This is a genomic window from Paraburkholderia dioscoreae (assembly GCF_902459535.1).
GTDB classification, from domain to species: domain Bacteria; phylum Pseudomonadota; class Gammaproteobacteria; order Burkholderiales; family Burkholderiaceae; genus Paraburkholderia; species Paraburkholderia dioscoreae.
On sequence record NZ_LR699553.1, the window covers coordinates 1 to 57,076 of the forward strand.

The window sequence follows — 57,076 nt, forward strand, 5'->3', positions numbered from 1 at the left end:
ATGTACGAGCGCTCCAAACTGAACCCGGTTCTGACGTTCGACAACTTCGTGACCGGTAAGGCCAACCAGTTGGCGCGCGCCGCGGCGATTCAGGTCGCCGACAATCCCGGCATCTCGTACAACCCGCTGTTTCTGTATGGCGGCGTGGGCCTGGGCAAGACCCACCTGATCCACGCGATCGGCAACCAGCTTCTGATGGACAAGGCGGGTGCGCGGATTCGCTACATCCACGCGGAACAATACGTGTCCGACGTGGTGAAGGCTTACCAGCGCAAGGCGTTCGACGACTTCAAGCGCTACTACCACTCGCTCGACCTGCTGCTGATCGACGATATCCAATTTTTCTCGGGCAAGTCGCGTACACAAGAGGAATTCTTCTACGCATTCGAAGCGCTGGTCGCCAACAAAGCGCAGGTGATCATCACCAGCGACACGTATCCGAAGGAAATTTCGGGTATCGACGACCGCCTGATCTCCCGCTTCGACTCTGGCCTGACCGTGGCGATCGAGCCGCCCGAGCTGGAAATGCGCGTCGCGATTCTGATGCGCAAGGCGCAATCGGAGTTCGTGAGCCTGAATGAAGACGTCGCGTTCTTCGTCGCGAAACACTTGCGGTCGAACGTGCGTGAACTCGAAGGCGCGCTGCGCAAGATCCTCGCGTATTCGAAGTTCCACGGCCGCGAAATCACGATCGAAGTGACAAAAGAAGCGCTGAAAGACCTGCTGACGGTACAGAACCGGCAGATTTCGGTGGAAAACATCCAGAAGACCACGGCTGACTTCTACAGCATCAAGGTCGCGGACATGTATTCGAAGAAGCGTCCGGCGAACATCGCGCGGCCGCGGCAAATCGCGATGTATCTGGCGAAGGAGCTGACCCAGAAGAGCTTGCCGGAAATCGGCGAGCTGTTCGGCGGCCGCGACCACACCACGGTGCTGCACGCAGTGCGCAAAATTGCCGACGAGCGCAGCAAGGACGCGCAACTGAACCACGAATTGCACGTGCTGGAGCAGACGCTGAAAGGCTGAGCGGTTCGTCTGGAAAAAACGACCTGTTTATTTCCAAACTCGCCCCCATTTTAGTGAGGCGGTTCCGTTTTCAGGCACAATACAGGTTTAACCGCCCGGCGGTCGCGGGCGGATTTCACGCCGTGACAGGCGCTGCAAGGCGCCGGCGGGGAGCCACGGCTGCGTGCTGGAAAGCTGTCCTGGCAAGGCGCGCAGGCCGTTATATCAACGAAGGAACTCTATGCAACTGGTCAAGACCGAACGCGATAACCTCCTCAGGCCGCTGCAAACTGTGAGCGGCATCGTCGAACGCCGCCATACGTTGCCGATCCTCGCCAATTTGCTGATTACCAAGAACGGCCCGGACGTGTCGTTCCTGTCGACCGACCTCGAGTTGCAGATCACCACGCGTGCCGATTTCGGCGTAGGCGGCGATTCGGTGGCGACCACGGTGGCAGCGAGAAAGCTCCTCGACATTCTGCGCGCCATGCCCGACGGGCAGGTCACGCTCACGCTGAACGACAAGCGTCTGACCGTGCAATCCGGCAAGAGCCGCTTTGCGCTGCAAACGCTCGCCGCGGACGAATTCCCGACGGTCGCGCAAGCTAAAGACTACGGCGCGAACCTCGTGGTTCCCCAGAAGACGTTCCGCCAGTTGCTCGGCATGGTCCATTTTTCGATGGCCCAGCAGGACATCCGCTACTACCTGAACGGCATGCTGCTGGTGGTGGACGGCGACCAGCTGATGGCGGTCGCAACGGACGGCCACCGTCTGGCGTTCTCGTCCATGAAGATCGAAGGCTCGTTCCAGCGTCAGGAAGTGATCATTCCGCGCAAGACGATTCTGGAACTCCAGCGTCTGCTGGAAGACATCGACGACACGCTGAAGATCGACATCGCGCAGACGCAGGTCAAGTTCACGTTCGGCCAGGTCGAACTGGTGTCGAAGCTGGTGGAAGGCAAATTCCCCGACTTCCAGCGCGTGATTCCGAAGTCGCACAAGAATCAGTTCGTGATCGGCCGTGAAGAACTGCAGCGCTCGCTGCAACGCGCCGCGATTCTGACCTCGGACAAATTCAAGGGCGTGCGCTGCATCATCGAGCCGGGCCAGTTGAAGATCATGTCGACCAACGCCGATCAGGAAGAGGCGCAGGAAGAACTGGAAATCGCATACGACGGCGACAGCGTCGATATCGGGTTCAACGTCACGTATCTGCTCGACGTGCTCGCGAACCTGAAGGTCGACACGTTGCAAGTGAGCCTGGGCGACGCCAGCTCCAGCGCGTTGATCACGATTCCCGAGAACGACGAATTCAAATACGTCGTGATGCCGATGCGCATCTAACGCGTCCAACACCAAAGAACACACCAAGGGGCGCAGCGCCCCTTTGGCGTTTTTATGGTGATTTGAAAAGTCCCGAGCAGCAACCTTGCAGCAACGCAGAACCGGAAAAAATCCATGACTGAAACGAACAATTCGCAACCCGACAACAGCTACGGCGCATCCTCGATTCAGATCCTCGAAGGTCTGGAGGCGGTGCGCAAGCGGCCCGGGATGTACATCGGGGATACATCGGACGGGACCGGTCTGCATCACCTCGTATTCGAAGTGCTGGACAACTCCATCGACGAAGCGTTGGCGGGGCATTGCAACGACATCCAGGTGATCATTCACGCGGATAACTCCATTTCCATCACTGACAACGGCCGCGGCGTGCCGACCGGTCTGAAGATGGACGACAAGCATGATCCGAAGCGCAGCGCCGCTGAAATCGTGATGACCGAGTTGCACGCCGGCGGCAAGTTCGACCAGAACAGCTACAAGGTGTCCGGCGGCCTGCACGGCGTGGGCGTGTCATGCGTGAATGCGCTGTCGGCGTGGCTGCGTTTGACCATTCGCCGCGACGGCAAGAAGCACTTCATGGAATTCCACCGTGGCGTGCCGCAGAACCGCATTATCGAAGAGATCGACGGCGTGGCCGTTTCGCCGATTCAGGTCACCGGCGAGACCGAGAACCGCGGCACCGAAGTGCACTTTCTCGCCGACGAGACGATTTTCGGCAACATCGAATATCACTACGACATTCTGGCCAAGCGGATTCGCGAACTGTCGTTTCTGAATAACGGCGTGCGGATTCGCTTGACGGATCAGCGCACCGGCAAGGAAGAAGATTTCGCGTTCGTGGGCGGTGTGAAGGGCTTTGTCGAGTACATCAACAAGAACAAGTCCGTGCTGCACCCGAACATTTTCCACATCAGCGGCGAGAAAGACGGCGTGGGCGTGGAGGTGGCGATGCAGTGGAACGACAGCTACAACGAAAACGTGCTGTGCTTCACGAACAACATCCCGCAGCGCGACGGCGGCACCCACCTGACCGGGTTGCGGGCGGCAATGACGCGCGTGTTGAACAAGTACATCAACGATCACGAAGTCGCGAAGAAGGCGAAGGTTGAGACTTCTGGCGACGATATGCGTGAGGGATTGTCGTGTGTGCTGTCGGTGAAGGTGCCGGAGCCGAAGTTCAGCGCGCAGACGAAGGACAAGCTGGTGTCGTCGGAAGTGCGCGCGCCGGTGGAGGATGTGGTCGCGAAGGCGCTCGAAGAGTTTCTGCTCGAGACGCCGAATGACGCGAAGATCATTTGCAGCAAGATTGTGGATGCGGCGCGCGCGCGGGATGCGGCTCGGAAGGCGCGTGAGATGACGCGTCGGAAGGGTGTGCTCGACGGCGTGGGTCTGCCTGGGAAGTTGGCGGATTGCCAGGAGAAGGATCCGGCCAAGTCTGAGATTTATATCGTCGAGGGTGACTCGGCGGGCGGGTCGGCGAAGCAGGGGCGGGATCGGAAGTTTCAGGCGATTTTGCCGCTGCGCGGCAAGGTGCTGAATGTGGAGAAGGCAAGGTATGACAAGCTGCTTTCTTCGGAGCAGATTGTGACGCTGATTACTGCGCTGGGCTGTGGGATTGGTAAGGAGGACTACAACCTCGATAAGTTGCGTTATCACCGCATCATTATCATGACCGATGCTGACGTTGATGGTGCGCACATTCGTACGCTATTGTTGACGTTCTTCTATCGGCAGATGCCGGAGATGATCGAGCGTGGGTATATCTATATCGCGCAACCGCCCCTGTTCAAAATCAAGGCTGGGAAGGATGAGCGGTATTTGAAGGATGAGGCTGAGGTTAATGCTCACATTCTGAAACTGGCGTTGCAGGGGTCGGAGTTGTTGGCTTCGGAAGGGGCTACGCCGATTACTGGGGATGCGTTGGGGGAGTTGGCTCGGGCTTATTTGCTGGCGCAGGCTGTTGTTAATCGGTTGAGCCGGTTGTATGACGCTGGCGCGCTCGAGGCTGTGATGGATGGGATTGCGATCGATCTGTCCAGCGAGGAAGCGGCTGATGCGTCGGCTAAGGCTCTTGAGGCGAAGCTAAGGGATGATCCGTTGAAGCCTGAAGTTAAGGTTACGACGATGTATGACCCTGTGCGTGAATTGCGCTCGCTGCGGGTCGCGCGGACGCATCACGGGAATCAGAAGATTTCTGTGTTGGATCAGGATTTTCAACTCACTGCTGACTATCAGCAGCTGATCAATACCGCTAATACGTTTAAGGGGTTGATTGGGACTGGCGCTGTCATTAAACGTGGCGAGCGGAGTATGGCTGTTACTGACTTCAAGAGCGCTATGAAGTGGTTGTTGGCTGATGCTGAGCGCAATATCTCGAAGCAGCGCTACAAAGGCCTCGGCGAGATGAATCCTGGGCAGCTTTGGGAAACTACGATGGATCCGACCGTGCGTCGCCTTCTTCGTGTGCAGATCGAGGATGCTATTGCGGCTGATGGGATCTTTACTACGCTCATGGGGGATGATGTGGAGCCGCGTAGGGCTTTCATCGAGTCGAATGCATTGCGGGCGGGGAATATTGATGTTTAAGTGTTGTGTAGCGGGAACCATAACCTGAGATTTTGGGAAGCATCCACTGAGACATTTATTGGTGGATGCGCTCCGATAGCTCGGATGACGGCACCTAACTGACGTCACAGAAGCAGGAACGAGGACCACAGTGTTGAGGTGGTGCTCGTTTTCTCGGTCGCGATAGCAATCACGGGGATGGCTGGCAGCACGACTTATGCTGCCTTCGCTGGTCCGCGGTTCTATCCCCGCATTCTCAACGTTCTGTGCCGCGGCAAATCCGACGACCTCTCGCACCTGCGGTCTGCTGCTAACCCTCTTCTAGCAGTTCAGGCCGTCACTGGCACCGCCAAATCTCCGGCAGTCATCCGACACGTCAACTTCCGTTAGTTTTGCGGTCTCTTGTTAATCGCCGCAATCGCGAGAGTGCCGCCGCATTGAGACGCATCGTGGCCCACGCCCGATTCTTCGCCACGGAACAACTCAGTTCATTAACTTGCCCACGCGCAACTGTATCAATCGAGCTCGGGTCCTTCCTACCGCACCGGCTCCGTCCTGACGACTGGCCGCATTTATTGACGAACATCCTTCAGCCGGAACCTTACATCGCTTGGAACGCTTGGTTGATTGACAAAATCGAACATTGTTTGTACGATTTTCGTACACCAACTGCTGCGCGCGAGGAAACGATGGCTGACCTTGAAAAACAAATCAAAGCGGCGTTGGAAGAATTCTGGGACGAGCATGCACTGATACCCGAAGCCGGTGGACCGAGCACCGTAGATGAATTGCTCGAGCCGATTGAATCCATGACGGCGGTCGAGGTGCTGGCAATACTCGACAAGATTGTTGAAACCGAGCTCCCGAACAGCGTTATTCGAGCCGGCGGGTACAAAACAAGGGAGGAATTTGTTGACGGGTTGTCAGCGAAAGTCCTTTCGTATCTCCAGGCCAAGAAAAAATGAGCCAAGAGAAGCCAGACTCGACTGATGAGCAACGGTTACTCCTAGCCCAGCGGCTACGCGAAGCCCGCGAGTACGTCGGGCTGTCGCAAGAGGATGTTGCCGCCGCTCTGGGAATCTCAAGACCAGCGGTGACGAACATTGAGGCCGGTACGCGCAAGGTTGAGGCCGTCGAGTTGGACAAGCTAAGCCAGCTCTACGGGAAAACCGTGCAGTACTTTCTCACAGGGGAATCGCAAGTTCAGGATACCCGGGTTGTCTTTCTGGCGCGTGCGACTCACGGGCTAAGCGACCGAGACTTCGAAGAGCTAGGTCGATTCGCCGAATTCTTGCGTAGCTCGGGAAAATCAAAACGACGAGGCTCGTAATGGCGCGTGACGACTTGTTGCAGGCTGGGCGCCGAGCCGCTGAAGTTCTGGACGAATTCCGCGCGAAGGACCGTATTAAGGATGGCTACACGCGGGTTGACCCGACTCAGTTAGCCAGCGAGGCTGAGGTAACGGTGATGTTCCGACCGCTGGAAAAGCTTCTTGGTGGCTTTCTTCGTGAGGATGGTGAGGCGGGGATATTGGTCAACGTGCTACGGCCCCGCGGACTTATGCACATGACATGCGCACATGAGCTGGGTCACTACTTTCTCGGACATGAGAGTAACACTGATGAGACGGTAGACATCGGGACAAACGCCGAACTTGTCGAGCAGCAGGCGAACCAGTTTGCCTATTCACTGCTCGCACCCCGCTGGCTTGTTATTGCCATCATGAGACTGAAGGGGTGGTCTAAGGAACATCTTAACGACCCGTCAATTGTCTATCAGCTTTCCCTTCGGCTGGGCACGAGCTTCGAAGCAATGACCTGGTCTCTCGTTCGCCTTGGATTGCTGTCTTCGCTCTCAGCAACTCGCACGCTTGGGCAGAAGCCGAAAGCGCTGAAGCTTGCTGCTTTGAACATTGACGACGCTTCCGCCAAGGTGCCTAGCGACGTGTGGATTCTTGATAAGACTGACAAAGACCGAATTATAGAACCTGCCTCGGCCGACCGTTTCGTGGTTGACTTGCCCAATCATGCGGCGGCAGGTCATTTGTGGACCGTCGATGAGTTGCGTTGTGAAGGGTTTACGCTTGAGCCGTTCGTCCAAGATGCGCGCATTGTCTCCAAGCGTGGAGCCGGGCCTCTCCGAGTGGGAGGACTGGGCACCGGTAGTACGATGAGATACGCGCTTACGCCGACAATCGACTTCAGCAGCGACTCCACGATTGAGCACAACAGGCGCTCTGCGATTTCGGTTCATGAGACGGCACCGTGGGCCCGCGAGTCCGAGAGTCACGATTCGCTTTCTTTCAGCGCCGAATTTGACGACGTCAACGGTGGGTTGTCGAGACCTGAGCGCGCACGCAGACTGAACAGCGTTCGGAGTATCGAATGATTGAAGTTGAAGTAAATCATTCGGAGCGCCTCGGGCCGCCGCGCAATCAAGGTAGGCGACCAACATGCTTGGCGTTCACGACATCAGATTTAAATGCGTTCGCCAATGCGACTGCGCATCTTAGCGTCGAGTTCCTGTGCCACCATGCGGCTAACGCCGAGGAAAGTTGGGAGCCTGGCGATGGTTTCACAATAGAGCAGGTCTTTACGGCAGTCGCGAGCCCCGGACAGCCGGAAGAAGACATCTACCCGTATCGGGCGGATTCACACGACGCGCCGCTTCAAGCTCCGCCTAGCGGTTTGGTGCCGCTCTATCGAAGCCCGTCAAAGACGCGCGCCTTGGCACTCTCTGAAGTTACAGCTTTAGTCCGTCAGGGTCGCGCCGTGGGCGTGGTGGTAGCAGTCACCAAGTCGTTGTTTTATCCGAGAGATGGTATTGTCGAACTCGACCCGTATGTCATTCCGGACCAGTTTCATGCGATGGTCGCCGTGGGCGTCGGCACACATCGCCTGACCAACGAAACGCATATTCATCTCCGGAACTCCTGGGGAGCCGGATGGGGTCATCAGGGGCATGCTTGGGTGCCGGAAAGGCATCTTCAGTTGCACATGCAAGAGGGATTCTCGGTATAAAAGAACGATATGGCCATTCTCTTCGATAAGCAATTGCGGGTAGTGCCGACATGGCTAGCTGCCGCCAAACATCTCGAGTCATCGCCAAATCGCACGGCGATGAACCTCGTACTTGAAATCACTGAACCACTCGCCATAGCGGACGAGGACCAGGCAGTAATGCGGCGAGTGGATGCTGCCCTAGTGGCACAAGACCTGACCCTTCGTACGGTCGCTGGCACCATCTTTCCGCTGCCCCTTTATCAGCGCTATGGCCGTCCTGATTTCTACGAGAAATACAAGGCCATGCTCAAGCGCGGTAAGAAGCAGGGTACGTGGGGTACTTATGCATCGAGAATGATTGACCGGAGCTCTGCGGATGGAAAGACGTCAATCAATCCTTTGGACATGCTCGTCAAACGACTGCGCCAAGACGGTCAGCCGATGAAGCAAGACGGCTCGGTCTCGTCATTTACGTCCGCATATGAGCTTGGTGTTGCGGACCCTGCGGCAGATTTGGACCTCGATTACGACGACTTGGGAGGCGATGTCCCGACCTACAACGCCGCGATAGACGGACGTCGATGGATGGGGATGCCTTGCCTCTCTCACCTCAGTTTCAAGCGTGTCAAGGAGGCCGACGGCTTCGCAGTGCATCTCACGGCAATGTACCGGTCACACCATTACTGTGCTCGGGCGCTCGGCAATCTTTTGGGCTTGGCCCAACTTCTTTCCTTTGTCGCGAAAGAGGCAGAATTGAAAGTCGGCACACTCACTTGCCTTTCGTCACATGCAGTGCTCGACGTCGAGACGTGGGGCGGCGTACAGCGAGCGCAGAGTGTTTTGGGCCTTACGCAGTCAAAATAGTGTTGCTTGCGTTGCGGAGACAGATGGTGCCAAGCTGTCTCCGTATATTTCCTGCATGCCTCGGCGAAATTCCGAAACACCCCCGTAACTCGGATGACGAACACACTCGACGGTGACGCCGAACGCTTTGGCATACGTGGCGGCATCCTGACCGATGCAGATGATTCTGCGTATTTTTAGCCATTTGAAGAGCGCGTCATTCAGTTCGGATACGGCGGCCAACTCTCTTGCCGTGAACTTCCGGTTTGTCAGCGCATCCCCGGCTTCATGCGGATGGAATGGGAAGACGTTCCACAAAAGGGGACGCCGCTCTAGGCGCTCCAAGATTGCCCAAATCTCAGCGGCGGTCCTCTCGGCGACAACAGGTCCCCTAGTTGCTTTGTTGGCAGCGGCGCCCGGATATGACAGCGCAACCGCGTCGAGCCGTCGCTCATCTGTCAACGCCAGTCCAGTGCGTCGGCCGCCTCGATAGCCAAGGTCGCGACCCATCCAAATCGTATCCACGCCGAGCTGCTCGATTGCGCTAAGGTAGTTGCGAAGGTTTCTGCGGCGGACGGCAGGGGCGTCTGCGAGGTCGTGGACCTCGCAGCGATTCCTGTAGGGATTGAATACGCCTTCCAATCCGATTTCGGACAGCGCGGCAACGAATGAACGAGGAGTCATACTTCTTCTTTATTCAATGTCGGGCGGTACGGCGCCGACTACCATCTTCTTTTTCGGGACCACCACCACCAAGGCCGGCTTCTCCTCATCCCTTATCGGAGAGAGGGTGATGGTATGGGCTTCCATGTCCACAGTCACTTCGCCGCCTTCTGCCTGGCAAATTTCGCGGAAAACCTTGAAACCTTCAAGGATAGCCTTTTCCCACTGCCAAAGCGGGCACGCGTAGACTTCGCAGGTCGTCCAACAGGAGGCTGATTATCTGATTGAGTCCGCCGCCGACTAACTTCTCTTCATCAGTCTTCGTCACTAAGTGACGGCGCTCATCTCGCGGCGCGTCCCACGTGATTCGAACGGCCATCATATTAAGGTTCGGCTGGAGCGCCGCGCAGAATTGCTAGTGGTCGAGAGAAATGGTTGTCATGATGGACTCGAACTCCACCATCAAATCCAGATGGCGCTGGGCAGCGTATTGCCGCGCAGCTTCGTTCTCGATGAGCCTGGCGCGATGTCTTTTCGCGAGCACTAACTTATTGAAACCGTCCAGCGCCTTGGCGGAAAGATTGCGTCAATCGACTTACTTATCGCCCATGCAGGCCGCTCACATCGGGTCAGGGATGGGACCGTCGTTGTGCGGTTTGCCTGGCAGCGCTGCGCCGTTTGCTCGAATGGCGGCAATGAGTTCCGACGGCGTTATCTCGTACCTCACCTCGCGGTGTATTCCTGGTTTGCGCTCATCGACTTCCAGCAGCAGGACGGCTTTTCCGTTGGTCGCAGATTCCAGTCGCAGCACGCGGATTGGGCTGCCCGCTACGTCGTATTCCGTTATCAGCGTCATCGCGCCGGAAGCGCCTCTTGCAGCCATGATGATTTTCCCCGTCCTTCTCGATGCGCCGATTTTAGCGGCTGTTGCGGCCAGGTCGGAGAAGCGCGCGTGAGCGCCACGCGCCCGTCTTCCCCGGTCACCGGCCGGCCTCTTGCCACGGTGTTTTCCGGTCACTCGTTGCGAATCGCAATAGCCGCCTTTGTGCCCCGAGCATGACGCCGACAGGCGTATTCGCCAGTTGCTCGTCATGAAGTGCCAGCAGCCGTTCGAGAATCGCCGCTTCGTCCGGACTGACCTGCCAGACATCGTCTGCTGTCGCCCGCGCCGCGCTGCTCTCGAGCGCCTCTGCGGCTTCAGGAAAAAATGCGTGGTGAATCGTTCCGAAGCCTGCTTCACGAAGATACCAGGCTAGGTATAGCGCACGTATCAGGTCGCTTAGCAGGTGCCCGTTTCCACTGCCTGCTCGTAATGCGGTGAGCGCAAGGTGATAGCGTAGTGAAAGCGAGCGGACAGCGTCTAGCGTTGGTGGTAGAAGCGTGGCCTTTGCGGATGTCTTAGTGGATACATAACGACCACCGCCTCTCTTTCTATTCATTTCGCATAAAAATCGCAAATCGATTGATTCTGGCGCTGGCCCATGAAATCCATACACGTCGTACTCGTTTTCAATCTTGTGGAGTTTTGTTGTCAATGACCCGCTGAAAACATAGGCACTATGAATCCAAAACGAAAATCGCTGCCGTGGATTGCAATATTTAACAATCTGAAAGTGATGCTTAGGTGAACATCATGTGTCATTCATCGGCAGTTGCCCCAGAAAACTGTTTTTCCATAAAGTGCGGGATGGGGCAATGAATGTTGGCTGGGAACGTAAATGGCGTGTCAGTCGGAGCGCGGCGCGTACTCGGTCTGGGCGATATTTGTGTTGTCCATGACTCGGAAGCTTCGATATTTCAATTTTTGCGGAAGATTGCTACGACAATTAACGCAGGCTGTTCATTGCATAGCAAACTATCTCCCGCCGTGCAGATAAACGCCAAAGCGGAAAAATCTACCTTTCATGCTCGTACCTGCAAATAATTCCGAATCGCAAGCTGATTGCACGCGTTCGTTGACAAAAATTGTCTGGAAAAGTTTTTCATCATATTATTCTGCGTGGCAATCTGGGGTGGAGTCTGAAAATGACGGTAAATGACCTGGCAACGGTGCTGGGCGCGGGGATGGACCAATCTCGACGCTTGTTGAAGCTGGATACTGCGTTGGGCGGAAATACGCTGGTGCCAGTCCGCGTGGTCGGCACTTCACGCATTGGACGCAACTACGACTTCACTGTCGATGTCGCTTCCCTAAAAGATTCTATCGAGCTCAAATCCCTCATCGCGAAACCGGTGACGCTCTGGACTCAACAGACTGACTCGTCGTATTTACCGCGTCATGGCTACGTTCATACTGCGCGATTTCTGGGCTCCGACGGCAGCGTTCAGCTTTACCAGATTAGCTTTTCGTCGTGGTTGCACTTCCTGAAATTTCGCAGCGACGCGCGGATATTTCAGGACAAGACGGCAGAGGACATAATCTCGGCGGTATTCAGCGAGCATCCCCAGTCAAGCGGCGCTTATCGCTTTGACCTCCGTAACCAGCTACCTCCGCGGTCGTTCTGCGTTCAATATGAAGACGACTGGAACTTCGTGCATCGGATTATGGAAGCGGAAGGTCTCTTCGGCTATTTTGAACAGGCGGATGACGGCAAAGCGCACACGCTGGTCATCACGGACGACCTCTTCACCGTTAAAGCCCTTGCTCCGCAAGACGTGTCGTTTTATCGTGCAGGCGCTGGAAGTGAAACAGATGCGATAGTCCAGTGGGGCGGAGCGCGCACGTTGCAGAGCGTGAGCTACACCACGCGCACATTCGACTATAAGAATCCAACCTTCAATAAAGAGCTGTCCACGCCGACAGTTGACAAGCAAGGCGACCTGCCCGACCAGGCCGAGGTCTACGAGTACACAGGCGCATATACCTACGGCGACAGTGCTCGTGGCGACACTTTGTCAAAAACTCGGATGGAAGAATGGGAGTCCCGCGCGAAGCGCTTCTTTGCGACGGGCAGCGTACGGCGAGCCGATGTGGGACGCTGGTTCCAGCTCGAGGGCGCTACCGCTCTCGCATCCGACAGTGCGGAAAATCGTCAGTTTGCGATTCTGGCCGTCACCTGGTACATCGAGAACAACCTGCCCGTTTCGACGGGAACACAGTTCCGCCACAGCCTCCAGTCACAACTTGCTGAAGCTCGCTCATATCACGCGGGTTCGTCCGACGTCTTCAATGTAAAGGACGCGTTGGGTGGCGAAGGTTTCTTCCTCGTCGAACTGGAAACGCAGCGACGCACCGTTCCGTTCCGCAGTCCCTTTGAACACCGTAAGCCCCTGATGCATACCCAGACCGCGACGGTGGTCGGTCCGAATCAGGAGGAAGTTTTCACGGACAGTCTTAATCGAGTCAAGGTGCTGATGCACTGGGACCGGCAGAACGGCGGCGATGAAAAGGCTTCCTGCTGGCTACGCGTCATGTCACCGAATGCCGGCGGGACGCTCGGCGGCGTATTTGTCCCGCGTGTGGGACATGAAGTGGGAATCGTCTACCTGGACGGCGATTGTGACCGCCCGGTCGTCAGCGGAAGCCTGTTCAACGGACAGCAGACGCCGCAATGGCACTCCAACGGCTTGCTCTCGGGTTACAAGTCCAAGGAATTCCAGGGCACAGGCTACAACCAGCTTGTCATGGACGATTCGACGGGCCAGAACCGGGCGCAGCTTTTCAGCAGCACGTCCCAAAGCTATTTGCATCTCGGCTACCTCATTGACCAGCAAGGCAATACGCGCGGCAGCTATCTCGGGACTGGCTTCGACCTGAAGACCGATTCGTACGGCGCTGTGCGCGCTTCGCAGGGTATGTACCTCTCGACGTACGCGAAGGTCGGCACGTCGAGCCAGCCGCTCGATGTCAAGGAGGCACACCAGCACCTCGTCGACTCGGGCGGTGTCGTTGAGCGACGCTCCGAAGTCGCAACAGGCAGTCAGGCCGAAGGCTTGCAGGATGCTCAGGACACCATCAACGATTTCGCAGCCGCGACGCAGAGCGCGCGGCAGGCAAACTCGGGGGGCGGCAACACGGCCGGCGGTGGAACTGGCGAGGCGAATGGATTCGCTCAGCCCGTGATGCTGCTCGCCAGCCCCTCCGGTATCGGCCTTTCGACGCAGAAATCCATCCAGGCCGCGGCGACGGAGCACGTCAACATCGTGAGTGGCGCCAGCACGCACATTGCGGCGTCCAAGTCACTCATCGCAAGCGTGGGCGAAAAACTCAGTCTCTTCGTGCAGAACTCGGGCATGAAGCTCTTCGCAGGCAAAGGAAAGGTCGAGCTGCAGGCCCAGTCCGATAACGTCGAGATTACGGCCGACAGGACTGTAAAGGTTGTGTCGACTTCTGATGCCGTCAATGTGATGGCAGACAAGGAAATCAAACTGATGGCGGGTGGTGCAACGATTCGCCTGGCTGGGGGCAACATCTATGTGCATGCGCCCGGCCTGGTCGAAATCAAAGGTACCCAGCATTCTTTCCAGGGCCCGGCGAGTGAGAATGCCGCAACACAACTGCCCGTGACTGAGGCGTGTGCGCAGAAATTTGCTTCTGCCTCGCAGGCCGGTGCGGCCATTGTCGACTAGGCGTACCCATGGACCAGTACCTGATTGTGGAGCCCGACAACGGCCTCGTTGACCTTGGCACGGCGCCACGGATGTACGAAGTCGGCGAGATTGTCCCGGCTGCGATGCCGGAACTCAAAGGGGTGATGCCGATGCTTTACGCAGTGGAGCACCCTGAACAGCAACTTCCGGCTATCGAGACCATTGCGGCTCGGGACCTGCAGGAGGGCCTCGCACCGCGCGTCTGTGCGCTGCTTGAGACTGATGCAAGCGCCGATGCATTGATGCGGCACGTCAGTGGCATGCTTGCGCTGCCGCGCGAATCCGAGGGCCACTCGGTATTCCGATTCTACGACCCTCGGGTGTTTCGCAACCTTGGATGGGTGCTTCGACCGGAACAGCTATCGCTCGTGTTCGGACCGGTGCTGCGCTGGCGCTATTTCTCAGACAGTGGATGGCTGACAGTGGAGCGTCCGGCGGTCGCGCCTGCTCAACGCCTGTCGCCGTCGACTGACCAGTGGGCATCGCTGCGCCGCCTTCATCTCATCGAGCAGGCACTGCAGTCCATCCGGAACGCTGGGGAGCCCGTTGATGAGCGCACCCCTCGTCAGCTCGACGCCCTGTTCACGAAGGGAGCCCGATATCGCCTCGCGGGAGAGGACCTGACGGTGTTTGCCGTACAGGGCTCGCTGGTCTCACCGAATTTCGACCGACATCCGAAGGTCGCCGCGGCGCTTCAGCCGGGGCAGACGTCGTCGTACTCGGAAATCACCGCTTTGTGGACCGATGAAAACTGGGCGCAGATTGCGCAGGAAGCGGCGCTGTACGCGTAACGCAACAACACATAACGCAAGGCAGAGAGAGTAACTATGGGTACCATTCCGAAGGTCCAGGCCGCATCGGCAAACGCCAAAGCCAATGCAGCGTGCCAGAAGTCCTGCAACATGTGTGAAAAGACGGGTCTTCTGATTCTGCCGGTACGGTATTCGGCAGCTGCCGCGACCAATGCGCACAATCTCGGCGCGGCCACGGCGCTTGCGTTACCGAAGGGACCGTTTGGTGACGGCGTCACAGGCGTAGGTGCCAAGAAGGCGACCTACTTCTTGCGCTCGGTGCGCAAAGGGTTCATCCACGTCTATTACCCATCCCAAAGCAAGTGGCAAATCTATGGCGTGACGTCCGAAGGCTATGTCTTCAACTACCCGCTCGACGTCGACCTGCCCGAAACGCAGGAGAAAGGATTCAACTGTCAGCAGACCGGGCACAAGGAACTCGCGCAGTGCATCAGCATCGACCATCCGCAGAAGGCAGGCAAGGTCTATCTGGCTTTCAGCGACGTACGCTGGACGGCTCCTGTGCGCAAGCGTTATGAAGCCAACGAAAATGGTTGCAGGGACCACCGGATGCAGCTCTTCGATGCAGCGGGATGGGCGAACGGCAGCCATTCGCAGAAGCATGCCCAGACCATTGCGCACGTTACCGACTATGTGCTCGAGTACAAGGGCGGCGTGGACGTCGCTGCATCTTGCTCGCCGTTTGCCTTCAAGGACCGCGCAAGCGAAGCGAGCGGGCTCAAGCAATTTACGGACGCACACGACAAGGGCAATGGCGTCTTCTTCGCACTTTGGGACCCAGCTGGCATCACGCAGGAGCTCAACGCCGAGCAGTTTGTAGCGATGGGTGCGGCCATGAAGCCGTATCAGAGAAAAATGTGGACGGCGAGCGCGATTGACGGAATGAAATCCTCTATCGAAGAAAGTGCAGAGGAGGACGAGAATGCGGCCGCAGAGCAGCTCAAGGGACAGTCGGCTGAAACGTACGCCCTTTACTCCCTGTTTGATGGGGGGAAGGCCTACGAAAAGGCGGTCAAGTCCATCGACGAGCAGAAGGAACGGGAGATGGATTCGGTGAAGGCAGCTGCCTGGAAGCCGTACACCGAATCCTACAGCCAGAATGCGGTGACGCAGTTCCGCAATGACATGAAGACGCAGATGCAACAGATAGAAGACACGGTGCTCAACCCGCTCGCAGACGACTATGTCGCCTGGCTAAAGGGCACGCAGCTGAGGACGGTGTTTGCGTGGGACTTCCATGAACTCGATGTAGCAAAGGGCGTCGAATACGCCGAACTCTTCTACGCATGTATATATGGGTCGGCTGACCGCAGGGTGGTCTATGACCTGGTCCTCGAATGGGCCAAGGGAGACTTGAAGGACCGCCACAATCCGCTTCTGCGTTCGATGATTCTGAACCACGACCCGTCGGCTGAAAAACTGAAGGAAGCGGCAGGATTCCCTATGCTTGAAGTGCGGGAGCCGGCCGCGAAGCTCATTGAGCTGAACCACTCTGCCAACGAGATTCTCGAGAAGGAAGGCCGGGGCCTGATTGTGCGGGCCGACAAGGCAGTGGCTGGCATGCTGCACGAGCTGGGTGGTCCGATTGCCGGCTTTATCGCCAAGACTGGCGATACAGCGAGTGTCCGGGTTCTCACAGCGTGCATGAGTCTGCGTTCGCGCACCACCGTCATCTACAAGCCCGTCGAAGGAACCGTCAACCAGTGGATTTCCTATATGGCGCGCCAGATGTACGAACAGATGCCCGCGAACAAACGTCCAAGCCTGGGTTCGCTGAACGCGAACCTGCGTAAGACTTTCCAGAGCTCTTCTCCCAAGGATGGCCCAATCAAGGTTCCGCAGTTCATTGTCTTCAACGCCGATGAGGCTCTCCAGGCGTCATCGGGCGCTACTTCCCTCAGTGGCAGGGGGACGGCAATCTTTGCACCGGGCGTGCGCGCGGTATTGACGGAAGAGAACATCAATGCGAGCTTTCTTCCAAAATTTCGGGCTGCGACACAGGGTGAAGTTGGATACGGCGTCATCGGGGTTATCTTCAATGCGGTGAACTGGATGTTGGCTAGCAAGGAGTTGGCAAAGTCCAGTGCGCTGAACCGCAAGGAGAACCATGACAAGTTCGTTGCTGCTATCGTCTCAACGTGTGCGGCGTCCTTCCAGACGGTTGGTAATGGAATGAAGGCATTTAGCAAACTGGGGGGGCGTTATTCGCAGCTGTTGCTGAAATGGGGCACCGTTATCGAAATTGCCTTCCGTGTCGTAGGTGCGGTAGCCGGATTGGTCGGGGCGTGGTATGACCTTCAGCAATTCAAGACCGAACGAGAGTCCGGACATGCGGGCCTAGCCTCCTTGTATTTTGCATCTGCCGTTACAAACGGCCTGCTTTGCCTTGCCATGATTGCCGGCGCGACCGTCCTGATTTTTGCGCTTATGGTTGTGCTTGTTGTCATCGGTCTTTTAATAGCATGGAAGAAGCACCGGGAAATCGAGGAATGGCTCAATAAGTGCTTCTTCGGTACAGCGACGGAAAAGTTCTCAGAACTCGACGAACGCAAGCAGTTCGAAGCGCTGACCTCATAAGCGAGTCACCATGGCATACGATTACCTGACAAAGATTCGAATCAACCGTCCACTAACCGAGGAAGAGGTCGCACGGCGCATTAATGTTCACAAGCCCGTCGTCGATGAAGCTGCCGATGCTTACACCGTGTTCGGGATGAACGATGTTTATCTCGAAGTCTGCGACGCTTCTTACTCGCAGGTTGGCTGGGGCCTTCTTGCTTTCCTGCTTTGTTTCCCAGCATTTGCTTTACTCACCGTGGAAGCCGCGCAGAGCGCGATTGTCGATACGCCGGCGATGGTCAGGAACGGTGAACAGGGGGTGTTCAGTGCCGGCATGTGGGTCTTCACCGTGATTACGGTGCTGTGCTGCGTGCTCACGGTTGTGATACTTCTGCGCGATTGCTTCAACTACAGGCACAAGGCCGTGCGCTTCAATCGCCAGACGCGAATGGTGTACGCCTTCCGGCACAACGGGCCGGGCGGAGTACTCGCGGTACCTTGGGACAAGGCGTTTTTCTACCCGCACCGGTTGCCTTCCAATGGGCTGGCGGGGGGAGCGCCAACACTGATGCGGTGCTTTGTCCTTGACGACGCCGGAAAGAAAATCGTCAACACGTTCAGCTTCGGTGCTCGTACGGTCAACGGCGCAGACGAGTCCACTCCGATTGGCAAACAGGTCCTCTATCAGGTTCAGGCCAACTTCGAGTTCATCCGGCGGTACATGGAGCAGGGTCCGGACGCGCTACCGAAGGTCGAACGGTATCTTCCGCGAGGCCCCTCTCTGCGCGCCTCAATGAGCGTCTGGTTCTATGGCATAGGAGCTGTCGGCAGTGCTGGCGGTGCCATGCGCGTTGTCACCATCCTGCTTTCGGGGCCGATATTCCTGCTGTCGATACTGCATTACATTGCGCAACTGACGAGCCGGGAGCCGGTATGGCCGACCGAGATAGAAGCCGCCTGCGGCAACTCAGCGTCGCCCGCAATGGCTCAAGCCTGAGATTGCGGGCTTCCTTTGCTGTGTGAACGCGCTACTACTGTCTCGCCCGGATTCGCTTGAGTGAACTGCCAGACCTGCGTCGCGGCCAAGGTCAGCACGTTAGCCCCGTGTCGCAACGCCACTCCCTTCCGGGCACTGATTCGCACGCGGGCAAACACGTCAACATTTAACTTGTCACCATATATCCGATGCGAAAGAAATGCGGCCTTCTCTTCTGTGCGACGACGCTGATTTTCCTCACAGCCTGCCCCAGCGCATCAGACAGCCCGCTAGCTCGCGCAGCCGCCACGCTCGCAAAGACGGAGGCCCCACATGACGCCCAGTGGGTCCAACTCGAAAGCAGTGACGCGGCCGTGCAGGAGTGTGCTATCAAGTTCCCGGACGCTGACCACCCTTGGACCGCGCGTATCGGACTTAAGCCGGGGCAATATGCTATTCACGCTCGCATCCAACAAGATGGGACAACTGGTTCCTGGTCGTCAGGCGAGGTATGGTCGGACGCGAAGACCGATGACGGCAAAGACACGCTGGATGAGAGCACGCTCAAGGCGAGGTTGCATGACTGCGCCACGCACGTAATGTCCGTCGGTTTGCTTGAGAGCAATCTTGGCCCCGACAACGCCGTCGTAACGGGACTACGTGCGCTGGAAAAGCAGGATATCGAGAATGCGAAGGCGCTTCGCAAATCGGCGCAGAGCGGCAGCTAGGGCTGGTGTGCCGTCAAACAGCCAATTCGAGTTCACAGCATCGCGACACCACCGAAGCGGCGTTGAGGTCATTTGATATTCGCCGTCAGTGCTGACGTTAAAACCGAAGCGTTGTTTGATGGGATTCCCGCGTGGCCTGACCGCAAGAGTTTCGGCGCAGAAACACGCTCTGCCATTTGCCGGAATTTATTGAGCGAGAAGGAGGATGTCTTACCATGAGCCGCAAATTTATACTGAAAGACGACACGACTACCCACAACGGTGTGGTGCTAGACGGCATCGCAGGTTCGTCGTTCGACGGCCGACCGTTGGCCTATCTTGGGGCTCCTGTATCGTGCCACACGTGCAACACCGAGGGCATCATCATCAGCGATGGCTCGCCTCATACGATGAGTGTGATGGGCAAGCAGGTCGCGCTCGAGAACGATTTATGCCAGTGCAAATGCGAGCCTCTTCCGAAGCTGGTGGCGTCGCAGACCATGGGCTCACTAACATCCTGATTGGCGCAAGCTCATTGCGGTCTAGCGACGACTTAACAGTTTTCATTCAAAGAGAGTCGGTGGTCGATAAGCCGTGGACAAAGTGCCGCGACTAGGGTGAACTGCTGGTGCCCGCCGAGTCGTTTCGCGAGCTGCCTCGGAGCTTAAGAGGAATCGCTAGGGCATCGTAAGCGAGAAGATATGGCGTATGACTACATGACCAGGGTGGGGCTGAATCGCCCAGTTGACGAGAGTGAAGCGACGCGGCGCATAGACGTCCGCAAACCGGTCGCCGCCGAGGCTGCTGACGCCTATACCGTGTTCGGCATGAACGATGTGTACCTGGAGGTTTGTGACGGCTCATATTCGCAGGTTGGATGGTGTCTGCTTGCCTTCCTGGTTGGGTTCCCTGCGTTCATATTTTTCACGGTCACTGCGATACAGGGCGCTGTGGAGATAACTCCGGCGATGGTCAGGAACGGTGAGCAGGGAGTCTTCAGCGCCGGGATGTGGTTTTTTGCGGTGGTGGGAGTGCTTAGCTGCGTGTTCACGGCGTTGCTTCTCCTGCGCGACTGCTTCAACTACCGGCACAAATCTGTGCGGTTCAACCGCAAGACTCGCACGGTGTATGCGTTTCGGCACAACGGCCCGTGCGGTGTCATCGCCGTTCCATGGGATAAGGCATTCTTCTTTGTACACCGGCTGCCCTCCAACGCCACGTTTGGCGGAGCGCCCACTCTGATGCGCTGTTTCGTTCTTGACGACTCCGGCAAGAAAATCGTTGACACCTTCAGCTTTGGGCTTCGGACAGTCAACGGAGCGAAAGAGTCCACGCGCTACGGCAAACAGGTGCTTTATCAGGTCCAGGCCAACTTCGAGTTCATTCGCCGTTACATGGAAAGCGGTCCGGATTCGCTGCCACCCGTGAAAAACTATCTGCCGCGCGGCCCCTCTCTTCGAGCTTCCATGAGCCTATGGTTCTACGGACTGCGCGACATTAGCGGCGTTAGCACGGGACTCCGCATTTTTTCCACCGTACTCAGTGTGCCGGTTTTTTTGCTGTCCGTGCTCCACTACATTGCCCAGCTAACCTGTCGTGAACCGATATGGCCGGAGGACGTCGAGGCAGCATGCGACAACGTCCGGGCAGCGGTTGTAGCGGAAGTGTGACTGGCGACGGACGCCGCCCTATGCAATGGCCTTAGAAGGCGCGAGCCCGTTTGGCCCGCGGACGTCGAGGTTGCCTGCTTCTAGACGATGTTGGCGATGTAAAACGGCGTCGCTGTTGAACAAAAACCAGAGGAAGGTGCAGCATTGCCATTGCGTGGCGCAGACGTCAAAGCGATGGCGCTCATCTCGCAGTGCGTCGTACGCGGCGTGTTACAGCCACGATGTCAGGGTTCGACTAGAGGACTGTGCCGAATTGCTGCTGGTCGAGGGAAATGGTTGCAATGATGGACTCGAACTCCGCCATCAAATCCGGATGGTGTTGGGCAATGTATTGCCGTGCAGATTCGTTTTCGAGTAGCTTGGCGAGATACCCTTTCGCAAGCACCAGGTTCAACACGTCTTGACCGTAAGTCTGTTCCACGAGCTTGTACTGCCCCTGCAGATTGCTCATTTCCCGCTCCATTTTCGCCATCTGCTCCGGGCTAACGCCGGTCAGTTTGCGTGGCTTCTTGCCCTCCACAAGGCGCGCTGCAGGGGTAGCGACCAACAATGCCTCGGCGTAGGAGACTGACACATTGTTAGCGGCCACCATCAGCTCAACGCATTCGACCTGCCGCGTGGGCTTCATTTTGCGAATAGCGCGAACAAGCTCCGGCGAGAACTGCCGGTCGACGAGAAGTTTAGCCGCTTCCGGACAAACGCCGTCGAGCAGCGACGCCTTCTTTATAATTTGTGTGGGCGGCGACAATTATCTTGGCCGGTCGTTGACGATTGCTTTGGCCGGTGGTGAGGAGTCGTAGGCGGCGAAGCCGCCGGAGACGACGAGCCACCGGCAGCGCTGTGTCGGCGGGGCTTTAGGATTGGGCTGATCGAAGCTTAAAGAAGAAGCGGTCAGCTCATGTCTGGAACCCGCATTACCGACCAACAGGTTTGTCTCTACATGAACAAGCGCAAATGTCATTCGCAGGAAGTCGCCGCCGCCAAGACCGGCATCAGCGTGCGTACGGCGCGACGCATCGAGCGCGATGCCACGCTGCCGTCCCAGAAGCCACGTCAATCATGGCGGACCCGCCCTGATCCCTTCGTCGACGTTTGGGACAGCGAAGTCGTACCGTGGCTGCGCAACGCGCCCAACCTGATGGGCATCACGATCTTGCGCAAGCTGCAGGATGATCATCCGGATCGTTATCCCGATAGCATGCGTCGCACACTGGAGCGACGTATTCGTCAGTGGCGGGCACTCGAAGGGCCTAATCTGGAGGTGTTCTTCCCCCAGGAGCATCAACCCGGCGTGCGCGGACTGTCGGACTTCACCGATATGAGCAAGCTCTGCGTGACGATTGGCGGTGCGCCATTCGGCCACCGGTTGTATCACTTCGTGCTGGCGTTCTCGCGCTGGGAGTACGCGAATGTGATTGAAGGCGGCGAGAGTTTCGAAGCTCTCGCGGCCGGACTGCAGAACGCGCTGTGGCAGGCAGGTGGCTGCCCGCGCGAACATCGCTCTGACAGTCTGTCGGCCGCCTTCAAGAACCTGACCGAACAGCAGGACTTCACGACGCGTTACGCGGCGCTGCTCGATCACTACGGCATGGAGGGTACGCGCAACAATCGCGGTCTCGGTCACGAGAACGGCAGCGTGGAATCCTCGCATCGATATCTGAAGGAAGCGGTCGACCAGGCCCTGATGCTGCGCGGCCATCGCGACTTCGCGGACCGGGTGGCCTACGATGAATTCATCCGTGAGGTGGTGATGCGCCGAAACCGGCGCAACGCTGCGGCGTTTCGCATTGAGCGTGCACAGTTGCAGGATTTGCCTGAACGCCGCACCACTGACTTCGCCGAGGAAGAGGCGCTCGTGACCCGTTGCAGCACTTTCACCGTGCGGGGCATCCTGTACAGCGCGCCGTCGCGCCTGATCGGCCATCGCCTCAAGGTGCGTCTCTACGGAGACCGGCTCGACTGCTATCTGTCAGGCGCACTGGTGCACAGTACGCCGCGAGGCTCCCGTGCAGCCGACAACCGCCACGCGCTTGATTACCGACACTTCATTGACTCACTCAGGCGCAAGCCGCAGGCGTTCAAGGGGCTTGCGTTTCGTGATGCCCTGTTTCCTCGCGAAGCCTATCGCCGGACCTGGGAGCAGCTCGAGGGGAAACTGTCGCAACGTCTGGCCTGCAAGAGCATGGTGGGCCTGCTAGAACTCGCGGGGCACCACGGTGTTGAAGCGGTGCTGGCCGAACGGCTTGAAGCGTTGCTTGCAGCCGGTGAGCTGCCCGATCTGAAGCAGTTGCGCGACGAGTTCGCGCCGCGTCAGGCCTTGTGTCCCGAAGTGGTGGTCGACATGCCACCCGTGGCGATCTATGACGAACTGCTCGACCAGGTGGCAGCATGAACGCTCCCGCCCATGACAACGGCCGTCTGGCCCTGATGCTCAACGAGCTGCGTTTGCCGACCATCGGCAGGTTGTGGCCCGAGTTCGCGGAACGATCTGACAAGGAAGGCTGGCCGGCCACCCGGCTACTCGGCGCATTGCTCGAGCACGAACTGGCTGAACGAGCTAAACGACGTATCGAGCGCCACCGAACCGAGTCACATCTGGACCCGACAAAGACACTTGCGACCTTCGACTTCGGCATGGTGCCCATGGTCTCGAAGGCGCATGTCACTGCGTTGGCAACCGGAGAATCCTGGCTGGAGAAAGGCGCCACGATTCTCCTGTTCGGGCCGCCTGGCGCCGGCAAGAGTCATCTGGGATCAGCCATCGGACACGCGTTGATCGACGCTGGCTACCGGGTGCTGTTCACGCGCACCAGTGAACTCGTCCAGAAGCTGCAGGCTGCACGCCAGAGCCTGCAATTGCCATCCGCGCTTGCGAAGCTCGATCGCTTCGATCTCATCATTCTGGATGACCTGTCGTACGCGCGCAAGGACCAGGCCGAAACCAGTGTGCTGTTCGAACTGATTGCCGAGAGGTATGAGCGCAAAAGTCTTTTAATAACGGCCAATCAGCCGTTCTCTGGCTGGAATGATGTGTTCCCCGACCCCGGTATGACGGTCGCAGCCATCGACCGGCTCGTCCATCACTCGACGATCTTCGAGCTGAACGTCGAAAGCTATCGCCGTCGTAAGGCCAGCGACAAACAGAGCGCTCGCCGGCGACAATTACCCGACGACAATTACGAGGGAGGCGCGACAATTATGAATTAGCCAGCGACAACTAAACCCGTCGACCGGCCAAGATAGTTGTCGCTGACCGGCCGTGCTGCTTGACGCCGTCTATTTGTGATACGTCCACGGAAAGAGATTTTGCCAATCGTTCGGGTGATACGCCTCTGTCGATTACGCGCCGAATCATATAGTGCTCCTGGATTGTCGACAGGCGATTGACCCGGTTGTTATAGGTATAGCTTTCGTCATCGGTCGCGACAAGGCAGGCAGTCCGTTCGTGGCCCAAGTCCTGGATGGCAAGTAATCGTAGATGCCCATCCAGCAGAACATGTTGCCCTGAAGACTGGTCCGCCGGCGTTACGGAAAGCGGTTCGATAAGGCCTACCTCCTCAATTGAGGTTCGTATCTGTCGAAATTTGCGCGATTGGACCACGGACGCGGGTATTCTCCGCGATGGCAAGATACTGGAGACAGGCACCGACAATGGCTCGGGGATGAATCCAAGAGTTACGCCAGTCATGTGACACTGTCAAACGCAATCTCAAGTTGATACAGCTTCGGACGCAAACGCAATTTGAATTTGATACACCTGCGCATACGGTTATTAGCTGAGTGCTGCCTCCTTCGAGTTGCGTTTGCGTTTGACATCGTCCGCGTCGTTCAGGTGCGGTGGTGGGATGCGGTTGATCATGCCGGCCTGACGTTTTTCCTTCAGCCTGTACGAGTCGCCGGAGATCGGCACGACGTGTGCGTGATGAAGCAGCCGGTCGAGGAGCGCCGCCGTGAGCGTTGCATCGTCAGCGAAGGTCTGGTCCCACTGGCCGAACGGAAGATTGCTGGTCAGGATGAGACTTCCGGTTTCGTACCGTTTGGCGACCACCTGGAAGAGCAGGTTCGCCTGCTCCCGGTCCATGGGCAGATACCCCATCTCGTCAATGATCAGAAGCCTGTATGGCTTCGTGATCCGCTTGATAGTTTCCTCCAGCTGGTTACGCCGCAACGCTGTCGTCAATTGCATCAGCAGATCGGCGGCAGTAATGAAGCGGGTGCGAAATCCGGCCTGCGTTGCACGATATCCAAGCGCGACGGCAAGATGGGTTTTGCCAACGCCACTGGGTCCGAGCAGCACGACATTCTCGGCACGCTCCACAAAGGCAAGACTGCCGAGTTCGAGAACCAATGCTTTCGGTACGCCGAGCGCGAATTCGAAGTCGAATTCATCAAGCGTCTTGATTGCCGGGAATCCAGCCAGACGCGTCAGCATCCGGCGCATTCGCTCCGCGCGTGCCATCGCTTCATCCTTCAAGGCCTGTTCGAGGAAGTCGAGATAGCCGAGCTCGCGTTTGGCGGCCATCTGGCCGAGGTGCGCAATCTGTGTCGGCAAGTGCAGCAGGTTGAGCTGCTTGCACAACACAGTCAGTCGTTCGAGCTGCGGCGTCATGCGCTTACCTCCTGTGCGCGGCTGAACGCGTCGTAGACCGACAACGGGTGCTGCAACGGTTTGTTCCACTCCGAGGTCGCGTACCGTGATGCTGGTTTCGGCTGCTGATGTGGCGTCGCTCCCGTTCGAACCGATCGTCCCACGTATGGTGCCGGCAGTGGCAGAAGATGCGGCCGCTCCTCGAGCAACACCTCGGCCGGAACCCGTTTGGTAGTGCCATGCACCCGGACGTTGGCGACGTCGCGCAACCACAGCCTGACGCGCTCATTGCACAGGCCGCAGTCGGCTGTGAGCCCTGCCTGTTTGAGCATTGAAACCAACGGGACCCAGAAGCTATAGCGCAGATATCCGTTCATACGCTCGACCTTGCCCTTCGTCTTCGCGCGGTATGGCTTGCACACGCGCGGCACGAACCCATGGTGTTTGGCGAAGTCAGCGAACCCCGGATGATATCGGTGCTGCTTCTTGCCATAGGCATCGCGTTTCAGAATCACCGTCTTCATGTTGTCGTACACGATCTCTCTGGTGACGCCGCCAAATGCCTCGAATGCCCGCACATGGCAAGCCAGCAGCGTTTCGATACGCATGTCGGTGACAAACTCCGCGTAGCTGACACGGCTGTAGCCCAACGTCGCAACGAACGCCGCGAGCATGCCGAGTTTGTGCCCCGGCTTACGAAACTCAATCCAGTCCATCTGCATCTGATGTCCCGGCTCTGTCTCGAATCTGACCACCGGGTCGGGGCGTGCAGCGGGGCGAAGCTTCTGCAGATACTCCTGCACCCGACGCAAACCGCCCGTGTAGCCGCGCTCCTCAATCTCCCGCTTGAGCACCGTCGCCGGAATCCAGTCCGGCTTCGCTGCTTCGACACGGCCCTGCAAATAGGCCTTGAAGGGCGCAAGCTTGCCGACGACTGGCTGACGGGCCTTACGCTGCGGCGGACCCGATTCCAGATACTTCCTGACTGTGTTGACTGCCATGCCGGTCTCGACCGCGATGTCCCGAAGGCTGTTTCCCTGGCGACGCAGAATCTCGATTTCCATGTACTCCTCGTAGCTGATCACGGGCCGCCCAAAAGGAGCAACCCTACAACGAGGTGTATCAATTCCTAACTGCGTTGCTGTATCAATTTACAACTGCGCGCGACAACACTCCCGCTTGGCCAAACGCGTTCGGCAAGATACTTCGGCAGGCTGGCCAGTCCCTCCGCGCGCAGCAGGTTGATGAAGTTCTCATCGGCAAACAGTTGCCTCAATGCACCGACCACAAATAGCAACCGCTGTTGCGTAAACTCGGCCTTTCTCACCATGGACTTCTGACGTTCTACCTCGTGCTCATACGTCCGCACGAGACTCGATGTGGTGACAGCGGCGGATTTGCTTGTCATATTGTGCGCCGTGCTTCGCCCAAGTGCTTTTCTGCGCTCGATGACGCGGCGAGCGCTCATCAGTTGCTTGCCCCGCAATTTTCCCGACTCATAGGCCTCCTGGAGCGCTGCCTGTATTTCAGCGTCGTCGTCGCCGGCGCCAACAATCATGAGGGCCGCATTCAGGGGGACGACGCCTTTCTCCACCGCAACGACAAGTCTCTCTTCTCCCTGGCGCAGTAGCGCGAGGATGCCATGAACGTAAGCCGGCGTAAGACCCGTCTTTTCGGCAATGACCTTCGGCGCATATCCCTGCTCCTGCAATTGCCGAATGCCGGCGAGCCGTTCGAGTGGGCGACACTGTCTGCGCGCGATGTTTTCCGTCAGACTCATGACGAACGAGTCCTCATCGCTGACGCTCACCACGAGTGCGGGAATAGTCGCTTCTCCGAGCGTGCGGAATGCCTTCAATCGCCCCTCGCCGCACACGAGCAGGTATTTTTCTATGCCGCCGGCCGTTGCTCGCGGCGTGACCACGATGGGTTTCTTGAGACCGATGGTCTTGATGTTGTCGACGATTTCATTGAAAACCCGGCCATTGCGTTCTCGCGGATTGATGACTTCAATCTGGGAGATGGGGACCATCCGGATTTCTCCGGGCTGCTGCCGCGCGTTCACGCTACTCTCCTGAGGCGCGCACGCTCGGCCATGCCATAGAGGTAGTCCAGCGTATCAAATCGATAACTCTCAAACTCGACTGGATTCTGGTCGGCGAGGTGAATACGCGGTTGTCCAAAATCCAGACGTGGCAAAAGATAGTAGTCCAGCGTCGATGCATTCGTTTGGTCGAGGCGCACCGCGACTGTTATATCCGGCAGGAGGCTCGTATCGAAGCGCACCTTCCAATGATTTCGGCCATTGTCATGCGCCTGGCAGCGCGCGAGCACGATGCACGCCGTGAATTCGTCGTTGACCGTCAGCAGGTCGGTTGCCGGGTCGCGCATCACCGTGCCGCCCAAATCCGCGATTTTCCTCTCCGTCTGCGCAATGATTTCCGGATGCAGTTGTCGCAGGAAGCGGTTGGTCTCAATGTATCGATAGTCTCTGCCAGGAGTAAAACCGACTGTCTGATAGGCGCGAATTAAACTGCCGAATCGGTACACATAGACCGACGTAGAAGGCATGCCATCTGTTTCGTCAATTACTACGCCGGACAGGAACCCGCGACTGCGGTACAGGTTGCGCAATCGTTCGATTAGCTCCTCATTCGAGTAATGCCGCGCCCTCGCTCTCATGATGCCCTGAGCCGTGTAGAACGTTTCGCCTGGCACAATTGCCTGAAATGCTCCCTCCTTTCGAATCCACATGTCCGGTGTGTTGGTCACCCGCATCTTTTTCAGCTTGAACGACACACGGTTATATACGTTGTTGCCGATGTATTTCTCGTTGGTCAATACTTCCCGTACCGTGGCCCGTGTCCACTCCCGGTCAAGGTCGGTCCGCACGTGCATGCCGTTCAGGCGAGCTGCGATTTCGTATTCGTCGAGCGACTCGTCGATAAACCAGTTATAGATTAGATTGACAGTTCGCACCTCGCTTTCCGGTCCCGGCATGAGGATTACCCGGTCCGTCTGCAGGCTTTTATGTTCGCCCCGGCACAGCTCCGCCTTCATGAGACCGTGCTCATCGACCAATACCCGGCGAAGCCCATAGCCGGCTGGGCCTCCTTGCCGGAAGCCCATCTCAATTAAACGGCACTGGCCGGCGAACACCTTCGCGGACAATTCGCGGCTGTACTCGCCAGCCATTGCCCGCTTTACCCCTTTCACGATGGTCGAGACAGGCGACCCGTCGTTCTCGAACTGCTCGGCGCAGTACGCAACCTGGATGCCAGCACGGCGGCAGATGTACTCGTAATACGCGCTCTCGTCGGCATCCTGGAATCGCCCCCAGCGACTCACGTCATAGACGAGGATTGCGCAGAAATCGGCCTTGCCATTGGCGACATCAGAGATGAGATTTTGGAGTGCCCGGCGACCGTCGATTCGAAGACCGCTTTTACCCTCGTCGGCATATGTGCGGACGATTTCGAATCCGCGGCGGGTCGCGTAGTCCCGAATTCGGTCGCGCTGGTTCTCGGTCGAATACTGCTGGTGCTCGGTCGACATGCGGACGTACTCAGCCGCCCTTCCTGCCAGGGAACCGGCTACGACAGCTCCACCCGCGTTATTGAATGACATTCTCCGCTCCGCAACTCAGACACAGACACGCGGCAGGCACCGAGCGCAAGGGGAGCCCCAAAGTACGAACGCCGCGGCTTCACATCAGGCGGTGGCGTTTGAAAGCGAACGGTGACAAGGCAAAGGTAGCAGGCCAAACGCCAATGTGTATCACGTCATCTCTTTGCAATCACATGGGCGGTGCTGGCGGCGCAGACAGCACGGCGATGTGGACGGTCCACGCGTCCATTTTTGCAGCGCTGGCATCATCCGCATGACACAGCACGTAGAAGCCAGAGCCCAGCGGCCGGGGGAGCTCGATGACATCCATCTTTGCAATCGGCTTGAAACTCCGCCGTGCATTGCGCATCCGCTGCATGCTGCTGTTGCGCTCGCGGTACGCCGGATGTGCAGCTCGATATTCGCGCCAATAGTCGGAGTGGCCTGCGCGCCATCTCGCCTGAGCACGGGCCTGGTTGTCGCGATAGTCACGGTCGATACGGAGCCGGTGGTTCTGCCAGTCGCGTCGACGGGCGCGCTGGCAAGCTTCCGACGAGCAGTAGCGCTGACGAGGAACATGCACCAGCGGCACGAACGCGTTGCCACACGCGAAACAGAGGCGGGGGGATTTCATGAGTGCCCTCGAGGTCGGATTGCGACGGGCAGACGCCGACGCCTCGACCAGTCACTGAAACGGCTGGCCTGAGACGAAATAGAGAGGGGTTTAACTCGGTAGTTGCTTCGTTAAACAGCCATCGCTGTCTGCTTGGCGCGTGAGTAGGCCAGTCTCAGAAACTTGGACATTTCTTGACAGCCGGCGTGCATCGAGATAGGGCGCTCACGACGGCCCTATGGGCGATGGCGATGGGAGAGCTTCGCCAGGAAGGTACCCCGCTGTCATGCCGGTTCAGCTGCGTGCAAAAAAATCTCACGCGATGCTTCCCCAAATCTCATCCGATGCGTCCCACAGTCCGCAGCGTGTTGTCTGACGGGCCCAAAAATCTCACGTTTTAAGTCTCGCTACATGTTGTTGTCGTAGGGCGCCAGAGTAAGTGCGACTGGCGCCACAGTTTTGCGACTGTGGGACGTAGTTAATGAGACTGGCCTACTTAGACGTGAAGTCACCGCCACTATTACGCGAAGGCCGTAAGAGTGATTGCGGCTGGCGCCAGAGTTTTAAGACTGGCAAGCGCTAGAAATCGGGAATACCCTTAGGTCGCGCTCGCGATGCAGTGGTCGGGAATCGTGCAGGGAAACAGAAATGATTGGACTGGCGCTGGGTTAGTTGGACTCGAATGTACGGAAATGATTGGATTTTCGCGCTTGTCTTCAGACAGCACTCATCGCTAGGTCCACGCTGTATGCGTTAGGGGGGAGATCGGGAATTGGAATGCTCGAATTGCCCCATTGACGAATGGAAAGGGTTGCAGATCATCAACCCGCAGCCTTTTCGCGTTTGGGTGCCAAGAAATTACTACGGAGGCCGGTCCGGTCAACATTGCTTCAAAGCAGCCGCCTCCGCGCAATTTGACTGCGGAGGAGCATCAGGTGCACGGGTGTCTCCGATTTCTGCCCTCGGTGCACGTGCGGCTCCTTCGAGGTAAAGGTCTCAAAAGCCGCCAAGGTTGTATCCGTTCATACGCTCGACCTTGCCCTTCGTCTTCGCGCGGTATGGCTTGCACACGCGCGGCACGAACCCATGGTGTTTGGCGAAGTCAGCGAACCCCGGATGATACAAGTGAGCGACTCGCAAAGCCGTGGCACGCGTCCGACCGCGTGTTGCCATTCTTAGCCGAGTGGGAGAGCGGAAGCCTCAACGGCGTGGTCCGGATCTTCTACAGCAATCACACTCACCACGATTATCACGTCACCAATGGCATGATCCTGACAGTCTACAACGACGACCAAGGCAACCCTACTGTAGGGTGCGGGCACCTCGTTGTGCCAGCCGACCATCTCCATGCAGGCGACACGATCACGCTTGAACGCGGACAACAGCTACTGCGTGCGGATCTCGTACTGGGGCGGCCCCCGTGAAAACCGGACACGAGGAACGCTTAAACTTTGAGGTAGTCTTACGCCTATGTTTAAGCCCAGCTCTAACGTGGAACCCATTGAAGTTTTGACCCAGCCCGAACAGCGCCGCAGGCGCTCTGTCGAGGAAAAGCTTGCGATAGTGCGCGAGACCTTCGAGCCCGGCGCAACCGTTTCCGGAGTTGCCCGTCGTCATCAAGTGAATGCAAACCAGGTGTTCGCCTGGCGCAAGCTCTATCAGGACGGAAGCCTGTCAGCGGTCAGTGCCGGCGAGCATGTGGTACCGGCATCGGACCTGGCCGAAGCGATGAAACAGATTCGTGAACTCCAGCGATTGCTGGGCAAGAAGACGATGGAAGTGGAAATCCTCCGCGAAGCAGTGGAGTACGGCCGGGCAAAAAAATTGATTGCGCGCTCACCATTGCTGCCAGGGGACGACCGATGAAGACGGTCTGTAATGTCCTGGGTGTGTCGCGCTCTAATCTCGCAGTGAAAATAAAGCGCGACGCCGAATGGGTCGACAAGCGCAAGACACCCGCCCGTGACGACATGCCGCTCGTTGCCGAGCTCCAGGAGTTGGTTGCTGATTTGCCTACTTACGGCTACCGGCGCGCCTGGGCTCTCCTACGCCGAAACCGGGAGGCACAGGGACAGCCTCGGGTTAATGCAAAACGGGTTTATCGGGTCACGCATACCCACGGCCTGCTGCTTGAGCGCCGCCCTCGACATCCCGAATCCAGGCGCCGGCACGATGGAAGGGTCGCGGTGGACCAGAGCAATGCGCGCTGGTGCTCGGACGGCTTCGAATTCCGCTGTGATGACGGCTCGCCGCTGCGCGTCATCTTTGCACTGGACTGCTGTGACCGGGAAGCCATGAGCTGGGCTGCGACCACTGGAGGCTATACCGGAGACATGGTGCGTGATGTCATGCTTCAAGCTGTAGAAAACCGTTTCGATGGTGCGTTAAAGGCCGACAACGAAATCGAATGGCTCAGCGACAACGGTTCCTGCTACATTGCCGAGGAGACGCTGACGTTCTCGAAAAAAGTGGGCCTGAAACCCATCACGACGCCGGTCAGAAGTCCGCAGAGCAACGGAATGGCCGAGAGCTTCGTCAAAACGATGAAGAGAGACTACGTCTCGTGGATGCCCAAGCCGGACGCGAGAACGGCGTTGCACAACCTGGCCATCGCGTTTGACCACTACAACGAGTCGCATCCGCACAGCGCCCTGAAATACTGCTCACCACGCGAGTTTCGCCAGCGAGCAGATTCACCAACCTAAGCGTGACCGCATGTCCGGTCATGCAGGGGCAAGTCCACGTACGCACAGAAAAGGCCATCAATTCCAAGATTCACGTGCCGCTTTATCAGTACGAATACGACGCATTGGTGAGCGTCATTTTTAACGCGGGCGGTGGCAGCGCGGCTGACGATATGGCGGATATCGTCAATGCCGGTAATTATTCGACAATCCCGGAATCCATTCGCCATTTTTATGTACGAAATCCGCGCCTGCTTCCGCGACGTTCAAGCGAGGCTACCTTTGGGCCATATATATGGCGAGGACCAAAGGCAATCTTTCACTATCACATTTGGAACGTGATTCCTTCTGAGGCAGTGTATAAGCAGTTCGCCTATTACCAACTGAGTCGCATCACTGACGACATCAAGCGTGCAGCACATGGCGTTGCAATGCCACATATTACAAAAGCGGGGATGGAGTCCTGGAAACTTACGCTTCCACCATTGGGTGATCTTCGAGCTGAACGTCGAAAGCTACCGGCGCCGCAAAGCCAGCGACAAACAGAAGGAGCGACGCCGTCAATTACCCACTGACAACCCGAACGGAGCGACAACCATGGCCAGCTAAACAGCGACAATCACCTCGGCCGACCGGCCAAGATGAATGTCGGTAAGCCGGACCTTCTGCTTGACGCTGCCCGCCGAGTCGTTTCGCGAGCTGCCTCGGAGCTTAAGAGGAATCGCTAGGGCAGCGTAAGCGAGAAGATATGGCGTATGACTACATGACCAGGGTGGGGTTGAATCGCCCAGTTGACGAGAGTGAAGCGACGCGGCGCATAGACGTCCGCAAACCGGTCGCCGACGAGGCCGCTGACGCCTATACCGTGTTCAGCATGAACGATGTGTACCTGGAGGTTTGTGACGGCTCATATCCGCAGGTTGGATGGTGTCTGCTTGCCTTCCTGGTTGGGTTCCCTGCCTCGCATTTTCTTCGGATCTGTGCGTCTCTTGCAAAGCAGCACATGGCGACGCCCTGCCAATTGCTGAGCAGATCGGTCTTCTCCGCAATCGCCTTGGGCTCGCACCAAGCCCGTGCTTTGTACCGCGTGTTCTTGGCGTGGCGTTGTCGCCAGGCCTGCTAAATGCGTAGAAATGACGAGCCGCGCCTACATGTCAGTGGAATGCGGGTTGAGAAAAACACTAAACGCATAACTTGGTTTTGTGTCGCCCGGGCATTAACCGCTAGCGCTCAAGTTTTGCGCGAGTCTTTCGGTATTTCACGGGCAGACATTGCGCATCAGATGCGGGTCCAGCCACCATCTCACCGCGTCGTTCAAAAAAATACTGATCGTGCGGCGATTGGGCGGCGAAATAGGTCACGATGACGGCGGCCTGCCCGGAGCGCCCAGCGCGACCGGCTCGCTGGGCATAGTTTGCAGGCGTTGGCGGGACATTTCGCAGATATACGGCATTCAACGCCGAAATATCGACGCCAAGTTCCATTGTCGGCGAACAGAATAAGGCGGGCAAAAACTGCTCTGACTCGCCTAGCGCTCTAAGATCAGCGGCATTGTCTGTGAGATTCTGCTGATCATCTCTTTCAAAGCGGAAGCGCCACTCCCGCCATTCACGCTGTCTCTCTGAAGCCTTCATGCATGGCACCGAGAAGCAGCTTCAGCATTGCTTTGCGCGCCGGCACGTCGAGCGTGCCGAGATCAGGCAAGATGGCTGCGAGACACTTCGTGTCTTGCGCGAGGTCATCAAGCCCAATGAACGCAACGTCGATGAGTTTGAGGACTGAAAGGCTGGGATTGGTATATCGCCCCAAAAAGAGCAAAACATCAGGTAACCGGGTGCGCTCGGGATTCTCTATTTTAGATATTGATAGTGCGAAACATCGCCGGTGGGTCAAATCTTCGAACCGCGCGGGCAAGCTCTACCGAGAACTGACGATTCATCAGGCGCGTCGGCAGCTTGCCGCGCAACATCTTCCCAACACGTGACACGCGCCAATCAAAAGTAGTGGATGATCCCCATCATCGCCCCAGTCTGATTATGTCCCGCAACAACGTCCGAGTCATAGCCGTTGACGCCCAAATTGGACCCATGACTATTCTTCACATACCCCACTTCGCCATACAGCGACGTGCGTTTCGAAAGCGCATAATTCGCACTCGCCACCAGGTATAGCGGCCGTTGCCCCGCAGACGTGATGTCCGTCCAGAACGCTGCACCCGACACGGAGAACGGTGCGGACACGTGATACTCCAGCCCGCCCCAGTACTCATTCGAGTGAGCCTGAGTACCGGAATCCAGAGGCAACGTGCTGCTCAACCATCTATAGCCGACGAATCCCTTCGCCTTTCCAATCGTGTAACTCGCCGCGACTACCAGGTGTTGCTCCTTGTCGCCCTGGGTCTCGACCGACGCTCCGTTTCGCAGATCGTAAGTCACCATCGCCGCGAACGGACCGCTCGCATATTCACCGCCGGCACTGATTTCCCTTCCGACCTTGAATTCGCCGGGAACCTGCGAGCCGTTCTGGATTGTCGAGTCGTATCCCGTGCTATACAGCGCTTCCACGCTGAACGAGCCGAACTTGCCCGTGTATTTGACCGAGTTGTCGGCTCTGCCCGCGAATTGCGGATCCGTTTCCTTCAAGCCATAGGTGTAGTAATCGATCGGATCGAAGCGCGCGCCATAGTCGTACATCGGAATCCTCTGACGGCCGAGGGTAAGCGCCCCGTAGTTCCCGCTGAGGCCGACAAAGGCCTGCCGGCCGAACAGGCGGCCGCCTTGCAGCGACTTGCCGGAGGTAATGTCGATCCCGCCTTCCAGCACGAAAATCGCCTTCAGCCCTCCGCCGAGGTCTTCCGAGCCGCGCAAACCGATCCGGCTGCTATTCACGCCGCCTGACTCCTCGCGCACCAGCGTCGACGACTTGCCGGCAGCGTTGGGCGCACCGGTCAGAAACTCGACACCGGCATCGGCAATGCCATACAGCGTCACGGACGACTGGGCCATCGCACCCGCGCTCACCGACAACGCAACTGCACCGAGCAAAGCCGACTCTATTCTCAACACACTCGCTCTATTGCGCATCTTTGTCTCCATATTGAATTTTTGTGCTACTTCGCTTAACAACCTCCAAACCACTGCGCTCAATTAAAACGTAGGCATCCTAACTTAATGATACGGAACAATCCGTTTGTTAACACCTGAAAGTAATGAACCACAAATCGATTAGCCGCGATTGCCCGCGCGAACAGCATTCAATCGCTACGAGGCCGCGATGTTATCGCGTTAGAAATTCCGGATACGATTATTCAGGCCAGAGGCGGTCCATCTGCGTGGCCTCATTACGCCTTCCCATCGAGCGGAGCGAGCAATCAGCAGCTTCGCCGCCCCTGCACATATCTATCGGAATCACCGCAAACCGCTGCCTCTTCCGCTTCTTCCTTCTCCGGCGCAACTGCCCGCTCAGCTTCCAACTCGGGCAACACCGAAACGCCGTGGTAGCGCCGCGAGAAATAGAGAAGCGGCTCGTCCGCCTGCCTCAGGCAACCCGACTTCAACTCGCAAACGCAGATCAGGTGATCGCCGGCCGGATATATATTGGCGATTCGCGCCTCTATCGTCGCGTTGGCGCCGCTGACCACTGGAACGCCGTCCTCGTTATGCCTTACCGTGATGTCCTGATAGCTGCCGAGCTCCGCCTGTTCCGAAAAGCGCCGCGACACATGCGTTTGCGCCTCGCCAAGGATCGATATGCCGATCATCTTGCCGTGCGACAGCGAGGCGCCGCTCCTGCTGCTTCGTGCGACGCAAAACAACGCCAGCGGCGGCATCATTGACACGGGCGTCAGCGATGTCGCCGTGAACCCGTGGACGTGGCCGCCAGCGTCGAAAGTAATGACCGAGACACCTGCGGCGAGTGCGCTGAAGATGTCGCGGAACTGAGTGGCCAGCATGAAGCTCTCCTCCTAAGCAAACTCGACGATGCCGCCGTCTGCCGGCAAACTGCCTGCAGCCGACCGACCAGATCGGTCCGGCCGGCCGAAGACAGTTCAACCGGCTCAGATCACCTGGTTCTGCGCCCTGAGCACTTCCTGAAGCGCCGAGACGTCGAGCTCGCGCAACTTGCGCTTTTGCTGCACAGCCAGCGCAGCGGCAGTGCCCGTCGCCTGACCGGTCACCATGCTGGCGGCCTGCGAACGCACGCTGCCTTGCGCGTCATAGTCGGCGGAAATGCAACGGCCGGCCACCATCAGGTTTTCGATACCCTTCGGCAACAGCGAACGGAACGGCACATGGAACCAGCCGTGACCACCCACCTCGACGAGACTCAGCGACTTCTTGCCCGACTTGTCATGCACGTCCATCAAGCTGCCGTAGCGGCCGATGCCGTCCGGGAACACCTGCCCGGCGAGCACGTCGTCGCGCGTGAGGGTGTAGTCGCACACAATGCGGCGGCTGTCGCGGATACCGACCGACTGCGCGGTGTACGAAAGATAGGAATCCTCATACCCGGGCACGTACTTCCGATAAAACTTCGCCATCTTGTTAGCGAGGTCGCGCATCGCGAGCGTGGCCTTCGTGAGTTCGACGCGATCAGTCGCATCGAAGTTGTACGCCATGTCCATGTTGTGATAGGTCACGTCGTAGCGGAACTTGCCGTTCCGGAACATCGGCCGGACAATGTAGCTCAGCGTATCGGGGTTGACTGTCTCGACGCCGTAAGGAATCGGATAGTCGCCGTTCTTGAGTGCTTCGCGGATTTTTTCCTTGAACGGGAACATCGTGATCGGCTTGTTCTGCTCCTTCAGGCCGAGCATCGTCTTCACGTATTCCTCGCCGAACTCGTTGGCGTGGTCGCGCATATAGGCGATCGTTTTGTCGAGCTGCACGCCGCCTACCGCGAAATACAGGCTGGCAGGTTGACACTTGCCGTCTTCCGGCGAGCCGAATTCGAACGCCGCACCGGCCGCCGCTGCGATATCGCCGTCGCCGGTCGTGTCGATGGTGATCCCGGCATGAACTTCAACGCGGTCACGCAGGCTTTCTATCACGACGCCCTTGAGCGCGTTGCCTTCCATGATGACGTCGGTCGCCTGCGTGTTGAGCCACACTTCCACGCCTGCTTCGGCCACCATGTCCTGAATGACCCACTTCGCGATTTCCGGATCGAACATCTGGCGAGCCGTCGCCTCGTCCTTGCGGCCCCACGCGGAACCGATCTCCAGCATCCGGTTGATGTATTCCTGCACGATGGAGCGCACGACCTGCTCGTCGTCGAACGAGCTTTCGTAGCCCGTCATCATGATCTTCTTCTGCTCCATGTTGGCCGGCGCCTTCATGTGACGCATCGAGCGAATCATCATCACCATGCCGCCCGAATGGGTGCCGCCCAGGTGATCGCGCTGCTCGAGAAGCAACACACTGGCGCCGTTTCTCGCCGCCGCAATCGCTGCGACAAAGCCTGACGTGCCGCCGCCGACGACTAAAACATCCTTGCTCACTGACCGGTTGTGCTTCTCTTGGGTTCGACTCATGATTGCTCCTTGGTTTTATCAGTTGCCCACTGGGGCAACGAACGACTGACAACAGGGTTGCCTCACAACTGTGCGTTGATCATTGTCGAGGCGGAATCTGCTTCCTTCTTGAGGTTTCGGCTGGCGAGCTTGGCGCGTACGAGCGGCTTGAGCACGAAGATGGCGAGCACCGCGGCGAGCAGGTCGCATGCCGCAGCGATGTAATACGGCGCCTGGAACGAACCGGCGAACGCGGCGGCAACCCGGGCAGCTCCCCACCCGGAGAAAATCGCCGCTGCACCCTTCGCCGTGTACAACATCCCGAAGTTCGCCGACACGTGACGGGCGCCGAAAAGATCGCCGGTCGTGGCGGACAGCAGCGTGTTGATCTGCGTATAGCCGAAGAAAATCAGCGGGAAGATGACCACGAACAGAATCGGGCTGCCGGTGATCTGCGTGACGCAGAAAATGAAGATGCCTTCGAGCACGAACACAACCGACATCGTGTTCTCCCGTCCGAGGCGGTCCGACGTGACGCCCCAGAAGATCCGCGATGCCACGCTGCCGATGCCGTTTGCCGTCGCCGCAAATGCGACGATCGAAATACCCATGATCGTGGCGGTTTCGACGTGCAGATAGCGGGCAATTTCCGAGAGGTTCCCGAGGGTCATCAACCCGCCGAGACTAATCAGGAAGTGAATGAGATAGAGCAGGTAGAACTCGGGCATCTTGAGCGCCTGAAGCCAGGTATAGCTCTCTGCGGTTTGCGCGAGCGTCTTCGTGACCTTCGGCGTCCAGCCGGGCGGCGCCCAGTTCGCGGGCGGGTGGCGCAGAATGAACGTCATGCCCAGCACCACCACGGCCTGGATCGTCCCCCAGGTCACCATTGCGTGTTCCCAGCCGATCGCCTTGATGGTGGCCGAAATCGGGATCAGCGTCAGCGCCGAGCCGCCGCCGAAGCCCGCTGCGGTGAGACCCGCGGCCAGCCCACGATGATCGGGAAACCATTTGATCGCGTTACCCGTCACGGCGACGTAGATCGTCCCGGCGCCGAGTCCGGTAATCACGCCGTAGTAGAGATAGAGATCCTTGACGCTCCCGGCGAACGCACCACCCAGCAGCCAGCCGGTAAACACGAGCCCGGTGCCGATGAACATGAGCAGCTTCACGCCGAACTTGTCGATCAGCACGCCGGCCACCGGGACTGGCCAGGTTTCGAAAATGACGAAAATGGTGAAGATCAGTGCAATCGACGAATACGGCGTGCCGACAAAGTGTTCCTTGATGCCTGGCGTGAACAGCGTGAACGCGTACTGATAGTTGGCCACCATGATCATGGCGACGATGCCAGCAATCAACTGGAGCCAGCGGTTGGTGGGGCGATGCTCTCGAGTAGCCACGATCTGCGTCTCCTTTCTTGAATTTTGAATTCAAAATTATTTATGAAAATCATACTCAGAACTTTCGGAAGGGGCAAGAAGAGAAATCGGTGACGGGATAGGGGTTTACGTCAGCAACCGATTTTGCGCCGTTGCGGCGGGAGAGGAGGTTGAGCGCCGCAAGAGGCGGTGAGGGCAGCGGAAACGCAGTTGCGTAAGAATCTGATGGCACAGATCGCCCGAGGCGGGCAAACAGGACGATCGCGATTGCGAAAGCAAAGCGCCAGATGGGTTCCTGGTCGCTCTCGTCGAACTACAAGACTGACACGCCAACGCGTGCGGGAAAGATGCTGCAGTGCCGGCAGAAAGCCGCAAAGCCCGGATGGCCGGCGCGTTTTGAAACCGGTGCGACTACCGGACGGTCGTCGCCGGCGTCTCGCGCGCGGTAGCGAGCGTCACGAGCACGACATCGCGCTTGTCCAGCAAATGCTGGCGCAAGATAGCCGAAAGCCGTTTGCCGTCGCGCGCTTCGAGCGCCTCGATCATTTCCTCATGATCGTGCACGGCGTGGTCCCACTTCGACTTGTGGAAATTCGACTTGAACCGCATGGCCTGAAGCCGCCGGTTGATCGACAAATAAGTCTGCCGCAGCGCGCAATTGCGCGCCGCTTCGTTGATCCTGTCGTGGATCTGCTGGTTGTAGCCATAGTAGCCCGACAAATCCTCGCGCTCGCGGCAAGCCACCATCGCGTAGTGCAGCGCCTTGATTTCCGCGATTTCGTGAGGCGTGATCCGTTCGCAGGCAAGCTCGCCCGCAAACGCCTCGAGGCCGCTCATCAGTTCGAACATCTCATCGATTTCCGACTCCGCCAGCTTCGAGACGGCCGCTCCGCGATTGGCCGAGATCTCGATCAGCCCCTCGGCCGCCAGCACCTTGATCGCTTCCCGTAGCGGCGTGCGCGAAATGCCCAGCGTCTCGCACAATTCCCGCTCGTTCAGCTTGACGCCGGGCGCGAGCACGCCTTTCACGATGTAATCGCGCAAATACTCCACCACCGTGTCATGCAGGCGCTGACGCGTCAGTCTGGACATAGCGGGTACGGACGCCGACTGTTCGGCCACCGCAGTATTTCGCATTCAAAATCCCTTTTCGCATTTTTGCGCCAGTTTATCGCAACTGTTCATCCAGTTCCAATGTGACTGGCCGCGAGCGGAATTTGGGATTTATCCAGCCGGTCAACGCACCCGCATCAGGACGGAGCCCGCATTACATCTGGGCGCCGATCATCCACGGCACGAATTCCTCGTTGCCGACGCCGAGCGCTTCGCTTTTGCTCTTTACGCCGGACGCAACTTCGACGATCGCGCGGAAAATCTCCTCGCCTTTCTGCCGCACCGTCGCGTGCCCTTCCATGATGTCGCCACAGTTGATGTCCATGTCGTCGCGCATCCGGTTGAACATCGGCGTATTCGTCGCGACCTTGATGGATGGCGCCGGCTTCGCGCCGAAGCACGAGCCGCGGCCGGTCGTGAACACCACGAGGTTTGCACCGCTCGCGATCTGCCCGGTCGCACCCATCGGGTCATAACCAGGCGCATCCATGAACACGAGGCCGTGCGTATCGACCGGTTCTGCATAGCGATAGACGCCCATCAGCGGCGTCGAACCGCTCTTCGCCACCGCGCCGAGCGACTTTTCGAGGATCGTCGTCAGCCCGCCGGCTTTGTTGCCTGGCGTCGGATTGTTGTCGATGCTGCCCTTTTCGCGCTCGGCATACGCTTCCCACCAGTGAATGCGCTCGACGATCTTCTCGCCCACGTCGCGCGAAATCGCACGGCGCGTCAGCAAATGCTCGGCGCCGTAGATTTCGGGCGTCTCCGACAGAATCGCGGTCCCGCCGTGCGCGACCAGCAGATCGACAGCCGCGCCGAGCGCGGGATTGGCGGTGATCCCCGAGTAGCCGTCGGAGCCGCCGCACTGCAGCGCGATATTCAGATGCGAGATCGGCAAGGGCTCGCGCTGCGCCTGATTGGCGACGGGCAGCATCTGGTCGATGGCCTTGATCGCCGCATCGACGGTCTTCTGCGTGCCGCCTTGCTCCTGCATGACGAGCGGCACCATCATTGGACCGGTCTCGATGCCGCCGGTCATGAACATCGCGCCCATCTGGTTCGCTTCGCAGCCCAGACCGATCACCAGCACGCCGGCGAAGTTCGGGTGCTTCACGAAGCCGTTGATGGTCCGACGCAGTTGTTGAATGCCCTCGCCGTTGTGATCGATGCAGCAGCCGAAGCTGTGCGTAATCGGCACGACGCCGTCCACGTTCGGGTACGCGTCGAGCCGGCCCGGCGCGCTGAAATGCTGGGCGACCATCTTGCTGACCGTCGCCGAGCAGTTCACGGTGCTGATCACACCAATGTAATTGCGCGTTGCCACCTGGCCGTCAGCGCGGCGAAAGCCCTGGAAGGTCAACGGCGTGCTCGCGGCTTCGACCGGCCTGACGTCCGCGCCGAACGCATAGTCGCGCTCGAAATCGCCCATCGACACATTGTGGACGTGCACGTGCTCGCCCGGCTCGATACGCTGCGTGGCGAACCCGATGGTCTGGCCGTAACGGCGCACGATGCTGCCGGCTTCGATTGGGCGCAGGGCGATCTTGTGGGCGGCGGGAATGTCCGCGCGGACCGTCAGGCCATCCAGTTCAGTGAGTACGGTGCCGGCCGTCAGGGCATTGCGGGCGATCGCGACGTCATCGTCGTCGTGAAGCCGGATCACGGATGAAAGCGTGTTCATGTTCGTCTCCAGATTGTGGGGGATCGACGACGCCGCGTCGTGCGCCGCTTGAGCGCATCATGGATAATCGAAACCACCCGGACAAATTGGTCTGACTACTTTTTGGCGGCTTTCGAACCGCTTTCGAGGCTATGGCGAGCATCCATCCCACCCGCAGCGTGCTGGAACATACGGTGCGGGAACTCGAACGTCACATGCTCGACGGCAGTTGGGGCGATGGTGCGCGGCTGCCTGCCGAGCGCGCGCTGGCCGCGCAGTTCGGCGTGTCCCGCGCGACGGTACGCGAGGCGATTCAGCGGCTCGTGTCGCGCGGCCTGTTGCAGACGCGGCGCGGAAGCGGGGTGTTTCTGGTTGGCCGTCAGCCGGCCCGCCTGGCGGCGCCGTGGTTGCAGTTGATCGCCGAACATCCGCCGCTGCGTGCGGATACGCTCGAATTCCGGCTCGTGTTCGAGTGTGCCGCCGCCGGTCTGGCGGCCAGGCGTGCCAGCGAGGACGAACGCGGGCAGTTACGCGACATCGTCACGCGAATGCGCGACGCCGTGCTCACCCACGACCTTGCTGCCGAAGCCGCCGCCGACGCGCAATTCCATGCCACGCTCGCTCTTGCGTCGCACAACCGCATGTTCGACCACTTCTATTCAAGCGTGATCGTGATGCTGCGCGAACATATCACCAGCAATACGTACGAGGCCACGCTCAATCACGCGCAGGCCACCGAACGTGCGCACGCGCGGTTGCTGCAACACGAGCGCATCTGCGACGCGATCTGTAGACAAGTGCCCGAAGACGCCACGCATGCGATGCGTGCGCACATCGAGTTCGTCGGACATCAATTCGAGGCGGAATAGGCTAAGCGGCGAACCAGAGCCGCGCGATTCTGCCATGCCGCGCCTGTCGAGTTATCCACAGCGTCCTCTGGACAACTTTTGTACAAGCCACCTGAAACATTGTGGGCGAAACCTTGATAAAAACGCCGCTTCGCCAGGTCGCACAAAAGTTTTCCCCGGCTCCGTGTTCCTGTTCGCAGGCGCTCCGCAGGGTTATCGAATCCGCATTGCCTTGATCCGTAAGCGAAGTTTCGGGTTATCCACAGCGGAACCGGATGCTTGTTAACTATTACTACGTATACATATACAAAGACTATAAAAACCAGGGAAGCGTCTATGAAGCCCGCTGCGCAAGCGGGCACCGGCCAGACAAAGAAATCGGGTTGGGCGTTTAAACCTTCAAACCAGCGGCACGCAGATTTCCGTGATGAGATCCGCAGGCGCGGTGTCTTTCGGGCTATTCAAATACTCTTCGAATGATGGAGCGTCGGCCGCTTTCCGTCCGGATTGCACGAGCCACGTCCCATAGAGCCATTCATACGCGGCGCGCAGATCGCTATACGGTCCCCGGTGTTCCAACACGGCATAGTCGCCACCCTGCAGATGCGCGACGGAAACCGGCGGACTCAACGTCACGGAAGTCTGAACCGGATGCGGCAACAACACGCCGGCTTTCGAGCGCAACGCGCTTTCTTCCACGACGCCGGGATTGTCGTAGTAAACGCCGATCATCCGCATCTGCGCCGCGAGCAGATTGTGTTTCGCCAGCCAGCCGAACAGTGCGTCGAACGCTTTGCCGATCTGCGGATACGGTCCAACGTGATCCACCGACAAAAGCTCAATCGGTTCCACGTGGCGGATCACTACTTCACGCATGGTCATTTGTTCATCTCCTGATAGCACCGGACGAAACCGGCTATGGGCGCGTTGCTTGCGATACTGCGCCGGCGGTGTGTAGAACACCGCCGTTGTTACCTTTGCCACCGTTCGCGGACGGCGCAGTCAAGCGCCCGCTGACGCTGAACTTTGCCGAATTTCGATAACACCTCGAATAATGGCTCACTACTATCGGCTGAAACCTGTCCGCCCATGCACCGCAAAGCCTTGCGGCGTCGAGCCGGCGGCACCATCAGGGAGCACCCGATGAAATCAGAGTCCAAAAGTCAGCATGTCGGCAAAGTCACGCATCACGAGTTGAAGCAGACGCTCGGCACATGGCAACTGTGGGGCATTGCGGTCGGCCTCGTCATTTCCGGGGAGTATTTCGGCTGGAGCTATGGCTGGGCGAGCGCCGGTACGCTCGGCTTCGTCATCACGGCGATTTTCATTGCCGCGATGTATACCACGTTCATTTTCAGTTTCACCGAACTCACCACGTCGATTCCGCACGCGGGCGGCCCGTTCGCGTACGCCCGCCACGCTTTCGGTCCGACCGGCGGCTATCTGGCCGGCGCGGCGACGCTCGTCGAATTCGTGTTCGCGCCACCGGCCATTGCGCTTGCCATCGGCGCCTATCTGCACGTGCAGTTTCCGGGGCTCGAACCGAAACACGCGGCAATGGGCGCGTATCTCGTGTTCATGGCGCTGAATATCGTCGGCGTGCAGATTGCCGCGGCATTCGAGTTGTGCGTGACGCTGCTTGCGATCTTCGAACTGTTCGTTTTCATGGGCGTCGTGTCGCCCGGTTTTCAGTGGTCGAATTTCACGAAGGGCGGCTGGTCCGGTGCCGACACCTTCAGCATGGGCTCGTTTCATGGCATGTTCGCGGCGATTCCGTTCGCGATCTGGTTCTTCCTCGCGATCGAAGGCGTGGCAATGGCCGCCGAAGAAGCGAAGAACCCGAAGCGTTCGATTCCGATTGCCTACGTGACCGGCATTCTGACGCTGGTGGTGCTTGCCATCGGCGTGATGGTATTTGCCGGCGCGGCGGGCGACTGGACCAAGCTGTCGAACATCAACGACCCGCTGCCGCAGGCGATGAAATTCATCGTCGGCGAACATAGCGGCTGGATGCATATGCTGGTGTGGCTCGGCCTGTTCGGACTGGTTGCTTCGTTTCACGGCATTATCCTCGGCTATTCGCGGCAGATTTTCGCGCTGGCGCGCGCGGGCTATCTGCCGGAGTGGCTCTCCAAGGTGCATCCGCGCTTCAAGACGCCGCATCGGGCAATCATTGCGGGCGGCGTGGTGGGCATCGCGGCGATCTACAGCGACGAGCTGATCCAGTTCGGCGGCCAGACGCTGACGGCGAACATCGTGACGATGTCGGTGTTTGGCGCTATCGTGATGTATATCATCAGCATGTTGTCGCTGTTCAAGCTGCGCCGCGCCGAGCCGAACATGGAGCGCCCGTTCCGCGCGCCGCTGTTTCCGGTCTTTCCGGCGTTCGCGCTGGTGGCCGCGGTCATCTGCCTGGCCACGATGGTCTACTTCAATTTTCTGGTGGCGATCGTGTTCGCAATCTTTCTCGCGCTGGGCTACGTCTACTTCCTGATGACGCGGCATCAACGCGAAGCCGCGCCGGCGGACGCCCTGCTCGAAGAATGACGGATCGAGCCGCTGCGCGAGCAGCGGCGATGGAGTCGTGAAGATGAGCTACACCGAGACGATCGGCAGCCGCACATACCGCTTTGCCGATCTGAAAACCTTGATGGCGAAAGCCAGTCCGCAACGTTCCGGCGATCAACTCGCGGGCGTGGCGGCAGCGAGCGAGGAAGAACGCGTCGCGGCCAAGATGGCGCTCGCGCAGGTGCCGCTGCGCACCTTCCTCAACGAAGCGCTGATCCCCTACGAAAGCGACGAAGTCACGCGCCTCGTGATCGACGATCATTCGCCGCGGGCGTTCGCCGAGATCTCACACCTCACGGTCGGTGATTTTCGCAACTGGCTGCTGAGCAGCACGACCGATGCCGACGCGCTCACGCGTATCGCGGCGGGCCTCACGCCGGAGATGGTCGCGGCGGTGTCCAAACTGATGCGCAATCAGGATCTGATCGCGGCGGCGCGCAAACGTCCTGTGGTTACGCGCTTTCGCAACACGGTCGGCTTACCGGGGCACATGTCGGTGCGTTTGCAACCGAATCATCCGACCGATGACGTCAAAGGCATTGCCGCATCGATGCTCGACGGCCTGATGTACGGCTGCGGCGACGCGATGATCGGCATCAATCCGGCCAGCGACAATCTCGCCGCGATCACCAGGCTGCTGCTGATGGTCGACGACTTCCGCCAACGCTATCAGGTGCCGACACAATCGTGCGTGCTGACTCACGTCACCAATACGATTGCCGCGATTGAAAAAGGCGCGCCGGTCGATCTGGTGTTCCAGTCGATTGCAGGTACGGAGAAAGCGAACGCGGGCTTTGGCATTTCGCTCGCATTGTTGCAGGAAGCCTATGAAGCGGGACTCTCGCTCAAGCGCGGCACGGTCGGCAACAATCTGATGTACTTCGAAACCGGGCAGGGCAGTGCGTTGTCGGCGGATGCGCATTTCGGCGTGGATCAGCAGACCTGCGAAGTGCGCGCCTACGCGGTCGCGCGCAAGTTCAATCCGTTTCTGGTGAATACGGTGGTCGGCTTTATTGGCCCGGAGTATCTGTACGACGGTAAGCAGATCACGCGTGCCGGTCTCGAAGATCATTTCTGCGGCAAACTGCTCGGCGTGCCGATGGGTTGCGACATCTGCTACACGAACCATGCCGAAGCCGATCAGGACGACATGGACAACCTGCTCACGCTGCTCGGCGTAGCGGGCATCAACTTCATCATGGGCATTCCGGGCGCGGACGACGTCATGCTCAACTATCAGAGCACGTCCTTCCACGACGCGCTTTATGTGCGGGAGGTACTCGGCTTGCGTCGCGCGCCGGAGTTCGAAGAATGGCTGGAATCGATGCAGATCACCGACGCGCGCGGCGCGTTGCTGAGCGCGTCGACACAACAACCGCTGCTGGAAGGGGCGCCTGACTGGATGGGCATTGCATGAGCGAGTTCCTCGAAAAAAATCCATGGAACGCGCTGCGGCAATTTACCAACGCACGCATCGCGCTCGGCCGCGCGGGCAATAGTCTGCCGACTGCGCCGCTGCTCGCGTTCAACCTGTCACACGCGCAGGCGCGTGACGCCGTGCATCATCCGCTCGATACGGACCTGTTGCACGAGCAGTTGCGTGCGCAACACTTCACCACGCTGGACGTGCATAGCGCCGCACCGGATCGCGAGCATTACTTGCGGCGTCCCGATCTCGGACGACGTTTATCGGAAGAGAGTCGCGCGGCGCTGGCGGCGGTTCCTGACGACTCGCCCGAGGTGGTCTTCGTCATCGGCGATGGTCTTTCGGCATTTGCCGCATCGAAGCAATCTCTTCCGCTGCTGCAAGCCGTCATTCCGCGTCTCGCGGATTGGAAGATCGGCCCGGTCGTGGTCGCGCGTCAGGCGCGCGTCGCGCTGGGTGACGAGATCGGCGAGTTGCTCAATGCAAGATTGGTGGTGATGCTGATCGGTGAGAGGCCGGGTTTGAGCTCGCCCGATAGCCTAGGCATCTATCTGACGTACGGGCCGAAAGTCGGTTGCAGCGACGCGCAACGCAACTGTATTTCGAATGTGCGTCCAGAAGGACTCGACTATCCGCTGGCCGCGCACAAACTGCACTATCTGCTGACGCACGCAAGGCGTTTGGGTCTTACGGGTGTCGGCCTGAAAGACGACAGCGATGCGCTGCTGGCAGACACACCAGCAGCACCCGCAATTAGCGGCGATTCAAACCCGGGCGCCGCGTAACAGATCGCGTAGCGGATCAGGCATCGGCTCGCTGCACCGGATGCGTTTCCAGCCACGCGTTTTCGTCGTCCTCGAAAAGACGGGAGCGCGTCAGGAACCGCAAACCGCTCGGCCGCTCCAGAGAGAACATTCCGCCATTACCCGGCACCACGTCGATGATCAACTGCGTGTGCTGCCAGTATTCGAATTGCGATTCGCTCATATAGAACGGCACGTCCGCAATCGTGCCGAGTTTCACATCGGACGAACCGACCATGAACTCGCTTTGAGGAAACATCATCGGCGCGCTGCCGTCGCAGCATCCACCGGATTGATGGAACAGCACGGCCCCGTGCTCCGCGCGCAGCTTGTCGATCAGCTCGACAGCGGCAGGCGTTGCAATTACGCGGGCAACTTCTTTCTCATCAGCCATCACATGTCCTCGTGAAAAAAAGAGCGAGCCGCGCAACGCGGCCCGCTCGAACAGGAACGCGATGCTTAGAAGAAACCGAGCGGCTTGTCGCTATAACTGACGAGCAGGTTCTTGGTCTGCTGATAATGGTCGAGCATCATCTTGTGATTCTCGCGGCCAATGCCAGACTGCTTGTATCCGCCGAACGCCGCATGTGCCGGATAGGCGTGATAGCAATTGGTCCACACGCGGCCTGCCTGAATCTGCCGGCCGAAGCGATATGCGCGCGTGCCGTCGCGCGTCCATACGCCGGCACCGAGGCCGTAGAGCGTATCGTTGGCGATTTCGAGTGCCTCTTCTTCGTTCCTGAATGTCGTGACGGAGACGACCGGTCCGAAGATCTCTTCCTGGAAGATGCGCATCTTGTTGTTGCCGCGAAATACGGTCGGCTTCACGTAATAGCCTTTGCTCAACTCACCGCCAAGCGTATTGCGTTCGCCGCCAATCAGACATTCGGCGCCTTCCTGTTTGCCGAGATCCACATATGAGAGGATTTTTTCGAGTTGCTCCTGCGAGGCCTGCGCGCCGATCATCGTCTTCGTGTCGAGCGGATGCCCTTGCGTAATCGCCGCGACGCGCTTTAGCGCGCGTTCCATGAAGCGGTCGTAAATCTTTTCATCGATCAATACGCGCGACGGACAGGTACACACCTCGCCCTGATTCAGCGCAAACATCGCGAAGCCTTCGAGTGCCTTGTCGAAAAAGCTGTCGTCCTCGTTCATCACGTCGGCGAAGAAAATATTCGGGCTTTTGCCGCCGAGTTCGAGCGTGACGGGAATGATGTTCTGGCTTGCGTACTGCATGATCAGGCGCCCGGTCGTGGTTTCGCCGGTAAATGCGATCTTGGCGATACGCTTGCTCGACGCGAGCGGCTTGCCGGCTTCGAGACCGAAACCATTGACCACATTCAGCACACCCGGCGGCAGCAAGTCCTGAATCAGTTCGATCAGCACGAGGATCGACGCCGGTGTCTGCTCGGCAGGCTTGAGCACCACGCAGTTGCCGGCGGCAAGTGCGGGCGCGAGCTTCCACACGGCCATCAGGATCGGGAAGTTCCACGGAATGATCTGGCCGACTACGCCAAGCGGCTCATGAAAGTGATATGCGACCGTGTCGTGGTCGATCTCTGAGAGCGAGCCTTCCTGCGCACGCACGGCGCCGGCGAAATAGCGGAAGTGATCGATCGCGAGCGGAATGTCGGCGGCCGCGGTTTCGCGCAACGGCTTGCCGTTGTCGATCGTCTCGGCCACGGCGAGACGTTGCAGGTTCGCTTCCATGCGGTCGGCAATGCGATTCAGGATATTCGCACGATCCGCAGCCGAGGTTTTGCCCCACGCCGTTTTCGCACGATGCGCGGCGTCGAGCGCGAGTTCGATGTCGGCTTCGCGCGAACGGGGGATCGAGGTAAACGGCTCGCCGGTGATCGGCGACACGTTGTCGAAGTACTCGCCGCCCACGGGCTTCACCCACTCGCCGCCGATAAAGTTCGCATACTGCTTTTTGTACGGGAATTCGGTGGTCAGAAATTGCATCTCTGCGTGATTCATCTGTGTGCTCCTCACATGTTTGAATGGGCTATATTCGGCGCGATATTTCGCTTGGCCGCGACAGGCTACAGCCAGAAGTGTGCCAATGCACCGCGCTGGTGACTCGTGCACACGCGACAGGCACTCGCGCACGGCATGGCGCGTCGCGCTGTTCCCATCGGCGAGGAGGCAACGTCCCGTTTCTGAGCAGTGTGTGCGGTGCTGTTCATCAAATGAACAGTGGGCCTGGCGTGTGCCGGTACGATTCGGGTGGGCAAGGTGTCGGGGTCGTTCGGCATGGGAATTGCCTTTCCCTTTCACCCTCATATCCCGTTTGCGCAGATCCGGTATGACGACTGACACTTCCGGCGACAGCTTGCCAGCCTCGACGCTCACACCACAGCCGAGCTTCTGCGTGCAGACCCGCGTCGCCCATGACGCCGATGAGCAGGCGCGCAACCTTCACGGCTGGAGCCAGACCTACGACCAGTTGACAGCCGGGTGCTTTGTCGGCGGCCTGACGGAATTGTGTCTCGACCACACGCAGGTGTTTGTCGAAACGACCAGCCATACGCTGCGGCAAACCTGCGAAGTGCAGAAGGACGCCTACTGGTTTGGCATCCCGACTTGCCCCGCGGGGTCGGGGCGTATCGACGCGCAGGTGATCGCCGGCGACGCGCTCGCGTTTCGTCCGGGCGGGATCGAATTCGAACTGCTAACCTCGGCGGGTTACGAGATTTTCGGCGTGGTGGTTAAAGGCGAAGTGCTGCGCCGTTACGCGGCGCAAGTGGAGCGCGTCGGTCTGGCCGACCATGTGCCGAACACGCCGGTCGTGCCGATCGGCATGGCGCGCAAGGAGCAGTTGTGCGCCACGCTGCGCCAGTTGCTCGACGACGGCGCGGCGCGCGGCGCGCCGCTATCGTCGGTTGGTCGCAACAATCTGCAGGCCGCAGTGCTGGCTTCGCTATTCGACGTGGGCGCGTTGCCCGCCTCGGAGCCGGTTGCGATGCCGGCGCGTCCGCGCAGTCAGTCGATCGTATCGGAGGCGCGCGACTATGTGCTGCTCAATCGCGACCGGGCGGTGAGCGTGCCCGAGTTGTGTGGGCAACTGCATGTGAGCCGGCGCACGCTGCAATACTGCTTTCAGGACGTGCTCGGCATGGCGCCCGCCACGTATCTGCGCGCGATTCGCCTGAATGGCGCGCGGCGCGATCTGTCGAATGCAGCGCGCGAATCATGCTCGGTGCAGGACGTCGCAACGGCGTGGGGCTTCTGGCACCTGAGCCAGTTCGCGACCGATTACCGGAAGCTCTTCGGCATGCGGCCTTCGGAGACGTTGAAGGCGGCGGCCGACGCTCGCGTTGAAAGGGCCGGCGCGTTCAACGCGGTTGCTTTGGCGCACCACTGATCTGACCGGCTGCAACGGCGCCGCACCGCGTCGCGCGCCAGGCCGCAAGCTTCGCTACCCCGTCACTTGCGCAACAGCCGCAATCCGTTCGCGACCACCAGCAGGCTCGCGCCCACATCGGCGAAGACGGCCATCCACATCGTGCCCAGACCGATCACGGTCAGCACGAGGAACAGGCTCTTGATACCCAACGCAAGCGTGATGTTCTGCACCAGCACCGCATGCGTCGCCTTCGACAGGCGAATGAACGACGGAATCTTCCGTAGATCGTCGTCCATCAACGCGACGTCGGCGGTTTCGATTGCCGTGTCGGTGCCCATCGCGCCCATCGCGAAGCCGATGTCGGCGCGTGCCAGTGCGGGCGCGTCATTGATGCCGTCGCCCACCATGCCGACCGTCGCGTGATCCTTCGACCACTGCGCGATCGCGTTGAGCTTGTCTTCCGGCAACTGATTGCCGCGCGCTTCGTCGACACCGACCTGCTGCGCGATCGCAGCGGCCGTGTGCGGGTTGTCACCGGTGAGCATGGCCGTTTTCACGCCGAGGCGCTGCAATTCGGCGATCGCGGCGCGGCTTGACTCCTTCACCGTATCGGCGACCGCGAACAGCGCGAGCACGCGTTCGGCGTCCACCAGCATCACGACGGTTCTGCCCTGGCGTTCGAGCGCATCGAGCCGTGCTTCGAGCGACGCCGAACAGCGTCCGAGTTCTTCAACCAGCCGATGATTGCCGAGCCAGTAGGACAAGCCGTCGATCTCGCCGCGCACGCCGCGTCCAGTGAGCGCTTCGAACGCGCCGACCGTCAGACTGGTCACGCCGTCGGCCTTCGCCGCCGCCGCGAGCGCCATCGATACAGGATGATCGGAGCGTCCCGCAAGGCTCGCCGCAAGCGTGCGGCAACGGGCGGCGTCGACCTCGGCGAGTATCTCGAACTCGGTTTGCACGGGCTTGCCGTGGGTAATCGTGCCGGTTTTGTCGAGCGCGAGCCGGGTCAGCTTGCGGCCCCGTTCGAGATAGGCGCCGCCCTTGATCAGAATGCCTTTGCGGGCGGCTGCGGCGAGACCGCTGACGATGGTCACCGGCGTCGAGATCACGAGCGCGCAGGGGCACGCGATCACCAGCATCACCAGCGCCTTGTAGATCCACGTTTGCCACGGCCCGCCGAACAGGAGCGGCGGCACGACGGCCACGGCGAGCGCGACGGCGAACACGATCGGCGTATACACGCGAGCGAACTGATCGACGAAGCGCTGCGTCGGCGCCTTGGTGGCCTGGGCCTCCTCGACTGCATGGATGATGCGGGCCAGGGTCGTATTGCTGGCGGCGGCGCTGACGCGATAGTCGAACGAGCCGGTCTGGTTGATCGTGCCGGCGAACACCGCGTCGCCTACCGCTTTATCGACCGGCAGGCTTTCGCCGGTGATCGGCGCCTGATCCACGGTCGAGCGGCCCGCTACGATCTCACCGTCGAGTGCGATCCGCTCGCCCGGTTTCACGCGCACCACCGCGCCAAGCGCAATCGCCTTGAGCGCCGTTGACCGCCAACTGCCATCGGGCTGTTGCACGCTGGCCTGTTCGGGCGTGAGTTGCATGAGGCCCTGGATCGCATTGCGGGCGCGGTCGAGCGACTTCGCCTCGATCAGTTCGGCAATGGTGAAGAGCACCATCACCATTGCGGCTTCCGGCCATTGCCGCAGGATTAGCGCGCCGGTCACCGCGATGCTCATCAGCGCGTTGATGTTCAGGTTGCCGTTGCGGATCGCGAGCCAGCCCTTGCGGTACGTCGTGAGGCCGCAGGAGAGGATGGCAAGGATCGCCAGAGCCGCCGGCAGCCAGGCCGGCGCGCCGAGCCAGCCGGCGGCTTCTGAACCCGCCGCGGCCACACCGGCGAGCGCCAGCGGCCACCACGGTTTGGGCGGCGCGTGCGGAGCAGTTGTGGGCGTGGAGTCCTGAGCGGCGTTCGCCAGTTCCGGCGTGAAATCGAGCGAGCGAAGCGCGGCGAGGATCGAATCGAGCGCTTCAGGCGCATGGACGACTGTCAGGATCCGCTGCATCAGGTTAAATTCCATGCTGCGCACGTCCGCCATGCGGCTGAATTTCTTGCGGATCAGCGCTTCTTCGGTCGGGCAATCCATCTGCATGATGCGGATGGCGGTGCGCATGTCACTGCCGACGGCTTCTGATTGCGGCAACCGGCTCGGTGCGGGCGCGGCTGCTGCGGGCGTGCAGCAAGCCGCGTCGACTGCTGGAGGAGCGCAGCAGGCCGCGCCGCTTGGCGCGGGAACGCAGCAAGCCGCGTCCACGTGACTGTGAGCGGGCGCGCAGCAATGATCGCTCTGGTCGTGGTCTTGCGCGGGGTGGCCCTCGCCGCAGTTCGCCCCGTGCTCATGGGGCTGTTCATGCACGTGGGCATGGCCGTCGTGCCCGTCGGTACGGGCTTCCGGCCGTTCGAGACGGTCGGCTTCGGCGTGGTTGGCTTGACGCATGGTGGCTTCCTGGTTCGATTTGTGGTCTAGTAAACACCTTGAAGCCACTACAAGGTCAAGGCCATCATCCGGAGGGTCCATGAAAATCGGCGAATTGGCGAAAATCGCCCATTGCACGACCGAAACCATCCGTTTCTACGAAAAAGAGAGCCTGTTGCCGGAAGCGGAGCGCACCGGGGCCAATTACCGCAGTTACACGGCAAAGCACGTCGAACGGCTGCGTTTTATCCGTAATTGCCGCGCGCTCGACATGACGCACGACGAAATTCGTGGGTTGCTGCGTCTGACCGACGCACCGGCCACCGGCTGCGGCGGCATCAATGCCCTGATTGACGAGCACATCGCGCACGTCGACACCCGCATCGAAGAACTGAAGCAGCTGAAAGTGCAATTGACCACGCTGCGCGAGCAATGCCACGGCGAACAGGCCGTGGAAGACTGCGGCATCGTGCAGGGTCTCACCGAAATGGATGTGAGCGCACCGCGTGCGCGGCATACGCATCTGGGTTGATGTGCTTCAGCCGCCGTCACCTCGACCGCGGCGACCCACCCACGGCCGGGCCGTTCGTGCGGCGCGCCGTATCAACAATCGAATCCAGTTGGAGAAGCAACGTGTTTACCTGTAGAAACCAGTCCTGCGACGCGCAGTGGGAGCAATCGGACGTCGTCATCAAGAATGAAGGGCAGGGCCTCCTGTTCCGTTGCCCGATGTGCGGCGCGCGCAATTACGTCGAGCGTTTCGAGGCGGACGACGGCTCGGTGCTGTACGAGCAGATCGAAGGCCGTCCCGCCACTGGCCCCATGGCCGAATAGTTTTTTGCTTCCAGCCGATTGCGAGCCATCACACCTATGAACAGTCCCACTACGGCGGGCGCGCCGTTTAGCCAGCTATCGCTGCCGCCCGCGACGCTCGCTAACCTGACGCAGCTCGGTTACGTCGAGATGACGCCGATTCAGGCCGCGAGCCTGCCCATCGCGCTTGCCGGCCATGATCTGATTGCCCAGGCGAAAACCGGCAGCGGCAAGACCGCGGCGTTTTCGCTGGCGCTGCTGGCGCGCCTCGACGTGCGCAACTTCGCCGTGCAGGCAATGGTGCTGTGCCCGACGCGCGAACTCGCCGACCAGGTCACGCAGGAAATCCGGCGCCTCGCGCGCGCCGAAGAAAACATCAAGGTGCTGACGTTGTGCGGCGGCACGCCGATGCGTCCGCAAACGGCGAGTCTCGAACACGGTGCGCACATCGTGGTCGGCACGCCGGGCCGCATCATGGATCACCTTGAGCGCGGCAGCCTGCCGCTGCAGTCGCTCAATACGCTGGTGCTCGACGAAGCGGACCGCATGCTCGACATGGGTTTCTTCGACGACATCGCCACCGTCGTGAAGCAATGCCCGAAAGAACGGCAAACGCTGCTGTTCTCGGCGACGTATCCCGAAGGCATCGTCAAACTCAGCCAGCAATTCCTGCGCAATCCGAAGGAAGTCAAACTCGCGGAACGGCACGACAACACCAAGATCCGCCAGCGCTTCTATGAAGTGACCGAAGACGAGCGTCTGCACGCGGTCGGTCTGCTGTTGAACCACTATCGTCCGGTCAGCACGCTGGCGTTCTGCAATACCAAGCAGCAATGCCGCGATCTGCTCGACGTGCTGCGCGCGCAGGGTTTTCATGCGCTCGCGCTGCATGGCGAGCTCGACCAGCGTGAACGCGATCAGGTGCTGATCCAGTTCGCCAACCGCAGCTGCTCGGTGCTGGTGGCCACCGACGTCGCCGCGCGCGGTCTCGACATCGCGCAGCTCGAAGCCGTGATCAACGTCGACGTAACGCCGGATCCGGAAGTGCATGTGCATCGTATCGGCCGCACGGGCCGCGCCGATCAGGAAGGCTGGGCGCTGAGTCTCGCGAGCATGAGCGAGATGGGCCGTGTCGGCAGTCTCGAACAGGCGCAAAAACGCGACGTCGAATGGCACAAGTTGTCCGAACTTACGGCAACGAGCAACGAGCGACTGTTGCCGCCCATGGAAACGTTGCAGATTCTCGGCGGCCGCAAGGAAAAGATCCGTCCCGGCGACGTGCTCGGCGCGCTGACCGGCGAGGCGGGTTTCGCCGGCTCGCAGATCGGCAAGATCAACGTGACGGAAATGTCCACTTACGTGGCGGTGGAGCGTAGCGTCGCGCGCGATGCCGTGCGCAAGCTCAGCGCCGGCAAGGTGAAGGGCAAGAAGGTCAAAGTCCGCCTGATGGACGACGCCTGATGGTCGAGGCCTGAGGCGAAGCCGGTCGCGAGCGCTCCGCTCGCGACCGTGAGCATCACATTACGTCATACCTCTGCAGTTTTCCGCGTTCTTCACGCGGCCTCGTTTCTTCCCCGAAAGCACCGATCTGACTGGCTTCGCCCGTGGCGGCGCGGCTTCGCGTCAGCCATGACTTAAACGCATGCGGCGCATGACAAAGTTTCGATTGTGACGGTTCTTTGGCTGATGCCTAATCACCAAACCAGAAGGGACCGCCGCGCAGCAGGCCGTCCGTGATTCGCTGCCGGATGGAGAAAGGGAGAAAGCCTTATGCAGAGCGCCATGCAAGCCCGCTCGAAGTTGCCTGATGTGGGCACGACGATTTTTACCGTGATCGGTCAACTGGCCGCGCAATACGATGCGCTGAACCTGTCGCAAGGCGCGCCGAATTTCGCGCCGGACGCCAGCCTGATCGACGGCGTCGCTCAGGCCATGCGCGCCGGTCATAACCAGTACGCGCCGATGGCCGGCATCGCCGCTTTGCGCGAAGCGCTCGCCGACAAGGTCGCCACGCTGTACGGCGTGCGCTACGACCCGGCCAGCGAAGTGACCGTGATCGCCAGCGCGAGCGAAGGGCTGTATTCGACGATCAGCGCATTGGTGCATCCGGGCGACGAGGTGATCTACTTCGAGCCTTCGTTCGACAGCTATGGCCCGATTGTCCGCCTGCAAGGCGCCACGCCCGTGGCGATCAAACTGTCGTTGAATGATTTCCGGGTCGACTGGGACGAGGTTGCCGCCGCGATCACGCCAAAGACCCGCATGATCATCATCAACACGCCGCACAATCCGACCGCGACCGTGTTCAGCGAAGCCGACGTCGCGCGCCTGAAGGCCATTACGCGCAATACCGATATCGTGATTCTCGCCGACGAGGTCTACGAACACGTGGTGTTCGACGGCGCAAAACATCAAAGCATGGCTTGCCATGCCGAACTCGCGGAGCGCAGCGTAATCGTTTCGTCGTTCGGCAAGTCGTATCACGTGACCGGATGGCGCGTCGGCTACTGCCTCGCACCCGCTGCATTGATGGACGAGATTCGCAAAGTCCATCAGTTCATGGTGTTTTCTGCCGATACACCGATGCAGTACGCGTTTGTCGACGCATTGGCCAGGCGCGAAAGCTATCTCGGCTTGTCCGCGTTCTATCAGAAGAAGCGCGATCTGCTCATGGACGCACTGCGCGATTCGCGCTTCGAACTGCTGCCGAGTGAGGGCAGCTTCTTCATGCTCGCGCGTTTTCGCGGCTTCTCAGAGGAAAGCGATAACGATTTCGTGCTGCGCCTGATTCGCGATGCGCGCGTCGCGACGATTCCTCTTTCAGCGTTTTATACCGACGGCACGGATTCCGGCTTGATCCGCCTGAGCTTCTCCAAGGACGATGCGACTTT

General features: G+C 59.2%; 51 protein-coding genes and 4 pseudogenes (1 of these 55 cut by a window edge). 32 read left to right on the plus strand and 23 right to left on the minus strand.

Annotated elements, in window-relative coordinates; genetic code table 11:
- From dnaA to PDMSB3_RS00040, 8 genes are all read left to right on the plus strand, one after another.
- On the plus strand, positions 1 to 1,029 hold a 1,029-nt coding region (gene dnaA, locus PDMSB3_RS00005; protein WP_165184136.1), incomplete at its 5' end, for a chromosomal replication initiator protein DnaA.
- Positions 1,030 to 1,249: 220 nt separating this feature from the next.
- Entirely contained in the window at positions 1,250 to 2,353 is a 1,104-nt protein-coding gene (gene dnaN, locus PDMSB3_RS00010; protein ID WP_007180118.1) for a DNA polymerase III subunit beta, read from the plus strand.
- 114 nt (positions 2,354 to 2,467) lie between these two features.
- Positions 2,468 to 4,939, plus strand: coding sequence for a DNA topoisomerase (ATP-hydrolyzing) subunit B (gene gyrB, locus PDMSB3_RS00015; RefSeq protein WP_007180119.1), 2,472 nt, complete (start codon positions 2,468 to 2,470; stop codon positions 4,937 to 4,939).
- Positions 4,940 to 5,367: 428 nt separating this feature from the next.
- Positions 5,368 to 5,883 carry a hypothetical protein gene (locus PDMSB3_RS00020; RefSeq protein WP_165184139.1) on the plus strand — a complete coding sequence of 172 codons (516 nt, stop codon included), beginning with the start codon at positions 5,368 to 5,370 and terminating at the stop codon, positions 5,881 to 5,883.
- Positions 5,880 to 6,248 carry a helix-turn-helix domain-containing protein gene (locus tag PDMSB3_RS00025; protein WP_165184141.1) on the plus strand — a complete coding sequence of 123 codons (369 nt, stop codon included), beginning with the start codon at positions 5,880 to 5,882 and terminating at the stop codon, positions 6,246 to 6,248. Before PDMSB3_RS00020 ends, PDMSB3_RS00025 begins: the two co-directional genes overlap by 4 nt.
- Entirely contained in the window at positions 6,248 to 7,306 is a 1,059-nt protein-coding gene (locus PDMSB3_RS00030) for an ImmA/IrrE family metallo-endopeptidase (RefSeq protein ID WP_165184144.1), read from the plus strand. The genes PDMSB3_RS00025 and PDMSB3_RS00030 overlap by 1 nt, the downstream gene beginning before the upstream one ends.
- Positions 7,303 to 7,938: a C1 family peptidase gene (locus PDMSB3_RS00035; RefSeq protein WP_165184147.1), complete on the plus strand. Its 636-nt coding sequence runs from the start codon at positions 7,303 to 7,305 to the stop codon at positions 7,936 to 7,938. Before PDMSB3_RS00030 ends, PDMSB3_RS00035 begins: the two co-directional genes overlap by 4 nt.
- A gap of 9 nt (positions 7,939 to 7,947) precedes the next feature.
- Positions 7,948 to 8,784, plus strand: coding sequence for a thymidylate synthase family protein (locus PDMSB3_RS00040; RefSeq protein ID WP_165184150.1), 837 nt, complete (start codon positions 7,948 to 7,950; stop codon positions 8,782 to 8,784).
- On the opposite strand, the gene PDMSB3_RS00045 is transcribed toward PDMSB3_RS00040, so the two are convergent.
- From PDMSB3_RS00045 to PDMSB3_RS00060, 4 genes and pseudogenes are all read right to left on the minus strand, one after another.
- The gene (locus PDMSB3_RS00045) at positions 8,776 to 9,447 is read right to left on the minus strand and encodes a uracil-DNA glycosylase (protein WP_165184152.1); all 672 of its coding nucleotides are present in this window, start codon (positions 9,445 to 9,447) and stop codon (positions 8,776 to 8,778) included. The two genes, PDMSB3_RS00040 and PDMSB3_RS00045, sit on opposite strands and share 9 nt — an antisense overlap.
- 9 nt (positions 9,448 to 9,456) lie before the next feature.
- A pseudogene (locus PDMSB3_RS38150) lies at positions 9,457 to 9,672 on the minus strand (hypothetical protein); the annotation flags it as partial.
- 373 nt (positions 9,673 to 10,045) lie between these two features.
- Complete coding sequence (locus PDMSB3_RS00055; RefSeq protein ID WP_165184155.1) at positions 10,046 to 10,309, minus strand: hypothetical protein; 264 nt, start codon at positions 10,307 to 10,309, stop codon at positions 10,046 to 10,048.
- A 97-nt stretch (positions 10,310 to 10,406) separates the two neighbouring features.
- Positions 10,407 to 10,961, minus strand: coding sequence for a hypothetical protein (locus PDMSB3_RS00060; protein ID WP_165184157.1), 555 nt, complete (start codon positions 10,959 to 10,961; stop codon positions 10,407 to 10,409).
- A gap of 490 nt (positions 10,962 to 11,451) precedes the next feature.
- Between PDMSB3_RS00060 and PDMSB3_RS00065 the strand changes: the two genes are divergently transcribed.
- The 7 genes from PDMSB3_RS00065 (at position 11,452) to PDMSB3_RS00095 (ending at position 20,740) form a co-directional block, all read left to right on the plus strand.
- On the plus strand, positions 11,452 to 13,995 hold the full coding sequence (locus tag PDMSB3_RS00065; RefSeq protein ID WP_165184160.1) for a type VI secretion system Vgr family protein: 2,544 nt from the start codon (positions 11,452 to 11,454) through the stop codon (positions 13,993 to 13,995).
- An 8-nt stretch (positions 13,996 to 14,003) separates the two neighbouring features.
- Positions 14,004 to 14,807: a DUF4123 domain-containing protein gene (locus PDMSB3_RS00070; RefSeq protein ID WP_165184162.1), complete on the plus strand. Its 804-nt coding sequence runs from the start codon at positions 14,004 to 14,006 to the stop codon at positions 14,805 to 14,807.
- 36 nt (positions 14,808 to 14,843) lie between these two features.
- Positions 14,844 to 17,405, plus strand: a complete 2,562-nt coding sequence (locus PDMSB3_RS00075; protein ID WP_165184164.1) for a T6SS effector BTH_I2691 family protein — start codon at positions 14,844 to 14,846, stop codon at positions 17,403 to 17,405.
- Between the two features lie 10 nt (positions 17,406 to 17,415).
- Entirely contained in the window at positions 17,416 to 18,384 is a 969-nt protein-coding gene (locus PDMSB3_RS00080) for a DUF6708 domain-containing protein (RefSeq protein ID WP_154875262.1), read from the plus strand.
- Between the two features lie 188 nt (positions 18,385 to 18,572).
- Positions 18,573 to 19,091, plus strand: coding sequence for a hypothetical protein (locus PDMSB3_RS00085; RefSeq protein ID WP_154875263.1), 519 nt, complete (start codon positions 18,573 to 18,575; stop codon positions 19,089 to 19,091).
- A gap of 215 nt (positions 19,092 to 19,306) precedes the next feature.
- Entirely contained in the window at positions 19,307 to 19,591 is a 285-nt protein-coding gene (locus PDMSB3_RS00090; protein ID WP_154875264.1) for a PAAR domain-containing protein, read from the plus strand.
- A gap of 180 nt (positions 19,592 to 19,771) precedes the next feature.
- Positions 19,772 to 20,740 (plus strand): DUF6708 domain-containing protein, encoded by a 969-nt coding sequence (locus PDMSB3_RS00095; protein ID WP_165184167.1) that lies wholly within the window; start codon positions 19,772 to 19,774, stop codon positions 20,738 to 20,740.
- Between the two features lie 235 nt (positions 20,741 to 20,975).
- On the opposite strand, the pseudogene PDMSB3_RS00100 reads toward PDMSB3_RS00095, so the two are convergent.
- Positions 20,976 to 21,476: pseudogene (locus PDMSB3_RS00100) on the minus strand (plasmid partitioning protein RepB C-terminal domain-containing protein); the annotation flags it as partial.
- 162 nt (positions 21,477 to 21,638) lie between these two features.
- Between PDMSB3_RS00100 and istA (PDMSB3_RS00105) the strand changes: the two are divergent.
- Together istA (PDMSB3_RS00105) and istB (PDMSB3_RS00110) are read left to right on the plus strand one after the other, a co-directional pair.
- Complete coding sequence (gene istA / locus PDMSB3_RS00105; RefSeq protein ID WP_011487988.1) at positions 21,639 to 23,132, plus strand: IS21 family transposase; 1,494 nt, start codon at positions 21,639 to 21,641, stop codon at positions 23,130 to 23,132.
- A complete protein-coding gene (istB, locus tag PDMSB3_RS00110) occupies positions 23,129 to 23,947 on the plus strand; it encodes an IS21-like element helper ATPase IstB (RefSeq protein WP_011487989.1) in 819 nt (272 codons plus the stop codon). The genes istA (PDMSB3_RS00105) and istB (PDMSB3_RS00110) overlap by 4 nt, the downstream gene beginning before the upstream one ends.
- A gap of 70 nt (positions 23,948 to 24,017) precedes the next feature.
- Here the strand turns inward: istB (PDMSB3_RS00110) and PDMSB3_RS00115 are convergent.
- The 7 genes and pseudogenes from PDMSB3_RS00115 to PDMSB3_RS00145 all read right to left on the minus strand — a co-directional run.
- Positions 24,018 to 24,428: pseudogene (locus PDMSB3_RS00115) on the minus strand (ParB/RepB/Spo0J family partition protein); the annotation flags it as partial.
- Positions 24,429 to 24,512: 84 nt separating this feature from the next.
- Positions 24,513 to 25,349: an IS21-like element helper ATPase IstB gene (gene istB, locus PDMSB3_RS00120; protein WP_007176182.1), complete on the minus strand. Its 837-nt coding sequence runs from the start codon at positions 25,347 to 25,349 to the stop codon at positions 24,513 to 24,515.
- The gene (istA, locus tag PDMSB3_RS00125) at positions 25,346 to 26,413 is read right to left on the minus strand and encodes an IS21 family transposase (protein ID WP_021163056.1); all 1,068 of its coding nucleotides are present in this window, start codon (positions 26,411 to 26,413) and stop codon (positions 25,346 to 25,348) included. The genes istB (PDMSB3_RS00120) and istA (PDMSB3_RS00125) overlap by 4 nt, the downstream gene beginning before the upstream one ends.
- Before the next feature lie 44 nt (positions 26,414 to 26,457).
- Positions 26,458 to 27,393: a ParB/RepB/Spo0J family partition protein gene (locus PDMSB3_RS00130; protein WP_165184169.1), complete on the minus strand. Its 936-nt coding sequence runs from the start codon at positions 27,391 to 27,393 to the stop codon at positions 26,458 to 26,460.
- Positions 27,390 to 28,955, minus strand: coding sequence for a recombinase family protein (locus PDMSB3_RS00135; RefSeq protein ID WP_165184172.1), 1,566 nt, complete (start codon positions 28,953 to 28,955; stop codon positions 27,390 to 27,392). Before PDMSB3_RS00135 ends, PDMSB3_RS00130 begins: the two co-directional genes overlap by 4 nt.
- 169 nt (positions 28,956 to 29,124) lie before the next feature.
- Complete coding sequence (locus PDMSB3_RS00140) at positions 29,125 to 29,568, minus strand: hypothetical protein (RefSeq protein ID WP_165184174.1); 444 nt, start codon at positions 29,566 to 29,568, stop codon at positions 29,125 to 29,127.
- A gap of 993 nt (positions 29,569 to 30,561) precedes the next feature.
- Positions 30,562 to 30,675, minus strand: a pseudogene (locus tag PDMSB3_RS00145) (IS21 family transposase); the annotation flags it as partial.
- Positions 30,676 to 30,812: 137 nt separating this feature from the next.
- On the opposite strand from PDMSB3_RS00145, the gene PDMSB3_RS38380 reads away from it, so the two are divergent.
- The 3 genes from PDMSB3_RS38380 to PDMSB3_RS00155 all read left to right on the plus strand — a co-directional run bounded on the left by PDMSB3_RS38380 (position 30,813) and on the right by PDMSB3_RS00155 (position 32,806).
- Entirely contained in the window at positions 30,813 to 30,971 is a 159-nt protein-coding gene (locus tag PDMSB3_RS38380; protein ID WP_407670557.1) for a glycoside hydrolase family protein, read from the plus strand.
- 46 nt (positions 30,972 to 31,017) lie between these two features.
- Positions 31,018 to 32,252, plus strand: a protein-coding gene (locus PDMSB3_RS00150; protein WP_165184177.1) for an IS3 family transposase whose coding sequence is annotated in 2 segments (ribosomal slippage) — positions 31,018 to 31,372 and positions 31,372 to 32,252 — 1,236 coding nt in all. Because the reading frame shifts where the segments join, the coding sequence is not laid out codon by codon here.
- 20 nt (positions 32,253 to 32,272) lie between these two features.
- Positions 32,273 to 32,806 (plus strand): restriction endonuclease subunit S, encoded by a 534-nt coding sequence (locus tag PDMSB3_RS00155; protein WP_197740196.1) that lies wholly within the window; start codon positions 32,273 to 32,275, stop codon positions 32,804 to 32,806.
- A 648-nt stretch (positions 32,807 to 33,454) separates the two neighbouring features.
- On the opposite strand, the gene PDMSB3_RS37710 is transcribed toward PDMSB3_RS00155, so the two are convergent.
- Positions 33,455 to 33,865, minus strand: coding sequence for a helicase-related protein (locus PDMSB3_RS37710; protein WP_084747782.1), 411 nt, complete (start codon positions 33,863 to 33,865; stop codon positions 33,455 to 33,457).
- On the opposite strand from PDMSB3_RS37710, the gene PDMSB3_RS00165 reads away from it, so the two are divergent.
- The gene (locus PDMSB3_RS00165) at positions 33,864 to 34,013 is read left to right on the plus strand and encodes a hypothetical protein (RefSeq protein ID WP_157187808.1); all 150 of its coding nucleotides are present in this window, start codon (positions 33,864 to 33,866) and stop codon (positions 34,011 to 34,013) included. The two genes, PDMSB3_RS37710 and PDMSB3_RS00165, sit on opposite strands and share 2 nt — an antisense overlap.
- Before the next feature lie 212 nt (positions 34,014 to 34,225).
- On the opposite strand, the gene PDMSB3_RS00170 is transcribed toward PDMSB3_RS00165, so the two are convergent.
- The 6 genes from PDMSB3_RS00170 to PDMSB3_RS00195 form a co-directional block, all read right to left on the minus strand.
- Positions 34,226 to 35,314, minus strand: coding sequence for a porin (locus PDMSB3_RS00170; protein ID WP_007179838.1), 1,089 nt, complete (start codon positions 35,312 to 35,314; stop codon positions 34,226 to 34,228).
- Between the two features lie 287 nt (positions 35,315 to 35,601).
- Positions 35,602 to 36,183 (minus strand): flavin reductase family protein, encoded by a 582-nt coding sequence (locus tag PDMSB3_RS00175; protein ID WP_007179837.1) that lies wholly within the window; start codon positions 36,181 to 36,183, stop codon positions 35,602 to 35,604.
- A gap of 105 nt (positions 36,184 to 36,288) precedes the next feature.
- On the minus strand, positions 36,289 to 37,764 hold the full coding sequence (locus PDMSB3_RS00180) for an FAD-dependent oxidoreductase (RefSeq protein WP_007179836.1): 1,476 nt from the start codon (positions 37,762 to 37,764) through the stop codon (positions 36,289 to 36,291).
- 62 nt (positions 37,765 to 37,826) lie between these two features.
- Positions 37,827 to 39,143 (minus strand): oxalate/formate MFS antiporter, encoded by a 1,317-nt coding sequence (oxlT, locus tag PDMSB3_RS00185; protein ID WP_007179835.1) that lies wholly within the window; start codon positions 39,141 to 39,143, stop codon positions 37,827 to 37,829.
- Between the two features lie 390 nt (positions 39,144 to 39,533).
- Positions 39,534 to 40,259, minus strand: a complete 726-nt coding sequence (locus PDMSB3_RS00190) for a GntR family transcriptional regulator (RefSeq protein WP_165184179.1) — start codon at positions 40,257 to 40,259, stop codon at positions 39,534 to 39,536.
- 130 nt (positions 40,260 to 40,389) lie between these two features.
- A complete protein-coding gene (locus tag PDMSB3_RS00195; RefSeq protein ID WP_007179833.1) occupies positions 40,390 to 41,916 on the minus strand; it encodes a UxaA family hydrolase in 1,527 nt (508 codons plus the stop codon).
- Between the two features lie 131 nt (positions 41,917 to 42,047).
- Here PDMSB3_RS00195 and PDMSB3_RS00200 point away from each other — a divergent pair, with 131 nt between their 5' ends.
- Positions 42,048 to 42,764 (plus strand): FadR/GntR family transcriptional regulator, encoded by a 717-nt coding sequence (locus tag PDMSB3_RS00200; protein ID WP_007179832.1) that lies wholly within the window; start codon positions 42,048 to 42,050, stop codon positions 42,762 to 42,764.
- A gap of 378 nt (positions 42,765 to 43,142) precedes the next feature.
- Here the strand turns inward: PDMSB3_RS00200 and PDMSB3_RS00205 are convergent, their stop codons facing one another.
- Complete coding sequence (locus tag PDMSB3_RS00205; RefSeq protein ID WP_157187807.1) at positions 43,143 to 43,625, minus strand: AraC family transcriptional regulator; 483 nt, start codon at positions 43,623 to 43,625, stop codon at positions 43,143 to 43,145.
- Positions 43,626 to 43,886: 261 nt separating this feature from the next.
- Here PDMSB3_RS00205 and eat point away from each other — a divergent pair, with 261 nt between their 5' ends.
- Genes eat through eutC form a run of 3 tightly spaced genes read left to right on the plus strand, consistent with a single transcriptional unit; the run spans position 43,887 to position 47,522 of the window.
- Positions 43,887 to 45,290, plus strand: coding sequence for an ethanolamine permease (gene eat, locus PDMSB3_RS00210; protein ID WP_007179830.1), 1,404 nt, complete (start codon positions 43,887 to 43,889; stop codon positions 45,288 to 45,290).
- A gap of 43 nt (positions 45,291 to 45,333) precedes the next feature.
- Positions 45,334 to 46,728 carry an ethanolamine ammonia-lyase subunit EutB gene (locus PDMSB3_RS00215; protein ID WP_007179829.1) on the plus strand — a complete coding sequence of 465 codons (1,395 nt, stop codon included), beginning with the start codon at positions 45,334 to 45,336 and terminating at the stop codon, positions 46,726 to 46,728.
- Positions 46,725 to 47,522 (plus strand): ethanolamine ammonia-lyase subunit EutC, encoded by a 798-nt coding sequence (gene eutC, locus PDMSB3_RS00220; protein WP_007179828.1) that lies wholly within the window; start codon positions 46,725 to 46,727, stop codon positions 47,520 to 47,522. Before PDMSB3_RS00215 ends, eutC begins: the two co-directional genes overlap by 4 nt.
- A 16-nt stretch (positions 47,523 to 47,538) precedes the next feature.
- Here eutC and PDMSB3_RS00225 read toward each other — a convergent pair whose 3' ends face one another.
- Positions 47,539 to 47,934 carry a DUF779 domain-containing protein gene (locus PDMSB3_RS00225; RefSeq protein WP_007179827.1) on the minus strand — a complete coding sequence of 132 codons (396 nt, stop codon included), beginning with the start codon at positions 47,932 to 47,934 and terminating at the stop codon, positions 47,539 to 47,541.
- Positions 47,935 to 47,999: 65 nt separating this feature from the next.
- Positions 48,000 to 49,520, minus strand: coding sequence for an aldehyde dehydrogenase (adh, locus tag PDMSB3_RS00230; protein ID WP_165184181.1), 1,521 nt, complete (start codon positions 49,518 to 49,520; stop codon positions 48,000 to 48,002).
- 328 nt (positions 49,521 to 49,848) lie between these two features.
- Here adh and PDMSB3_RS00235 point away from each other — a divergent pair, with 328 nt between their 5' ends.
- On the plus strand, positions 49,849 to 50,907 hold the full coding sequence (locus PDMSB3_RS00235) for a helix-turn-helix domain-containing protein (protein WP_165184184.1): 1,059 nt from the start codon (positions 49,849 to 49,851) through the stop codon (positions 50,905 to 50,907).
- Between the two features lie 62 nt (positions 50,908 to 50,969).
- On the opposite strand, the gene PDMSB3_RS00240 is transcribed toward PDMSB3_RS00235, so the two are convergent.
- Positions 50,970 to 53,069, minus strand: a complete 2,100-nt coding sequence (locus PDMSB3_RS00240; RefSeq protein ID WP_035517796.1) for a heavy metal translocating P-type ATPase — start codon at positions 53,067 to 53,069, stop codon at positions 50,970 to 50,972.
- On the opposite strand from PDMSB3_RS00240, the gene PDMSB3_RS00245 reads away from it, so the two are divergent.
- The 6 genes from PDMSB3_RS00245 to PDMSB3_RS00270 all read left to right on the plus strand — a co-directional run.
- Positions 53,068 to 53,214 (plus strand): hypothetical protein, encoded by a 147-nt coding sequence (locus tag PDMSB3_RS00245; protein ID WP_165184187.1) that lies wholly within the window; start codon positions 53,068 to 53,070, stop codon positions 53,212 to 53,214. The two genes, PDMSB3_RS00240 and PDMSB3_RS00245, sit on opposite strands and share 2 nt — an antisense overlap.
- Positions 53,215 to 53,234: 20 nt before the next feature.
- Positions 53,235 to 53,423: a hypothetical protein gene (locus PDMSB3_RS00250; RefSeq protein WP_035517794.1), complete on the plus strand. Its 189-nt coding sequence runs from the start codon at positions 53,235 to 53,237 to the stop codon at positions 53,421 to 53,423.
- Between the two features lie 49 nt (positions 53,424 to 53,472).
- On the plus strand, positions 53,473 to 53,904 hold the full coding sequence (cadR, locus tag PDMSB3_RS00255) for a Cd(II)/Pb(II)-responsive transcriptional regulator (RefSeq protein ID WP_007179823.1): 432 nt from the start codon (positions 53,473 to 53,475) through the stop codon (positions 53,902 to 53,904).
- 101 nt (positions 53,905 to 54,005) lie between these two features.
- Positions 54,006 to 54,206 (plus strand): hypothetical protein, encoded by a 201-nt coding sequence (locus PDMSB3_RS00260; protein ID WP_165184189.1) that lies wholly within the window; start codon positions 54,006 to 54,008, stop codon positions 54,204 to 54,206.
- Positions 54,207 to 54,242: 36 nt separating this feature from the next.
- Positions 54,243 to 55,646, plus strand: a complete 1,404-nt coding sequence (dbpA, locus tag PDMSB3_RS00265) for an ATP-dependent RNA helicase DbpA (RefSeq protein ID WP_007179821.1) — start codon at positions 54,243 to 54,245, stop codon at positions 55,644 to 55,646.
- Positions 55,647 to 55,955: 309 nt separating this feature from the next.
- Positions 55,956 to 57,076: the 5' portion of a pyridoxal phosphate-dependent aminotransferase gene (locus tag PDMSB3_RS00270; protein ID WP_007179820.1), read on the plus strand. It continues 34 nt past the right edge of the window; the window shows 1,121 of its 1,155 coding nt (coding positions 1-1,121); it begins with the start codon at positions 55,956 to 55,958; the stop codon falls past the right edge of the window.

Excerpts from the sequence above, each read along its gene's own strand:
- dnaN (WP_007180118.1), top strand. The coding sequence starts at position 1,250 with ATGCAACTGGTCAAGACCGAACGCGATAACCTCCTCAGGCCGCTGCAA.
- gyrB (WP_007180119.1), top strand. The coding sequence starts at position 2,468 with ATGACTGAAACGAACAATTCGCAACCCGACAACAGCTACGGCGCATCC.
- PDMSB3_RS00025 (WP_165184141.1), top strand. The coding sequence starts at position 5,880 with ATGAGCCAAGAGAAGCCAGACTCGACTGATGAGCAACGGTTACTCCTA.
- PDMSB3_RS00030 (WP_165184144.1), top strand. The coding sequence starts at position 6,248 with ATGGCGCGTGACGACTTGTTGCAGGCTGGGCGCCGAGCCGCTGAAGTT.
- PDMSB3_RS00035 (WP_165184147.1), top strand. The coding sequence starts at position 7,303 with ATGATTGAAGTTGAAGTAAATCATTCGGAGCGCCTCGGGCCGCCGCGC.
- PDMSB3_RS00040 (WP_165184150.1), top strand. The coding sequence starts at position 7,948 with ATGGCCATTCTCTTCGATAAGCAATTGCGGGTAGTGCCGACATGGCTA.
- PDMSB3_RS00045 (WP_165184152.1), bottom strand. The coding sequence starts at position 9,447 with ATGACTCCTCGTTCATTCGTTGCCGCGCTGTCCGAAATCGGATTGGAA.
- PDMSB3_RS00055 (WP_165184155.1), bottom strand. The coding sequence starts at position 10,309 with ATGGCTGCAAGAGGCGCTTCCGGCGCGATGACGCTGATAACGGAATAC.
- PDMSB3_RS00065 (WP_165184160.1), top strand. The coding sequence starts at position 11,452 with ATGACGGTAAATGACCTGGCAACGGTGCTGGGCGCGGGGATGGACCAA.
- PDMSB3_RS00070 (WP_165184162.1), top strand. The coding sequence starts at position 14,004 with ATGGACCAGTACCTGATTGTGGAGCCCGACAACGGCCTCGTTGACCTT.
- PDMSB3_RS00075 (WP_165184164.1), top strand. The coding sequence starts at position 14,844 with ATGGGTACCATTCCGAAGGTCCAGGCCGCATCGGCAAACGCCAAAGCC.
- PDMSB3_RS00080 (WP_154875262.1), top strand. The coding sequence starts at position 17,416 with ATGGCATACGATTACCTGACAAAGATTCGAATCAACCGTCCACTAACC.
- PDMSB3_RS00085 (WP_154875263.1), top strand. The coding sequence starts at position 18,573 with ATGCGAAAGAAATGCGGCCTTCTCTTCTGTGCGACGACGCTGATTTTC.
- PDMSB3_RS00090 (WP_154875264.1), top strand. The coding sequence starts at position 19,307 with ATGAGCCGCAAATTTATACTGAAAGACGACACGACTACCCACAACGGT.
- PDMSB3_RS00095 (WP_165184167.1), top strand. The coding sequence starts at position 19,772 with ATGGCGTATGACTACATGACCAGGGTGGGGCTGAATCGCCCAGTTGAC.
- istA (WP_011487988.1), top strand. The coding sequence starts at position 21,639 with ATGTCTGGAACCCGCATTACCGACCAACAGGTTTGTCTCTACATGAAC.
- istB (WP_011487989.1), top strand. The coding sequence starts at position 23,129 with ATGAACGCTCCCGCCCATGACAACGGCCGTCTGGCCCTGATGCTCAAC.
- istB (WP_007176182.1), bottom strand. The coding sequence starts at position 25,349 with ATGACGCCGCAGCTCGAACGACTGACTGTGTTGTGCAAGCAGCTCAAC.
- PDMSB3_RS00135 (WP_165184172.1), bottom strand. The coding sequence starts at position 28,955 with ATGTCATTCAATAACGCGGGTGGAGCTGTCGTAGCCGGTTCCCTGGCA.
- PDMSB3_RS00140 (WP_165184174.1), bottom strand. The coding sequence starts at position 29,568 with ATGAAATCCCCCCGCCTCTGTTTCGCGTGTGGCAACGCGTTCGTGCCG.
- PDMSB3_RS38380 (WP_407670557.1), top strand. The coding sequence starts at position 30,813 with ATGATCCTGACAGTCTACAACGACGACCAAGGCAACCCTACTGTAGGG.
- PDMSB3_RS00155 (WP_197740196.1), top strand. The coding sequence starts at position 32,273 with ATGCAGGGGCAAGTCCACGTACGCACAGAAAAGGCCATCAATTCCAAG.
- PDMSB3_RS00165 (WP_157187808.1), top strand. The coding sequence starts at position 33,864 with ATGCATGGCACCGAGAAGCAGCTTCAGCATTGCTTTGCGCGCCGGCAC.
- PDMSB3_RS37710 (WP_084747782.1), bottom strand. The coding sequence starts at position 33,865 with ATGAAGGCTTCAGAGAGACAGCGTGAATGGCGGGAGTGGCGCTTCCGC.
- PDMSB3_RS00170 (WP_007179838.1), bottom strand. The coding sequence starts at position 35,314 with ATGCGCAATAGAGCGAGTGTGTTGAGAATAGAGTCGGCTTTGCTCGGT.
- PDMSB3_RS00175 (WP_007179837.1), bottom strand. The coding sequence starts at position 36,183 with ATGCTGGCCACTCAGTTCCGCGACATCTTCAGCGCACTCGCCGCAGGT.
- PDMSB3_RS00180 (WP_007179836.1), bottom strand. The coding sequence starts at position 37,764 with ATGAGTCGAACCCAAGAGAAGCACAACCGGTCAGTGAGCAAGGATGTT.
- PDMSB3_RS00190 (WP_165184179.1), bottom strand. The coding sequence starts at position 40,259 with ATGCGAAATACTGCGGTGGCCGAACAGTCGGCGTCCGTACCCGCTATG.
- PDMSB3_RS00195 (WP_007179833.1), bottom strand. The coding sequence starts at position 41,916 with ATGAACACGCTTTCATCCGTGATCCGGCTTCACGACGACGATGACGTC.
- PDMSB3_RS00200 (WP_007179832.1), top strand. The coding sequence starts at position 42,048 with ATGGCGAGCATCCATCCCACCCGCAGCGTGCTGGAACATACGGTGCGG.
- PDMSB3_RS00205 (WP_157187807.1), bottom strand. The coding sequence starts at position 43,625 with ATGACCATGCGTGAAGTAGTGATCCGCCACGTGGAACCGATTGAGCTT.
- eat (WP_007179830.1), top strand. The coding sequence starts at position 43,887 with ATGAAATCAGAGTCCAAAAGTCAGCATGTCGGCAAAGTCACGCATCAC.
- PDMSB3_RS00215 (WP_007179829.1), top strand. The coding sequence starts at position 45,334 with ATGAGCTACACCGAGACGATCGGCAGCCGCACATACCGCTTTGCCGAT.
- eutC (WP_007179828.1), top strand. The coding sequence starts at position 46,725 with ATGAGCGAGTTCCTCGAAAAAAATCCATGGAACGCGCTGCGGCAATTT.
- PDMSB3_RS00225 (WP_007179827.1), bottom strand. The coding sequence starts at position 47,934 with ATGGCTGATGAGAAAGAAGTTGCCCGCGTAATTGCAACGCCTGCCGCT.
- adh (WP_165184181.1), bottom strand. The coding sequence starts at position 49,520 with ATGAATCACGCAGAGATGCAATTTCTGACCACCGAATTCCCGTACAAA.
- PDMSB3_RS00235 (WP_165184184.1), top strand. The coding sequence starts at position 49,849 with ATGACGACTGACACTTCCGGCGACAGCTTGCCAGCCTCGACGCTCACA.
- PDMSB3_RS00245 (WP_165184187.1), top strand. The coding sequence starts at position 53,068 with ATGTCACTGCCGACGGCTTCTGATTGCGGCAACCGGCTCGGTGCGGGC.
- PDMSB3_RS00240 (WP_035517796.1), bottom strand. The coding sequence starts at position 53,069 with ATGCGCACCGCCATCCGCATCATGCAGATGGATTGCCCGACCGAAGAA.
- PDMSB3_RS00250 (WP_035517794.1), top strand. The coding sequence starts at position 53,235 with ATGATCGCTCTGGTCGTGGTCTTGCGCGGGGTGGCCCTCGCCGCAGTT.
- cadR (WP_007179823.1), top strand. The coding sequence starts at position 53,473 with ATGAAAATCGGCGAATTGGCGAAAATCGCCCATTGCACGACCGAAACC.
- dbpA (WP_007179821.1), top strand. The coding sequence starts at position 54,243 with ATGAACAGTCCCACTACGGCGGGCGCGCCGTTTAGCCAGCTATCGCTG.